56 protein-coding genes and 2 other annotated features (1 of these 58 cut by a window edge) are annotated in these 57,671 nt (G+C 42.5%); of the genes, 43 read left to right on the top strand and 13 right to left on the bottom strand.

Features of this window, described 5'->3' with window-relative positions; genetic code table 11:
- Positions 1-120: 120 nt before the first annotated feature.
- The gene (locus A5886_RS13570) at positions 121-762 is read left to right on the top strand and encodes a deoxynucleoside kinase (RefSeq protein WP_086275620.1); all 642 of its coding nucleotides are present in this window, start codon (positions 121-123) and stop codon (positions 760-762) included.
- A gap of 84 nt (positions 763-846) precedes the next feature.
- Positions 847-1,752: a magnesium transporter CorA family protein gene (locus A5886_RS13565; RefSeq protein WP_086275619.1), complete on the top strand. Its 906-nt coding sequence runs from the start codon at positions 847-849 to the stop codon at positions 1,750-1,752.
- Here the strand turns inward: A5886_RS13565 and A5886_RS13560 are convergent.
- The gene (locus tag A5886_RS13560; protein ID WP_086275618.1) at positions 1,749-2,381 is read right to left on the bottom strand and encodes a pentapeptide repeat-containing protein; all 633 of its coding nucleotides are present in this window, start codon (positions 2,379-2,381) and stop codon (positions 1,749-1,751) included. The two genes, A5886_RS13565 and A5886_RS13560, sit on opposite strands and share 4 nt — an antisense overlap.
- Before the next feature lie 335 nt (positions 2,382-2,716).
- Here A5886_RS13560 and nox point away from each other — a divergent pair, with 335 nt between their 5' ends.
- The 12 genes from nox (at position 2,717) to A5886_RS13500 (ending at position 12,108) form a co-directional block, all read left to right on the top strand.
- Positions 2,717-4,051 carry a H2O-forming NADH oxidase gene (gene nox, locus A5886_RS13555; RefSeq protein WP_086275617.1) on the top strand — a complete coding sequence of 445 codons (1,335 nt, stop codon included), beginning with the start codon at positions 2,717-2,719 and terminating at the stop codon, positions 4,049-4,051.
- A gap of 88 nt (positions 4,052-4,139) precedes the next feature.
- Positions 4,140-4,263: a sequence feature (ribosomal protein L20 leader region), on the top strand.
- Positions 4,264-4,311: 48 nt separating this feature from the next.
- Positions 4,312-4,833: a translation initiation factor IF-3 gene (gene infC / locus A5886_RS13550; protein ID WP_054115106.1), complete on the top strand. Its 522-nt coding sequence runs from the start codon at positions 4,312-4,314 to the stop codon at positions 4,831-4,833.
- 60 nt (positions 4,834-4,893) lie between these two features.
- Positions 4,894-5,094 carry a 50S ribosomal protein L35 gene (gene rpmI / locus A5886_RS13545; RefSeq protein ID WP_003128650.1) on the top strand — a complete coding sequence of 67 codons (201 nt, stop codon included), beginning with the start codon at positions 4,894-4,896 and terminating at the stop codon, positions 5,092-5,094.
- Positions 5,095-5,156: 62 nt separating this feature from the next.
- Complete coding sequence (gene rplT, locus A5886_RS13540) at positions 5,157-5,516, top strand: 50S ribosomal protein L20 (RefSeq protein ID WP_054115105.1); 360 nt, start codon at positions 5,157-5,159, stop codon at positions 5,514-5,516.
- Positions 5,517-5,689: 173 nt separating this feature from the next.
- Positions 5,690-5,986 carry a type II toxin-antitoxin system RelB/DinJ family antitoxin gene (locus tag A5886_RS13535; RefSeq protein WP_086275616.1) on the top strand — a complete coding sequence of 99 codons (297 nt, stop codon included), beginning with the start codon at positions 5,690-5,692 and terminating at the stop codon, positions 5,984-5,986.
- Entirely contained in the window at positions 5,973-6,257 is a 285-nt protein-coding gene (locus A5886_RS13530; protein WP_086275615.1) for a type II toxin-antitoxin system RelE/ParE family toxin, read from the top strand. Before A5886_RS13535 ends, A5886_RS13530 begins: the two co-directional genes overlap by 14 nt.
- 183 nt (positions 6,258-6,440) lie before the next feature.
- Positions 6,441-7,028 (top strand): MptD family putative ECF transporter S component, encoded by a 588-nt coding sequence (locus A5886_RS13525; protein ID WP_086275614.1) that lies wholly within the window; start codon positions 6,441-6,443, stop codon positions 7,026-7,028.
- Between the two features lie 20 nt (positions 7,029-7,048).
- Positions 7,049-7,741, top strand: coding sequence for an energy-coupling factor transporter transmembrane component T family protein (locus A5886_RS13520; RefSeq protein ID WP_086275613.1), 693 nt, complete (start codon positions 7,049-7,051; stop codon positions 7,739-7,741).
- On the top strand, positions 7,738-9,162 hold the full coding sequence (locus A5886_RS13515; protein WP_086276071.1) for an ABC transporter ATP-binding protein: 1,425 nt from the start codon (positions 7,738-7,740) through the stop codon (positions 9,160-9,162). Before A5886_RS13520 ends, A5886_RS13515 begins: the two co-directional genes overlap by 4 nt.
- Positions 9,163-9,333: 171 nt before the next feature.
- Positions 9,334-10,038: a response regulator transcription factor gene (locus A5886_RS13510; protein WP_086275612.1), complete on the top strand. Its 705-nt coding sequence runs from the start codon at positions 9,334-9,336 to the stop codon at positions 10,036-10,038.
- Positions 10,028-11,386 carry a sensor histidine kinase gene (locus tag A5886_RS13505; protein ID WP_086275611.1) on the top strand — a complete coding sequence of 453 codons (1,359 nt, stop codon included), beginning with the start codon at positions 10,028-10,030 and terminating at the stop codon, positions 11,384-11,386. The genes A5886_RS13510 and A5886_RS13505 overlap by 11 nt, the downstream gene beginning before the upstream one ends.
- Positions 11,387-11,484: 98 nt before the next feature.
- Positions 11,485-12,108: a PepSY domain-containing protein gene (locus A5886_RS13500; RefSeq protein ID WP_086275610.1), complete on the top strand. Its 624-nt coding sequence runs from the start codon at positions 11,485-11,487 to the stop codon at positions 12,106-12,108.
- A gap of 64 nt (positions 12,109-12,172) precedes the next feature.
- Here the strand turns inward: A5886_RS13500 and A5886_RS15920 are convergent, their stop codons facing one another.
- Together A5886_RS15920 and A5886_RS13490 are read right to left on the bottom strand one after the other, a co-directional pair.
- On the bottom strand, positions 12,173-12,343 hold the full coding sequence (locus tag A5886_RS15920) for a hypothetical protein (RefSeq protein ID WP_086276070.1): 171 nt from the start codon (positions 12,341-12,343) through the stop codon (positions 12,173-12,175).
- 72 nt (positions 12,344-12,415) lie between these two features.
- Positions 12,416-12,865 carry an acyl-CoA thioesterase gene (locus tag A5886_RS13490; RefSeq protein ID WP_086275609.1) on the bottom strand — a complete coding sequence of 150 codons (450 nt, stop codon included), beginning with the start codon at positions 12,863-12,865 and terminating at the stop codon, positions 12,416-12,418.
- A gap of 137 nt (positions 12,866-13,002) precedes the next feature.
- Positions 13,003-13,209, top strand: a binding site (T-box leader).
- Between the two features lie 120 nt (positions 13,210-13,329).
- On the opposite strand from A5886_RS13490, the gene hisS reads away from it, so the two are divergent.
- The 4 genes from hisS (at position 13,330) to A5886_RS13470 (ending at position 19,530) form a co-directional block, all read left to right on the top strand.
- On the top strand, positions 13,330-14,643 hold the full coding sequence (gene hisS, locus A5886_RS13485) for a histidine--tRNA ligase (protein ID WP_086276069.1): 1,314 nt from the start codon (positions 13,330-13,332) through the stop codon (positions 14,641-14,643).
- Entirely contained in the window at positions 14,640-16,415 is a 1,776-nt protein-coding gene (gene aspS / locus A5886_RS13480; RefSeq protein WP_086275608.1) for an aspartate--tRNA ligase, read from the top strand. Before hisS ends, aspS begins: the two co-directional genes overlap by 4 nt.
- 154 nt (positions 16,416-16,569) lie before the next feature.
- Positions 16,570-17,445 (top strand): YitT family protein, encoded by an 876-nt coding sequence (locus A5886_RS13475; RefSeq protein WP_086275607.1) that lies wholly within the window; start codon positions 16,570-16,572, stop codon positions 17,443-17,445.
- 204 nt (positions 17,446-17,649) lie between these two features.
- Positions 17,650-19,530, top strand: a complete 1,881-nt coding sequence (locus A5886_RS13470) for an acyltransferase family protein (RefSeq protein ID WP_086275606.1) — start codon at positions 17,650-17,652, stop codon at positions 19,528-19,530.
- Between the two features lie 100 nt (positions 19,531-19,630).
- On the opposite strand, the gene dhaL is transcribed toward A5886_RS13470, so the two are convergent.
- The 4 genes from dhaL to A5886_RS13450 form a co-directional block, all read right to left on the bottom strand.
- Positions 19,631-20,233 (bottom strand): dihydroxyacetone kinase subunit DhaL, encoded by a 603-nt coding sequence (gene dhaL / locus A5886_RS13465; RefSeq protein WP_086275605.1) that lies wholly within the window; start codon positions 20,231-20,233, stop codon positions 19,631-19,633.
- A gap of 14 nt (positions 20,234-20,247) precedes the next feature.
- Positions 20,248-21,231: a dihydroxyacetone kinase subunit DhaK gene (gene dhaK / locus A5886_RS13460; protein WP_086275604.1), complete on the bottom strand. Its 984-nt coding sequence runs from the start codon at positions 21,229-21,231 to the stop codon at positions 20,248-20,250.
- Entirely contained in the window at positions 21,228-21,632 is a 405-nt protein-coding gene (gene dhaM, locus A5886_RS13455) for a dihydroxyacetone kinase phosphoryl donor subunit DhaM (RefSeq protein WP_086275603.1), read from the bottom strand. Before dhaM ends, dhaK begins: the two co-directional genes overlap by 4 nt.
- 215 nt (positions 21,633-21,847) lie before the next feature.
- Positions 21,848-24,175 carry an HAD-IC family P-type ATPase gene (locus tag A5886_RS13450; protein WP_086275602.1) on the bottom strand — a complete coding sequence of 776 codons (2,328 nt, stop codon included), beginning with the start codon at positions 24,173-24,175 and terminating at the stop codon, positions 21,848-21,850.
- A 242-nt stretch (positions 24,176-24,417) separates the two neighbouring features.
- Between A5886_RS13450 and queG the strand changes: the two genes are divergently transcribed.
- A complete protein-coding gene (gene queG / locus A5886_RS13445; protein ID WP_086275601.1) occupies positions 24,418-25,596 on the top strand; it encodes a tRNA epoxyqueuosine(34) reductase QueG in 1,179 nt (392 codons plus the stop codon).
- Between the two features lie 35 nt (positions 25,597-25,631).
- Here queG and A5886_RS13440 read toward each other — a convergent pair whose 3' ends face one another.
- On the bottom strand, positions 25,632-25,988 hold the full coding sequence (locus A5886_RS13440) for a hypothetical protein (RefSeq protein ID WP_086275600.1): 357 nt from the start codon (positions 25,986-25,988) through the stop codon (positions 25,632-25,634).
- Between the two features lie 166 nt (positions 25,989-26,154).
- Here A5886_RS13440 and A5886_RS13435 point away from each other — a divergent pair, with 166 nt between their 5' ends.
- From A5886_RS13435 to A5886_RS13405, 7 genes are all read left to right on the top strand, one after another.
- Entirely contained in the window at positions 26,155-27,030 is an 876-nt protein-coding gene (locus tag A5886_RS13435; RefSeq protein WP_086275599.1) for an SPFH domain-containing protein, read from the top strand.
- A gap of 3 nt (positions 27,031-27,033) precedes the next feature.
- The gene (locus A5886_RS13430; protein ID WP_086275598.1) at positions 27,034-27,528 is read left to right on the top strand and encodes an LURP-one-related/scramblase family protein; all 495 of its coding nucleotides are present in this window, start codon (positions 27,034-27,036) and stop codon (positions 27,526-27,528) included.
- 253 nt (positions 27,529-27,781) lie between these two features.
- Complete coding sequence (gene scrK, locus A5886_RS13425) at positions 27,782-28,654, top strand: fructokinase ScrK (protein ID WP_086275597.1); 873 nt, start codon at positions 27,782-27,784, stop codon at positions 28,652-28,654.
- 123 nt (positions 28,655-28,777) lie between these two features.
- Positions 28,778-29,515 (top strand): alpha/beta fold hydrolase, encoded by a 738-nt coding sequence (locus A5886_RS13420; RefSeq protein ID WP_086275596.1) that lies wholly within the window; start codon positions 28,778-28,780, stop codon positions 29,513-29,515.
- A gap of 107 nt (positions 29,516-29,622) precedes the next feature.
- On the top strand, positions 29,623-30,579 hold the full coding sequence (gene trhO, locus A5886_RS13415; RefSeq protein WP_086275595.1) for an oxygen-dependent tRNA uridine(34) hydroxylase TrhO: 957 nt from the start codon (positions 29,623-29,625) through the stop codon (positions 30,577-30,579).
- A 205-nt stretch (positions 30,580-30,784) separates the two neighbouring features.
- Positions 30,785-31,225 (top strand): hypothetical protein, encoded by a 441-nt coding sequence (locus A5886_RS13410; RefSeq protein WP_086275594.1) that lies wholly within the window; start codon positions 30,785-30,787, stop codon positions 31,223-31,225.
- 62 nt (positions 31,226-31,287) lie between these two features.
- Positions 31,288-32,001 carry an AAA family ATPase gene (locus A5886_RS13405; protein ID WP_086275593.1) on the top strand — a complete coding sequence of 238 codons (714 nt, stop codon included), beginning with the start codon at positions 31,288-31,290 and terminating at the stop codon, positions 31,999-32,001.
- 44 nt (positions 32,002-32,045) lie between these two features.
- On the opposite strand, the gene A5886_RS13400 is transcribed toward A5886_RS13405, so the two are convergent.
- On the bottom strand, positions 32,046-32,345 hold the full coding sequence (locus tag A5886_RS13400) for an SdpI family protein (RefSeq protein ID WP_086275592.1): 300 nt from the start codon (positions 32,343-32,345) through the stop codon (positions 32,046-32,048).
- A 222-nt stretch (positions 32,346-32,567) separates the two neighbouring features.
- Here A5886_RS13400 and A5886_RS13395 point away from each other — a divergent pair, with 222 nt between their 5' ends.
- Positions 32,568-33,506, top strand: a complete 939-nt coding sequence (locus A5886_RS13395; protein ID WP_086275591.1) for a 2-dehydropantoate 2-reductase — start codon at positions 32,568-32,570, stop codon at positions 33,504-33,506.
- Between the two features lie 66 nt (positions 33,507-33,572).
- Here A5886_RS13395 and A5886_RS13390 read toward each other — a convergent pair whose 3' ends face one another.
- A complete protein-coding gene (locus A5886_RS13390; protein ID WP_086275590.1) occupies positions 33,573-34,361 on the bottom strand; it encodes a PHP domain-containing protein in 789 nt (262 codons plus the stop codon).
- 132 nt (positions 34,362-34,493) lie between these two features.
- On the opposite strand from A5886_RS13390, the gene A5886_RS13385 reads away from it, so the two are divergent.
- The 6 genes from A5886_RS13385 to A5886_RS13360 all read left to right on the top strand — a co-directional run bounded on the left by A5886_RS13385 (position 34,494) and on the right by A5886_RS13360 (position 40,160).
- Entirely contained in the window at positions 34,494-35,363 is an 870-nt protein-coding gene (locus tag A5886_RS13385) for an AraC family transcriptional regulator (protein ID WP_086275589.1), read from the top strand.
- A 208-nt stretch (positions 35,364-35,571) separates the two neighbouring features.
- The gene (locus A5886_RS13380) at positions 35,572-36,648 is read left to right on the top strand and encodes a Gfo/Idh/MocA family protein (protein WP_086275588.1); all 1,077 of its coding nucleotides are present in this window, start codon (positions 35,572-35,574) and stop codon (positions 36,646-36,648) included.
- Positions 36,649-36,676: 28 nt separating this feature from the next.
- Entirely contained in the window at positions 36,677-37,432 is a 756-nt protein-coding gene (locus A5886_RS13375) for a sugar phosphate isomerase/epimerase family protein (protein ID WP_086275587.1), read from the top strand.
- Positions 37,429-38,148 (top strand): ThuA domain-containing protein, encoded by a 720-nt coding sequence (locus A5886_RS13370; RefSeq protein ID WP_086275586.1) that lies wholly within the window; start codon positions 37,429-37,431, stop codon positions 38,146-38,148. The genes A5886_RS13375 and A5886_RS13370 overlap by 4 nt, the downstream gene beginning before the upstream one ends.
- Positions 38,145-39,113 (top strand): sugar phosphate isomerase/epimerase family protein, encoded by a 969-nt coding sequence (locus tag A5886_RS13365; protein WP_086275585.1) that lies wholly within the window; start codon positions 38,145-38,147, stop codon positions 39,111-39,113. Before A5886_RS13370 ends, A5886_RS13365 begins: the two co-directional genes overlap by 4 nt.
- Before the next feature lie 18 nt (positions 39,114-39,131).
- Positions 39,132-40,160 (top strand): Gfo/Idh/MocA family protein, encoded by a 1,029-nt coding sequence (locus A5886_RS13360; protein WP_086275584.1) that lies wholly within the window; start codon positions 39,132-39,134, stop codon positions 40,158-40,160.
- Positions 40,161-40,199: 39 nt separating this feature from the next.
- On the opposite strand, the gene A5886_RS13355 is transcribed toward A5886_RS13360, so the two are convergent.
- Positions 40,200-41,108, bottom strand: a complete 909-nt coding sequence (locus A5886_RS13355) for an ArsR/SmtB family transcription factor (RefSeq protein WP_086275583.1) — start codon at positions 41,106-41,108, stop codon at positions 40,200-40,202.
- Between the two features lie 245 nt (positions 41,109-41,353).
- Here A5886_RS13355 and A5886_RS13350 point away from each other — a divergent pair, with 245 nt between their 5' ends.
- From A5886_RS13350 to A5886_RS13305, 10 genes are all read left to right on the top strand, one after another.
- Positions 41,354-42,595, top strand: coding sequence for an extracellular solute-binding protein (locus A5886_RS13350; RefSeq protein ID WP_086275582.1), 1,242 nt, complete (start codon positions 41,354-41,356; stop codon positions 42,593-42,595).
- Positions 42,596-42,755: 160 nt separating this feature from the next.
- Positions 42,756-43,637, top strand: coding sequence for a carbohydrate ABC transporter permease (locus A5886_RS13345; protein WP_086275581.1), 882 nt, complete (start codon positions 42,756-42,758; stop codon positions 43,635-43,637).
- 11 nt (positions 43,638-43,648) lie between these two features.
- Positions 43,649-44,482, top strand: coding sequence for a carbohydrate ABC transporter permease (locus A5886_RS13340; RefSeq protein ID WP_086275580.1), 834 nt, complete (start codon positions 43,649-43,651; stop codon positions 44,480-44,482).
- A gap of 23 nt (positions 44,483-44,505) precedes the next feature.
- Positions 44,506-46,299, top strand: a complete 1,794-nt coding sequence (locus tag A5886_RS13335; protein WP_086275579.1) for a glycoside hydrolase family 2 protein — start codon at positions 44,506-44,508, stop codon at positions 46,297-46,299.
- Between the two features lie 30 nt (positions 46,300-46,329).
- Positions 46,330-47,736, top strand: a complete 1,407-nt coding sequence (locus tag A5886_RS13330) for a glycoside hydrolase family 43 protein (protein WP_086275578.1) — start codon at positions 46,330-46,332, stop codon at positions 47,734-47,736.
- A gap of 4 nt (positions 47,737-47,740) precedes the next feature.
- Positions 47,741-49,516 (top strand): glycoside hydrolase family 2 protein, encoded by a 1,776-nt coding sequence (locus tag A5886_RS13325; protein ID WP_218776644.1) that lies wholly within the window; start codon positions 47,741-47,743, stop codon positions 49,514-49,516.
- A gap of 147 nt (positions 49,517-49,663) precedes the next feature.
- A complete protein-coding gene (locus A5886_RS13320; protein WP_086275577.1) occupies positions 49,664-50,599 on the top strand; it encodes an alpha/beta fold hydrolase in 936 nt (311 codons plus the stop codon).
- 115 nt (positions 50,600-50,714) lie between these two features.
- Positions 50,715-51,794: a 3-phosphoserine/phosphohydroxythreonine transaminase gene (gene serC / locus A5886_RS13315; protein WP_086275576.1), complete on the top strand. Its 1,080-nt coding sequence runs from the start codon at positions 50,715-50,717 to the stop codon at positions 51,792-51,794.
- Positions 51,795-52,979 (top strand): phosphoglycerate dehydrogenase, encoded by a 1,185-nt coding sequence (locus A5886_RS13310; protein WP_086275575.1) that lies wholly within the window; start codon positions 51,795-51,797, stop codon positions 52,977-52,979.
- Positions 52,979-54,202 (top strand): DUF1015 domain-containing protein, encoded by a 1,224-nt coding sequence (locus A5886_RS13305; RefSeq protein ID WP_086275574.1) that lies wholly within the window; start codon positions 52,979-52,981, stop codon positions 54,200-54,202. The genes A5886_RS13310 and A5886_RS13305 overlap by 1 nt, the downstream gene beginning before the upstream one ends.
- Positions 54,203-54,271: 69 nt before the next feature.
- On the opposite strand, the gene A5886_RS13300 is transcribed toward A5886_RS13305, so the two are convergent.
- Together A5886_RS13300 and A5886_RS13295 are read right to left on the bottom strand one after the other, a co-directional pair.
- Entirely contained in the window at positions 54,272-55,624 is a 1,353-nt protein-coding gene (locus A5886_RS13300; protein ID WP_086275573.1) for an Nramp family divalent metal transporter, read from the bottom strand.
- Between the two features lie 170 nt (positions 55,625-55,794).
- On the bottom strand, positions 55,795-57,671 hold the 3' portion of the coding sequence (locus tag A5886_RS13295) for an ABC transporter ATP-binding protein/permease (protein WP_086275572.1). Its footprint extends 463 nt past the window's final position; only the last 1,877 of its 2,340 coding nucleotides appear in the window; its start codon lies beyond the right edge, outside the window — the gene reads right to left on this strand; it ends in the stop codon at positions 55,795-55,797.

Below are 57,671 nucleotides of genomic sequence, written 5' to 3'. Positions count from 1 at the left end.
TTGTTGAAAAAAATTTTTATTTATGCTTCATTAATTCCAGTTGACGGCACAAGATATAGTATTGTATAGTTGGTAACGCAAAAGAAACATACAATATTTAGTGTAAGTGAGTTGGGGGATATGAGCGTGATCGTATTAGCAGGAACAATTGGTGCCGGTAAATCAAGTTTAACAGCATTGATTGCCAATCATTTAGGCAGCGAAGCCTTTTATGAATCCATCGATGACAATGAAGTGCTGCCTTTATTTTATGCGGATCCAAACAAATATGCGTTTTTATTACAAATCTATTTTTTGAATAAGCGATTTGACAGTATCAAAAAAGCGATGACTGACGATAACAATGTCTTAGATCGTTCAATCTATGAAGATTCATTGTTATTCCACTTGAATGCCGATCTGGGTCGGGCTACAGATACTGAAGTCAAAGTGTATGACGAATTATTGGCCAATATGTTAGAAGAATTACCCTATGCTGCCTACAAAAAGCATCCTGATTTATTGGTGCATATTCGGGTGTCATTTGACACGATGTTAGAACGTATCCAAAAACGTGGCCGTGAATACGAGCAATTGACCTTTGATCCGACGTTATATGATTACTATGAAGAATTGAATAAACGGTACGATCAATGGTATGAGGAGTATAACGAAAGTCCAAAAATCCAAATCGATGGTGATCGTTTCAACTTTGTGGAAGATCCTGAAGCAGCACAAGCTGTGTTGACCATGGTTGAAGAAGCGCTAAAAGACGTACGTTAAATAATTCATTTGCCCCAAGGCCGCGAATAAGTAGGCTTGGGGCTTTTTTTCTTTTATAATAAAGAAAAGGACGGAGGGAACGCTTTGGAAAAGAAACATGTATTCAACGATGGCAACTATGAATGGATCCAAGTGGATCAGCAAGATGCCGCGAGTATCACTGCATTGCAAAAAGAGTATCATCTTTCTGATGAGATGTTGACGTATTCATTAGATAAGAACGAACGGGCACGGGTAGAATATGATACCGAAGAAGCAGCCCTGTTGGTTGTTTACAATGTGCCGCAACAAGATAAGCGAGACAATCATTTCGAAACGAGTCCGATGACCTTTATCTTAAAAAAGCAGCAATTGTTTACTTTTTCCTCGCAGCACACACAATATGTGATTCCCATGATGGAGCGGCTGATTGCACAATCACCACTGCAAACACCGATCCATTTTTTGTTTCAAAGTCTGTTTTTGATATCGGGGACCTTTTTCCCATTAGTGGAAGAAGTCAATAGTGATCGTATCCAATTGAATCAAAGGCTGCGGGAAAAAACGACGAACAAGAACTTGTTGCAGATGTCCGATTTAGAAGTAGGGCTGGTTTTTTTGGTGTCCGCTACCAAGCAAAATGCGGTACTGTTGGAACAAATCAAAGCGTTGTCGATATATCGTGTCATGGATGACGACGAAAAAGAACAATTAGATGATGCCCTGATCGAAGCCAAGCAAGCGGTAGAGATGACCCAGCTGGCTTTTCAGATTTTGGAACAGCTGTCGGGTACATACAATAACTTATTGAACAATAATCTAAATGACACCATGAAATTCTTGACGGTCTGGTCTTTGTTATTGACCGTACCATCCATTGTAACTAGTTTCTTCGGCATGAACGTCCCATTGCCTTTTACCAATTCTATTTTTGGATGGGGCATCGCTTTGTTGATCAGCTTGGTGCTCTCGATTTGGATGTTGGTTGCCCTTTGGCGACGCATTCGCTAGTCGATAACTAAACCAAGACCAGCAGCAATGATCAATCCTTGTTCCTGATCGACGATGAGCCCTTTTAGTTGATCCGTGGAAAGAGCGATTTGTTCAAAGCGATTGCTTCTAAAGTCTAATGAAGCCAATGGCGTATGGATCCAGTTGCTGTTATTCAACTGATTATCCTTGAAGGTCAAGTGTTTCCAATCAATCTCAGTAAATTCACTGTCATTGCACTGACAATGGTCGATTAGCATGGTGCGTATATTGGTGTTGCTGAATGAAGAGAAATTGGCAGTACAGTCGATAAACGTGCAATCACGAAAATAGCTGTCCGCAAAATTGGTGCCAGTCAATTTGCATTGCTTGAAGATGACGCGATGAAAGCTGGCGCCATAACACTCAAGGTTTGAAAAATCACACTGTTCAAAGACGACATGTTGACATTCCCATTGTTCAAGTCGTGTTTTTTGCAGGGTGATTTTTTTGAGCTGACATTGCTTTAGGACGAGGTTTTTGCAGGTGTCGTAACTACAATCTGCGTCTTCAAAGAACGCACCTTCGAAGATTTTTTCCTCTTCTAAATAGAAATCTTCTGTTACGAGTGTTGGGAGCGTTGGAGGGAGGGGCAAGTATGATTTAGCCATAATAAGATCCTTTCAAACTTTTTTTCTAGTATACCATGTCGGGTGATATGCGGGGGCGGATTCTTCCTGTGATTCCTGTTGATATTGTGAAATTTATTCAATGGGGCGTGAGAATGCTTTTATATGAGTGGAAATCAACATTAAAATTAAACGAAAAATTCACAATCTGTCATTTGCATCAAGATATTCAAGGGACTTATCCGTCAGTTTCATGCAAGTAAAGCGGTAGGACTTGCGAAAACTGTCATTTTTTTTGAGAAATGCGAAAAAATTGATAGTTGTTCTTTTCACAATCTAGCTATAATGACAATGTAAACAAAAGGAGGAAATATACCGTGACAAAAACAGTAATCATTGGCGCGAACCATGCAGGAATCGCAGCCGCGAATACATTATTAGACAATTATCAAGATCAAGAAGTTGTCATGATCGATCGGAATACGAACTTAAGCTATCTAGGTTGTGGGACTGCATTGTGGGTTGGACGTCAAATCGACTCATATGATGGATTATTTTATACAAAACGTGAAGACTTCGAAGCCAAAGGGGCTAAAGTCTATATGGAAACCATTGTTGATCACATCGACTTCGAGAAAAAAGAAGTACATGCTGTGACACAATCAGGTGAAGAAGTGGTTGAATCTTACGATAAAGTCGTGATTGCAACTGGTTCTGTACCAATCTCACCCAAAGTACCTGGTCGTGATTTGAAAAATATTCATTTCTTGAAGAAATTCCAAGATGGCCAAACAGTGGACAAAGAATTGGCTTCAGACGAAGTGAAAAACGTAGCTGTCATCGGTGCTGGTTACATCGGTGTAGAGATTGCGGAAGCGGCAAAACGTCGTGGTAAAAATGTACTATTGTTTGATGCAGCGACACGTGCGTTGCCAAACTACTATGACAAATGGTTTACAGATGATATGGATGTCAATTTAGCAGACAATGGCATCGAATTGCATTTCGGCGAATTGGCGCGTGAATATAAAGGAACTGATAAAGTAGAAGCAGTTGTGACGGACAGTGGCGAATACCCAGTAGATTTAGTCATCAACGCGATCGGTTTCTTACCGAATAACGAATTAGGCAAAGATCATTTAGAATTGTTTGCCAATGGTGCATACTTAGTAGACCGTCATCAACAAACAAGTGATGCAGACGTCTATGCAGTAGGTGACTGTGCAACAGTTTACTCAAATGCTTTGCAACAAACAACATATATTGCCTTGGCAACCAATGCTGTACGTTCAGGGATCGTCGCTGCGCATAACATCGGTGGTACTTCTCTAGAGTCAACAGGTGTGCAAGGGTCGAACGGGATCTCGATTTTTGGCTATAACATGGTTTCAACAGGTTTATCTGTGGAAGCTGCTGAACGCAATGGTTTGAAAGTGAAGTACTCTGATTATGAAGACACGCAAAAACCAGGCTTTATAAAAGAAAATGCAACGGTGAAAATCCGCATCGTTTATGAAGAAGATTCACGTCGGATCGTAGGTGCGCAAATGGCCTCTCGTACATCTGAAATTGCTATGGGTATCCATATGTTCTCACTAGCAATTGAAGAAGGCGTAACGATCGACAAGATGAAATTATTGGATATCTTCTTCTTGCCACATTTCAACCAACCATATAACTACATTACTATGGCTGCATTGAAAGCTGAATAATACGGATAGCCGGGGCCAGGGGCCTCGGTTTTTTTGTGTAAAAAATATTGACAAACGTTTGAAATGCCTGTATACTATAAGAGTTGAGAAATAAAAGTAGAAGCACCCGCTTCTCGCCTGAGTGATGATCTTGCTGGGCAGAATAGGATTCCAATCATTTATTTGTATGGAGTACGTGCGGGTTCGTGAAGAACTCGTTTTTTTTATTGTCTGATTTCGAATCGACAAGCTTTTCTTTCTCTCAAAAAACTCGGAGGTGAATGACCATAGCAAAGGATATGATGGTAAACGACGGCATTCGTGCACGTGAATTGCGTTTGATTGATCAAAACGGCGAACAACTTGGTGTAAAGAGTAAAGCTGAAGCATTGCAAATTGCAGAACGAGCAAACCTTGACGTGGTATTGGTGGCACCAAATGCAAAACCGCCAGTAGCAAGAATTATGGATTACGGAAAATACCGTTTCGAGCAACAAAAGAAAGACCGCGAAGCGCGTAAGAAACAAAAAGTAATCAGTATCAAAGAGGTTCGTTTAAGTCCAACGATCGATGTGAATGATTTCAACACAAAATTGCGTAATGCACGTAAATTCCTTGAAAAAGGCGATAAAGTGAAAGCTTCTATCCGTTTCAAAGGCCGGGCCATTACCCATAAAGAAATTGGTCAGAAAGTGTTGGATCGTTTAGCTGAAGAAACAACTGATTTGGCAACTGTTGAGCAAAAGCCCAAAATGGATGGCCGCAGTATGTTCTTAGTATTAGCACCAAAAAACGATAAATAATGACTCACTGAGTTTCAGTTTAAAGTCAGATAACGAAAGATTTTGAGGAGGAAATTAGTTATGCCAAAACAAAAAACACACCGCGGATTAGCAAAACGCGTCAAACGCACTGGCGGCGGCGGATTGAAACGCTTCCGTGCATTTACTAGTCACCGTTTCCACGGAAAAACAAAAAAACAACGTCGTCAATTGCGTAAAGCTTCAATGGTTTCAGCTGGCGATTACAAACGTATCCGTCAACAATTAGCACGCATGAAATAATTGCGTCACCGGTCTTTACGTAAACAAATAATGAGTGATTTTCAAATTAGGAGGAATTATACATGGCACGTGTTAAAGGTGGAACAGTAACTCGTAAACGTCGTAAAAAAGTGCTTAAATTAGCAAAAGGTTACTACGGTTCTAAACACACTTTATTTAAAACAGCAAAAGAACAAGTAATGAAATCATACAGTTACGCATATCGCGATCGTCGTCAAAAGAAACGCGACTTCCGTAAATTGTGGATCGCGCGTATCAACGCAGCGGCTCGTATGAATGGCTTAAGCTACTCAAAATTGATGCACGGCTTGAAATTAGCTGAAATCGACATCAACCGCAAAATGTTAGCTGACTTGGCTGTAAACGATGCAACAGCATTTACTGCATTGGCTGACCAAGCAAAAGACGCTTTAAACAAATAATCAATGTCCTCACTCTTTTTTGGGTGAGGTTTTTTTATTTTCTCTCTTACTCATAAAAAAATGTTAGAATCTTTATGAAAATTTATATGATAGTAATGTTTTGTATACATTTGTAGCTAGATGTTCTGATTATTAGCGACATATGCTATAATCATAGAAAAGGAGGTATTATCTTGGCAACGATTAGAATTGATGATGATTTAAAACGTGATGCAGACAAAATGTTTGAGGATGTGGGTATGAATACGTCTGCAGCTGTAAAGATTTTTTTAACGAAGTTTGTTAAAACTGGAAAATTTCCCTTTGAGATTGAAACGATGCCATTCCAACCAACTGATGAAACATTGCAAGCATTTAAAGAAACTGAGAATCTCATAAAAAGCAAGAATGTAGTCAATCATGAAGACTTGAACAGCTATTTTGCGCGAATGGAAAAAGAAGCAGACGAGGAAGCGCATGCTGAATTATAAAACGACCACGCGTTTTGATAAGGATGTCAAAAAGTTGATCAAGCAGGGAAAGCCTATAAAAAAGTTGCATTTGGCGATGTCGTTGCTTATCAATGAAGAAGAATTAGATATGGCCTATAAACTACATCCATTGGAACCTAAAAATCAAATTCCTAAGCGGTGGGATATCCATATAGGTGGTATAACTAGTGATTGGATCGTTATATTCTATTATTTTGATGGGACGATTATTTTTGAGAGAACAGGCAGTCACTCAGAGCTATTTAGATAATATAAAAAACCAAGCAAGCCAATACCGATTCAATGGGATTGGCTTGTTCCATGAGCATATATCCACTAGATCCACACCTTCCTGTGGTATACTCAAACTTTGTAACTAAGAGTTTGGTTAACGAGCAGAGATGGATTCAATGGTTGTTTTTTCTCTCTGTTTGACAGAAGGAGCGTATCGAAAGTGAAGAAATTAAAGGTCCAAGATTTGATTGCTGTTGGGATTTATACAGCGATTTATTTTCTATTGATGAGTGTTTGTCTCTTGATATTGCGGTTTGTGATTCCTGGTTTTCATAATTTATTTATTCCAGCAGTGACGGCATTATTTTCTGGCGTGATTTATCTTATTTTATTACACAAAGTACCAAAATTTGGCGCAATCACCATTATGGGTACCGTAGTTGGGCTCTTTTTTTTGATTTCAGGTCATTTTCCATTGGCCTTTTTGCCTAATATGTTGTGTGCCTTGGCTGCTGATTTGATTCTTTACCATACGAAAATAACGGCACAAGTAAAGATCATGGTCAGTTATATTGTCTTTAGTTTTGGGTTGATGGGCCCGATTTTACCGTTATGGTTCATGAAAAATGCCTACATCGATTCATTGATTGCTCGGGGGAAAGACGATGCCTATATCAATGGGGTCTTTGCCCATACAACCACAGCGATGTTTGCGTTATGTGCGGTGGCGGTCTTGGTAGGCGCCATTGCGGGATTATTTATAGGCAGCCGGTTATATGACAAGCATTTTCGTACTGCCGATCAATGATAAAAAAAGGATGACATGTGGTGAATAAATCAGTTTTTGATCCCCGTACCAAGTTGGCGGTGATTCTTTTCGCTAGTTTCACAATGATGATTCCCATGCGTTGGGAAGAGGAATGTCTATTTGTGACGTTTCTCTTCCTGCTATTTGTGTGGAGTGGATTCTGGAAGAAAGGTCTTGCCTTATATCTGCTATTCTTGTTTTTGACTTGGACAGATCAGCAATTATTTGCTCAAGGGGATCACCTGTGGGTACTGATCCTTGATTTCTTTTCGGTGGGGTATCGCCGTTTATTGCCAACGATTATGGCTGGCGTCTTTGCGGTCAGCGGGACGAAAAATAGTGAATGGATGGCCGCTCTGCAGAAAATTCATATGCCAAACGTGCTGTTGGTACCCTTGGCAGTATTGTTCCGCTTTTTCCCGACATTGATCCAGGATTTCAAACGGATCAGGCAGGCGATGCGCTTTCGGGGAATTGGTGTGACCGGGGTGTCTTTGTTCTTGCATCCTGTCCAGTCGCTGGAGTATCTTCTGATTCCATTGCTGATGTCTGCAGATAAAACAGCCACTGAATTATCTGCAACCGCCTTGGTTCGAGGGTTGGCTGCGGACGCGCGGCATACAACTGTGTACGACCAAACCTTGCAATGGCGTGATGGGTGCGTATTATTGGTGTTATGCGGCTTTTTGATAGGAAGGGTGTGGCTGATGTGATTCGATTGAAACAGGTTCAAGTGATTAGAGAAAAAAGGCATGTATTGACAGATCTTTCTTTGACGATCCAATCCGGCGAAGTGATCGTCTTGTGCGGTGCCAGCGGAAGTGGCAAATCCACCCTTCTGAATGTCCTGAATGGATTGATTCCAGAATTGTATCCAGCAACAGTCAAGGGCGAGATTCAAGTGGATGATCATAGATTACCAGTCACTGATTTTTCGGCTTATGCACAGAAAATCGGCGTTGTTTTTCAAAATCCGAAAACGCAATTTTTTACCACCGATGTCTATGCCGAGTTGGCCTTCTCGATGGAAAATGCTGGTATTGATCCAGCTTTGATACGTCAGCGCATTGAAGAAACGGCCCGCCAATTTGATATTGCTTCATTATTATCCACAAGTGTCTTTGATTTATCTGGGGGAGAGCAGCAATTGGTGGCGCTGGCTGCTGCTGCGATGCTGCCTCATGATCTTTTTTTACTAGATGAACCGTCAAGTAATCTAGATGCCGCGGCATTGGCGAAGTTGGTTTATGCATTGTCTGAATTGAAGCGCCAAGGGAAAACGCTAGTGATCGCGGAACATCGTTTGTCCTATTTGACTGCTTTGGCAGATCGGTATTGTCTACTTGATCACGGGGGAATCAAACAGGTATATCCAGCTGATGAAATCGGTGCGTTCAGTCCACAGGAAATTCATGATCTCGGCTTAAGGCAATTGCAAGAGCCCCACATAAAGAACAATCAAGCGGCCATTGATGCAGCGGATCAGGTGCTGACGGCGCAAGGAATAACAATCAAACAAACTAAAAAAAAGCCGACACGTCCATGGGCTATTTCGGTTCCTGTGCTGACGTTGCCCCTAAAACAAGTTATCGGTATCACAGGGGCCAATGGTGCGGGAAAATCAACATTGGTTCAAGTGCTCTCAGGGTTAAAAAAAGCACCAAAAGCTTCTTTTCAAATAAATGGCCAGTCTTGGACCCAAAAACAGTTGCTGCAAAATAGTTTCCTTGTGATGCAGGATGTCAATTTGCAATTGTTTTTTGAAAGCGTTGAAAAAGAATTATTGGTCAAAGCCCAAAAGCAGGCAGACTTTGAAAGAATCGTGTCTTTATTGGGGTTGCATCCGCTATTGAAACGTCACCCGCAAACGTTGTCCGGTGGCGAAAAACAGCGGGTGGCGATTGCCAGTGCGTTATTATCCGGCAAACGGTTCTTGTTTTTTGATGAGCCAACCAGCGGCTTAGATTTGGAACAGATGGAAGCCGTTAGTACCTTGCTTCAGCAAATCGCTCAAGAAGTTGACCTCTTGATGATCATTAGTCACGATCAAGAATTTCTGCAAAGGACCTGCCCGCAAGTGATTCGATTATCGAAAGGAGAACTGGTCAGCGATCCATCGACAAGCTCTTTATAAATATATAGTTTAGACCGTTCTTATTTAGGTAGGAAATGGTCTTTTTTTTTTGGATTGACTACATATATGGCCAGTATGAAAAAATCTTCATCCGATTTACTGTCAATCGATTAGCGACTGAAGAAAATATCCGTTAGAATAGAATCAAGCATTTCTTTAGGGGGAATCAAGATGGTATTCACAATTTTGATAGTAGAAGACGAAGAGAGTTTGGCGAGTTTTATTCAGCAAGAATTGACGTTTGAAGGCTATCACACCATTTGGGCTAAGGATGGTCAAGCAGCATTGACGCTGTTTCAGCAAGAAACGTCATCCTTTGATTTGATCTTACTTGATTGGATGTTGCCAATCTATGATGGAATGACTGTTGCCCGCCGTATACGAAAAAATAGTGATGTGCCGATCGTCATGATGACTGCCCGCAATCAAACAGCGGATGTTGTTGCAGGACTTGATCTAGGTTTGGATGATTATTTGACAAAGCCCTTCGACATCGAAGTGCTATTTGCGAGAATACGTGTGATTGAACGCCGCGTAGCAAAAACCGCTCAATTGCAGCAGACACAAACGCAATTAGCTGCTGGCGAATTGATATTAGATGCAGCAAAGCATTTGGTTACGATTGGGGAAGAGCGTATTGAGTTGACCCCCAAAGAGTTTGGTATCTTGTACGAACTGATTAAAGAACCTGGTGTCGTCAAAACGCGGGATGACTTATTGAATGAAATTTGGGGCTATCATTATGATGGGCAAACCAATGTAGTCGACGTCTATATTCGGACATTGCGCAACAAATTGGCCGAATATACAGAGGAAACGATGATTGAAACGGTCCGTGGTGTGGGTTATGTCATGAGGATAGTCAATGAAAACTAATCAGAAAGCTCTGCGGCGAAACACCGCACAATTCCAGTTGACCCGTCAGTTTTCGTTGCTGCTGGGAGCGGTTATGTTGTTTTTCAATCTGGTCTTTATTCTGCTGTCGATTGGCTATTTGTACGAACGACTAGCAGATCAAGCAGATCAAGTATTTGAAACCATTGAAAAAGGACATGCCGCGAAAAGTGGGTGGCCTGCAGTAATCGATGTTTATGTGTCGGCTGATGAAGAAAGTGCCTTACGGGTCCGGCAAGCTGATGGACAAGTATACAATTCGGAAGAAGCAACCGAAGTGTTCCCCGCGTTGGCGACAGGTAAAATCATTCCTTTGCTGGAGGGGATTGTCCTCAGTGAGGAAGACGTCTATTATACAAAAACAGAGGAAATCAATGGTGATCAAGTGACTATCGCTTTGAACAGCGAAGCCAGTGTTGAATTGGCCTATGGGTTATTGTGGATCAGCAGTTTATTGAATCTTGCTGCAGTTGTTATCGGCAGTCTGTTGATTTACTGGCGCGTTGGCAAATGGAGTCAAAAATTGACATCGATGGCCAAGGAAATTACAGCCATCGAATCGGGTAAAAGCGGCGAACTGACAGTGGTGCGAGAACCTGTTGAAATCCAGTCGGTAGCTATATCCTTCAATCAGCTACTCAAAGAACAACGGGAAACGATTGCCCGTGAAAAACGGTTCATTGCGGATGCCTCCCACGAATTGCGGACACCTCTCGCAGCGATTCGCGGACACGTTAAGTTGATCCAGCGTCGAAGTGCAGCGCATCCTGAAGTGATTCCTGCTTCTTTAGAATTTATAGACAAAGAGTCTAAACGTTTGGAAATTCTCAGTAATCAGTTGCTAGATCTTGAAAAACAGCCCATGACCAAACAGACACAAACCCTTGATGTCGGACAACTGATAAGAGAAGTCTGTGAGAAACAAGCGATTGTCAGTACGCAAGCCATCGATTATGTCATTGAAGAGCCCCTGATGATGAAGGGCGTAAAAACAGATTTCCAACAAATGGTACAAAATCTATTAGAAAATGCAGCTAAATATGCGCCCGCTGAGACAATGATCCATGTTCATTTTGGTCAAAAGGATCAACACATTTATTTGTCGGTAGCTGATCAAGGAATCGGTATTCCTGATGATAAGAAAGACCGTATTTTTGATCGCTTTTATCGAGTAGAGGATTCTCGTTCAAGTGAAATCAACGGTTCGGGCATTGGCTTATCACTGGTCAAACAAATTGCTGACCAATATCAAGCGACCATCACGGTGGCGGATAATCAGCCAAAAGGGAGTGTCTTTGTGGTTGATTTTTCGAAAAATCATCTAATATGAAGATTTCTTCACTCAACTTTCAAGCATTTTTGATTCTTTTTTATCCAGCTCTTGGTATGCTAGATGTACAAACAAGAAAGCATATAGGAGGAACAATTATGAAGAAATCAACCATTTTTATGGGGCTTGCTGCCATCGGGTTATTGGCAGGCTGTAATCAAAATGAGCCAAGCAACGCTGAACAAAGTACCGCCAGCAGTTCATCAACAACGATGTCTAGTACAGTGGTATCAACGACCCAAAGCACGAGTGAAGGGACTGCGACTACTTCAGCATTACCCTCAGTTTCCGTTGAAGAAGCAATCCAAGTCTTTCAAGACACCTATAAGGATGCGGTGGTCACATCTTTAGAATTGGACACGACCTTTGGTAACTACTTCTATAAAATCGAAGGTGTCGATGACAATAATGAATATGAATTGACCGTCGATGCTGAAACAAAGGCGGTATCTGAAGAGCGGAAGGAAGCGTTAGATGCAGATGAGCAAAATGGTGTCAAAAAAGCAGAAGACCAATTGACGATCACAGATTTACTTTCTTTGACTGAAATCTCTGACATTGCAGTCAAAGAAGTTGGCGGCGGTGAAGCCGCGGATTGGGATCTTGATAAAGAGATGAACATCACCTATTGGGAAGTCAAAGTCAAAGAAGGCAATACCCAAACCAAAGTCAAAATCAATGCCCAAACGGGAGAAGTCTTAGAAACTGAAATCGATGACTAATCCTTTGTCACATCAAACAAGCAGCAGTTAGGTTCTTTTCGAAAAGAATCTAGCTGCTGCTTGTTTACGTATGTTGTTTGACTTCTTTCAACGGTTTGACGCGACCACCAATTTTTTCTGCAAATGCTTCGGACTGCTGCCGATCTTCAAAGACCCATAACTTGTCTGGAATTTTTTCACGTGTGCGACGACCATCTTTGCCAATGTATCCATGCAAAACTTTGATAACGTACATCGCCATCTTCCTTCCTTGAAATTACTTTAGATTATACGAAAGCATTCTCAAAAAGCAAGTTTTCTGCCTTGGTCACTCTGTGTCTGCAGCAGTTTCAGACAATGCAGCGTAGGCCGCAAAACGCTGATGGATCTTAGGGAATTGTCGTTTTAACTGTACGAGACGATTCGTCTCTTTAGACAAGAAGCAGTGCTGGGAAGTGCCGACGGTGGCTAATTGCCCATCACTGGTTTTGTACACTTCATAACGGAAATCTAAACGAGTGCCTGTGTACTTCTCCACCAATACGTTGATCAATACTTCATCTTCATAGCGAATCATTTGCTTGTATTGTGCCGATACACCTAGCACTGGTACAATCAAGCCGGCTGCCTCGATCGTGTGGTAGGGCAGATCCAAATAGGCCAGCAGTTCGACACGGGCTTCTTCAAACCAGCGAATATAATTGGCATGGTGGATGATCGCCATCTGATCCGTTTCGTAATAATGGGGCTTGCGGGTATAGCCTGGATATAATGGCATGTTGGTTCCTCCTCAACTCTTTCATATAGTTCAAGTCTAGTGTATAGGAAAGGGATGAAAAAGGGTAGCTAAAGTGCTGAAAAAAACTTGAAAAATCTTGACATTTCTACCAATTTCTTGTAGTTTATAGATAATATCTACTATCTATGAAGGATCGAGTACTTTGATTTTGCCCTTAAAAGAGAGAACTGCCATGGCTGAAAGCAGTGAAGGACCGACCAAAGGAAAGACAATCTGGAGATGAACAGAGGTAAAGCTGTTCCGTGACCGAGCGTTAATCGTGCTGAGGAGAAAGCAATTTCTCGAATTTTAGGTGGTACCGCGTGTGATAACTCGCCCTTGTGAACAAACAAGGGCGAGTTTTTTGTTGTACTTCGAATCAGAACCAACCCAATATATAAGAAGCAGCAGCCGGTAGGCAGATGACGAGCAAGACCCGTGAAACAATAGGAGGATGAACAATGATGAGCTACCAACGTCCAAAAGGGACAAATGATATTTTACCGGGAGAATCAGAAAAGTGGCAGTTTTTGGAAGAAACCGCACGCTTGGTCTTCCGCGATTATCAATTCAACGAAATCCGTACACCGATTTTTGAACACTTTGAAGTGATTGCCCGCAGTGTTGGGGATACAACAGATATCGTTTCAAAAGAAATGTATGACTTCCACGATAAAGGGGAGCGTCATATTACACTACGACCAGAAGGCACAGCACCGATTGCCCGTTCTTATGTAGAAAATAAATTATTTGGTCCTGAATACACCAAACCGTATAAAGTATTTTATATGGGACCAATGTTTCGCTATGAAAGACCGCAAAAAGGCCGTCTGCGCCAATTTCACCAAATCGGTGTAGAAGTCTTTGGATCAGCCAATCCAGCAACAGATGTAGAAACAATGGCCATGGCGATGGATTTCTATCAGCAGCTTGGCTTGAACCAACTGCGTTTGGTCATCAATTCATTAGGGGATAAAGAAACCCGTCAACAGTATCGCCAAGCATTGATTGATTATTTGGTCCCGCATGAAGCAGAACTAAGTGAAGATTCGAAACGCCGCTTGCATGAGAATCCACTACGGGTACTGGACAGTAAAGACAAGCGGGATCAACGATTTGTGGCAGATGCGCCATCGATCTTAGATTACTTGACTCCGGAAGCCAAACACCATTTTGATACGGTCGTTGCGATGCTGGATGCATTGGGTGTGGCGTATGAGATTGATTCAACGATGGTTCGGGGACTGGATTATTATACCCACACGATTTTTGAAATCATGAGTGACGCACCAAAAATGGGGGCACAAGCGACGATTTGTGCCGGTGGCAGATACAACCATTTAGTAGAAGAACTTGGTGGTCCAGAAACACCCGGATTTGGCTTTGCTTTAGGGGTAGAACGCTTGCTGCTGACATTAGAAGCAGAAGAAGTGGTCATCCCGGCATTAAACCAATTGGATGCGTATGTCGTAGGGTTGGGCCAAGAAACCAATTTGGCGGTCTTGAAAGTCGTCCAAGCGATTCGCAATTTTGGTTTTTCAGCAGATCGCGACTTTATGGATCGCAAAGCCAAAGCGCAATTCAAGTCTGCAGACAAACAAGGAGCTCAATTGGTGCTGACTTTAGGTGAAACTGAATTGGCGCAACAAGTGATCAATATCAAGTCAATGGCTAGTCGCGTGGAAAAACAGTTTCCATTGACAGCACTGTATGATCATTTTGATGAAATTTATGATGAAATGACGACTATTATGATCGAACAAGGAGAAGACAAATGAGTAAACGAACAGAATACTGCGGCCGCGTATCAGAGGCCCAATTAAACCAAACAATCACATTGAAAGGCTGGGTCCAAAAACGTCGTGACCTAGGAGGCGTGATCTTTATCGATCTTCGGGATCGAGAGGGCATCGTGCAAATCGTCTTTAATCCTGAAGTGTCAAAAGAAGCATGGGAAATCGCGGATAAATGCCGCAGCGAGTATGTGCTGGAAGTGACGGGGGAAGTCATCAACCGCGCGCCGGAAGCAATCAATCCTAAAATGGTCACAGGTAAATATGAAGTGATGATCACGGATATCACGATTTTGAATACTGCGAAAACACCGACTTTCTTGATTGAAGATGACCAAACAGTCAGTGATGAGATTCGTATGAAATACCGCTATTTAGATTTGCGTCGTCCAAAAATGACGAAAAATATCGTGATGCGGGCAAAAACGACGCAGTCTATTCGCAATTTCTTGGATAACAATGACTTTTTAGATATTGAGACGCCTTATTTAGCCAAATCTACACCTGAAGGCGCGCGGGATTACTTGGTTCCTTCACGGGTTCATCCAGGTCATTTTTATGCATTGCCACAATCTCCGCAAATCTTCAAACAGTTATTGATGGGTGCCGGATTTGATCGTTACTATCAAATCGTTCGTTGTTTCCGTGATGAAGATCTGCGGGGTGACCGTCAGCCTGAATTTACCCAAGTCGATATCGAAACAACTTTTTTGACTGCGGAAGAAATCCAAACGTACACTGAAGAAATGTTGGCGAAAGTGATGCGGGAAGTCAAAGGACTAGAAGTGACATTGCCATTCCCACGTATGACCTATGACGACGCAATGGGCCGCTATGGTAGTGATAAACCAGATACACGCTTTGCGATGGAATTGGTGGATCTATCTGACGTCGTGAAGGATGTCGATTTTAAAGTATTCCAGATGGCCCTTGAAAAAGGCGGCGTTGTGAAAGTCTTGAATGCCAAAGGTGCAGCGGACAAATATTCTCGTAAAGATATGGACAATCTAGGACATTATGCTGGTCAATTTGGTGCCAAAGGGTTGGCATGGGTCAAAGTCGAAGCAGATGGCTTAAAAGGACCAATTGCAAAATTCTTGACGGAAGTCACCGATGAAATCATCGCGGCTGCTGATGCAGAAGTAGGCGATATCTTGATGTTTGGTGCAGATTCATTTGCAGTCGTTTCAGCGACATTGGGTGCGATCCGCAACAAATTAGGGAAAGAGTTGGGCTTGATCGATGAGAGCAAATTCAATTTCTTATGGGTGACTGACTGGCCGCAATTTGAATATGATGACGAAGCAGGTCGTTTTGTTTCTGCGCATCATCCGTTCACATTGCCAAAAGAAAGTGATATTCCATTATTGGCCACTGATCCTGCAAAAGTATACGCTGAAGCGTACGACATTGTCTTGAATGGCTATGAACTAGGTGGCGGCTCATTGCGGATCCATGATCGGGCTGTTCAAGAACAAATGTTTGAAACATTGGGCTTCTCACGTCGTGAAATGCAAGCGCAATTTGGTTTCTTATTAGATGCACTAGACTATGGTTTCCCTCCTCATGGCGGTATTGCCTTAGGGTTGGATCGCTTGGCAATGTTATTGGCCGGAGAAGACAACATTCGTGAAGTCATCGCTTTCCCTAAAAACGGAAAAGCTGCTGACCCAATGTCACAAGCACCAAGTACCGTATCGCCAATGCAATTGTTCGATTTGAGTATTGATGTGACAACGGTCGAAGAAGAAGAATAGACGATAAGCGCTGAGAAATGAGTAATGTGACAGAAATTGATGAAGGAATGAATATATTTCATGAGAATTTATCAATTTCTTTCATTGTTCATTTCTTTTTTTGTCCTCTGACGTATAATAAAAGCAAATCAAAAAAGCGAGGCTGCTAAATGCAATGAATCCCATATTCAAATGGCTCCCACATCCAGATTATGCGAGTAAATTATCTTTTTCTGTTGTCTATGCGCTATTGGCATCGATTGCTGTCAACTTCTTTTATCAACCCGGGCACATCTATTCCAGCGGCATCACCGGGGTGGCACAAATCATCACGACGTTATCGAAAGACTGGTTGGGTTTTTATATTCCAGTTTCAATGGCGTTGCTCTTACTAAATATTCCGTTGTTTTTTATTGGTTGGTTCAAAATCGGTCATAAATTTACGATTTTTACAGGTATCACCGTTTTACTGACCTCTTTGTTCGTTCAAGTGTTGCCAGAAGAAACGGTCACGACAGATCCAATGATCTGTGCGATTTTTGGCGGTGCCATCAGTGGTGTTGGCATTGGTTATGCCTTGAAGAATGGCTTGTCTTCTGGTGGTCTTGATTTCATCAGTATTGCGATCCGTAAACGGACCGGACGGACGATCGGCTCGATCTCGATTGGCTTCAATATCGTGATTTTATTTGCTGCGGGTATATTATTTGGCTGGCAATATGCATTATATAGTGCGATTGCGATTTTTGTCAGTGGGAAAGTGACCGATGCAGTCTTTACGAAACAAAAGAAAATGCAAGTGACGATCATTACACGAAACCCTGAAGAGGTCATTCAAACGATTCAGCGTCATATGCGACGAGGGATTACGATCATCAATGAAGCAGAAGGTGCCTACAAACATGACAAACAAACAGTCTTGTTGACAGTTGTCACACGCTTCGAGTTGCCCATGCTGCGCAGTGCCATGAAAGAGTCTGATCCGAAGGCCTTTGTCAGTATTGCGGACAACGTACAAATAGTGGGTCGTTTTTATGAAGAAGAGTTATAAATTAAAGCAAGAAAAAAGAGTATTTCGTAATTGAAATGCTTTTTTTATACAAAAATTAATTTTTTTAGAAATATAACGAAAGATGCTAGCTTTGATAGGGATATTTCTGGTAAATTATGAGAGAATGACAGAAGCAACAATAATTTTTACTATCGTTTTTTACTAGAAAAGCAAATGGATCAATTTGAGAAAAGTGGTTGGATAATGAGCAAACGTTTAAACACAAGCCGTTATATCACGGGGTTCGATGGCATTCGGACGCTAGCTGTGATCGGCGTTATTTTATATCATTTATTACCTACCCAAATGCGGGGCGGGTATTTAGGCGTACCAGTATTTTTTGTTGTATCAGGTTATTTGATCACCGATTTGCTGCGGCAAGAATGGGATCAAAATGGCAAAATAAAGATCATCGATTTCTATGTCAGGCGGATGAAACGTCTTTATCCGGGCATGGCTGTCATGCTGGTTTTGGCTGCCGCGTATATCACTTTATTTCAACGCAATTTATTGAACAATCTTCGCGGTGTGGTCGTTAGTTCCTTGTTATATTACAACAATTGGTGGCAAATCAATCATGGTTTATCTTATTTTGACCGGTTTGGTAATGAATCACCGTTTACACATTTATGGTCATTGGCAGTCGAAGGGCAGAATTATCTGATTTGGCCATTGGTTTTTGTTCTGTTGATGAAGATCGGTAAAAAGCGCAGTCGTGTGTTTAATATCGTGGCGGGTATCACGATCCTGTCAGGTATCTTGTTCGCTGTTTTGTATACCCCTGGTGCAGATCCCACGCGGGTGTACTATGGAACAGACACCCGTTTGTTCTCGGTCTGGATGGGGAGTGCGCTGGCTTTCATTTGGCCAACGACCCACTTGAAAAAGGACATTCCAGCAAAAGCCAAACGAATCCTTGATTTATCTGGTTTGGTTTCATTAATTGGGTTGATCTCCGCATTTTTCTTGCTGGATGATCATTTGACTTTCGTTTATTATGGTGGGATGTTTGTGATCAGTATTCTTGCCACAGTACTGGTGGCAGTCACTGCGCATCCGGGGGCGAGTCTGAATCGCCTCTTGAGCAATCCGTTGTTCAGTTATATTGGTAAACGCAGTTATGGGATCTATTTGTATCAGTTTCCTGTGATGATATTCTACGAAGCAAAAGTTGGCAATATTGGTGAGAATGTTCTTTTACATACAGTGATTGAGTTGTTTTTGATCTTGTTATTTAGTGAATTGTCGTATCGCTTCATTGAGAATCCATTGCGGAAATTCAACTATAGGTATACGATAAGCACCATTCGCGGCTGGTTCAGCAAACCACTTTTCAGTTGGAAAAAACCATGGGTCCTTCCGGGCACGTTGATTACAGTGGTTGCTTTGGTGGGTATCGTTTCAGCACCAACAAATTACGTCGATGCTGAACAACAGCAATTGAAAGATACGATTGCAGCCAATAAGAAGGCCGCAGAGGAAACGCAGAAGAATGCCACTGATGCAGCAACAGAAAGCAGCACAGATAGTAGTGATGGCTCTAATGCAACGGAGGCAGAACAAGATATCATGACGAAATACGACTTGACGGAAACCCAAGTCAAACAAGCTGAATCACTGGACATCACGGCTTTTGGTGATTCGGTGATGTTGGATGCGACAACAGACTTGCAAGAACTATTTCCTCAAGCTGTCGTTGATGGCGATGTCGGCCGTCAGTTATATGCTAGTCCTGATTTGATCAAATCATTAAAAGATCAAGGGTTGTTGCGAGATACGGTCTTGGTTGGCTTAGGGACAAACGGTTCCTTTACTGAAGCGCAATTTGACAGCTTTATGAGCGAGATCGGCGACCGTGATGTATACTGGATCAATGTCCGCGTACCTACACAACGCTGGCAAAATGAAGTCAATCGCATGCTGGAAAGAATGGCTGAAAAATACGACAATATGACGTTGATCGATTGGTATGATCTCAGCAATAGTCAAGAATCATGGTTTTATGAAGACCGTGTTCATCCGAATCCTGATGGGATGGTAGAATACGTGAAGCTAGTTGCACAAACGATCTTAGCACAAGACTAAAAAAACACCCAAGTCACAGAGCGCAGCTGCGGTCAATCGCCGATAGCTGCGCTCTTGGTTGCTTGGGTGTTTTTCGTATTTATTAGATGTGAGACGCTGCTTATGCTTCAATCACTTGCAACAATGTATCAAACAGCAGTGCACTGGAAGCTGCCCCTGGGTCGATATGGCCGATTGCGCGTTCGCCTAAATAAGATGCACGGCCTTTTTTCGCTACAAGGTCCTTCGTATGTGCTTTGGCTGCCTCGATATCAGCGCTGGACAAGCTGCCTTTTTGTAACGTTTCTGCGACAGGCTGCCAGACATCGACCATTGTTTTGTCTTCGAAGACAGCTTTGCCCCGCTGGGTGATACCTGTCAGGCCTTGTGCGATGATTTCCCCCAGTTGCGCATAGGAGTCGATCGTGTCGAGGTCTTTGGTGGCCTTGGTCATGTTCATGAATGCTGAGCCATACAAGGGACCAGAAGCACCGCCCACTTTTGAGATCATCGCCATAGATAGTACTTTGAAGGTGTCGCTGATTGTTTGCGGCGCTTGTTTTTGAAAGGCTTCTTGATAAGCAGCCACGCCACGAGCCATATTGTTGCCATGATCCCCGTCACCAATCGGGGTGTCTAAATCGCTTAAATAGCCTTTGTTCTCTTCGATCGCTTGCGTAAACGCATTCAGCCAAGCTTGGATCGATTCTGTTGTCAATTTCATTTGCTGTTCCTCCTTTACCAGGCAATCGTTGTAACTGGTGCATGCAGCGCTGTGGTATGATCTGTTTCGGTGAAGTCGATCACGGTCAATGATAAACCTTGCATATCAATTGAGGTCATATAGTTGCCGACTTTATGGAAAGTGACAGTGATATTTCTTTCCTTCAGTAATGCGTTGACATCATTGGCAAAGACGAAGAGCTCCATTAATGGTGTCCCTCCCATGCCATTGATCAAGACACCAATCTGTTTAGGTGGTTGCGGATAATCCGCCAATAGTTTGTCTAATAATTCTTTTGCCAGTGCTTTTGATGGTTGCAATTTTTCGCGACGATAGCCGGGTTCTCCATGGATGCCAACACCGTATTCGACTTCATCATCGGCCAAATCAAATCCCGGTTTGCCTACTTCTGGAACGGTCGCTGCTTTGAGGGCAACCCCAATCGTTTTGATTGTCACAACAAGGGCTTCACCAAGTTCTTTCAATTCTGCTAAAGACTTGCCGCTGCGGGCAGCATCTCCAAGAATTTTATGGACAAGTACCGTACCGGCAACACCTCGTTTGCCAGCGGTATACGTACTATTTTCAACCGCAATATCGTCATCCACGACAACGATCTCTGTTTGGATATCCTCCATATCGGCCATATCTTTAGCCATCTCAAAGTTTAAAATATCTCCTGTATAGTTTTTAACGATCAATAAAACACCTTTGCCTTGCTCAGCTGCTTGGATGCCACTCAATATTTGATCAGGCGTCGGAGAGGTAAAGACATCACCAAGAACCGCTGCGCTGAGCATACCATCGCCTACAAAGCCAGCGTGGGCTGGTTCATGACCGCTACCACCGCCAGAAACAAGACCTACTTGCGGGTGATCATCATTTTTCGCCAATACCCGTGTGCCCTCCACTTGATGGATCACGTCAGAATAGCTGGTGGCTAAACCTGCCAACATTTCTTCGACTATTTGACTGGGGGCATTGATTATTTTTTTCATGATTGATGCCATCCTTTCTCGGCTGCTTTTTTTGCTTCTTCAGTTATTTGGGCCAAATCATCACTAAAACCAGCTGTGATAGCGGCGGCAAAGGCGCCTTCGACCAGGGGTGCATCGATCAGGTGATAGCGCGCTTGCTGCGCTGGTTCTAGCATGTCATAGGCAAGTTCAGCGTTCAACACGGCACTGCCCAAGTCGGCAAAGACGAGAATCATTGCTGTCTCATCTGTTTGGTTGACCGCATCTACGATTTTTGTGGCATCGGAGCCAAGATCGCCTTCTGCTGTACCACCGAGAGAATACAAGGTGACTGTCTCTGAATCTGCCATGTCTTCAATCATCAATTTCAAGCCTTCGGTCAGTTGTTGACTGTGAGAAACAAGTAAAATACTTTTTTTCATTCAAGATCACCAACGCTTTCTAAGCAAAATTTGCAGGACCGTTCGTTTCAGCGTATGTGACAAGCAAAGGATACGCAAAAACTGTAACCGCCTACAAAACTAGTATAACAAATTTCATCCATCTTGCATGGATTTCTGCTAGTTTCATTTGTTTGTTCTCATTAAAACAAAAGAACGTCTTCGCATGATTGCGAAAACGTTCAATGGATGTGTGTTCAATTTGCTTTGGCTAGGCGTATAGCAGACCATTTTTTGGCCAATAGAGACAAACCAACGTACAAAACGATATTGATGCTCATCAAACCAATAAAGTACGGGCGCGTGATCGTTGTTAAGAAGCTGACTTCCAGCAGTTGATGGAAGAGCATGGCTGCGACATAGATTCCTGCGGTGGTGGTGACCGCCAAAAATACTCGTAAAGGATTCAGCGGCAAACAAGCACGGATCACTGCCAAACAGCTGATGCCGATCAATAAGTAATACAGCAATGTAGTGGTATCGATCGTGTTCCATCCATAATCTGCTTGTAAGAAACGTACTGCAAAATAATTCACCAACACCAGAAGTGCATTTGGCAAGGCCTGCAATAAAGCGGTAGATAAGTAGCGGCCTTGGATACGTTGCTTATTTTCTTCAAATGATAGGAAGAATGATGGATACCCTTCGATCGCCAAATCAATCAACGTGATTTGAATTGGTAAAAATGGAAAAGCAGTAGACGTCAGAATACAAATCAGCGACAAGAGAAAACTATAAATCGTTTTGATAAAGAAAATACCGGAAGCTTTGGTCACGTTATTGACTACACGACGGCCTTCAAACAAGACATCGGGCAATGTTGTGAAATCTGAGTCCAATAAGACAAAATTGGCGATCTGTCGGGCTGCACTATCTCCAGCAGCCATGGCAATACTGACATCTGCTTCCCGCAAGGCCAATACATCATTAACACCGTCACCCGTCATAGCAACGGTACGATCAGCGGCTTTTAATTCCTCTACCAATAATTTCTTTTGTTCTGGTGTGACCCGACCAAATACCGTGTAGTGCAATGCAGCTGCGCGGACCTCTTCCTCGGTAGCGAATGTCGATAAGTCGACTGCTTTTTCAGCATAAGGGACACCAGCGCGTTTTGCTATGGCAGAAACGGCCATTGGATTATCCCCGGAGATCACTTTCAAATCAATACCTTCTTCTGTAAGATAAGACAATGTTTCTTGGGCATTTTGCCGAATAATATCAGATAAAACGATGACGGCGATTGCTTGGGAGGCTGTCGGGTCAAAATCTGCTTCATTCAGATGGGCTGTTGGGGTCTGTGCAAGAATCAGTACCCGCAAACCAGCTGCTTGGGCGTTTTTGACTTGCGGCAGATGCGCGCTATCCGCGATTTTTTCTGGGGCCCCCATATACAATGTGCCAAGTGCATCAAAGGAAACAGCCCCCCATTTACGCTCGGAAGAAAAGGGGATGATTGTCTGCGGCGTTTCACCTGGCATGTCAGCTATTCCTGTTCGCAAAGCTTGCATGGTCAAATTATTGTCGGTACTGGCTGACAGATAATGACCAAGCAGCAGGTTAGGATCAACTGCGTCTTGCAGAGGCAGTACATCTTCTAACTGCATGTTGCCCTCCGTTAAGGTTCCAGTTTTATCTAAGCAAAGGGTATCCACATGGGCCAATGTTTCAATGGCGTGCATTTCTTGAACCAATATCCGTTTTTTAGCTAGCTTGATCACACCAGTGGTCAACGCGATGCTGATCAATAGGACAAGGCCTTTTGGCAGCATACCTAGCAATGCTGCAGCAGAGACGATCACGGAAGACTTGATACCTGTATCACGCAAGAAATAAGCTTGTAGAAACAAAACCACTCCTAGTGGAACGATCACATAACTGGTGAACGTTGATACTCGACGAATCGAGGAAACCAATTCTGAACGTATTGGTTTGTGCACCTTGGCTTTGTTGCTAAGTTTGGCTGCATAATTGTCGGCACCCACGTGCATGACTTCGGCAGTTACTTCTCCGCTGACGATAAAACTACCAGACAATAAGCTGTCGCCTACCTGTTTGATGACAAGATCGGCTTCGCCTGTCAGCATGGCTTCATTGACCTCGACACGACCAGATTGAATCGTCATGTCGGCAGGTATTTGATCTCCAGCCCCAAGCACCACCCAGTCGCCAAGTACGAGTTCCTTAGATAGATGGTTGCTAAGTTGCCCATCTCGCCATACACGCAAGGTCTGTGGGGCAACGAGAGAGAGTTTTTTGACCAAGTTGCGGGCATGCACTTCTTGGCTGATCCCGATGGTTATATTGACCAAAATAATCACCAAATAAAACATATTCGAGTAGGCACCGACCGCAAATAAGAAGACCCCAATCAGTATATTGAGGAAATTGAATAAGGTAAATAAATTGTCTTTGATGATGGCTGCAGTTGTTTTGCTGGCGGTTGTTTCATAGTCATTGTGCAACCCTTTCTGTGTTTTCGCGGCTGCGTCTTCAGTCGTCAGCCCAATCGTTGTTTGATCCATACTTTTCTCCATTTCTCTTTTTCTACCATTAGTCTAGCATGTTGCTCTTTTGAAGTAATCCATGATAACGGTACCAAATGAAAGCTAATTGAAATCTTAAAATTTGCTTCAAAATAACACCCGTGCCCATTTATTACGGACTGGGTCATCGACAATTTTTCATCACTCTCGTATAATAGGAAAGTAAAAAAATATTCTTTAGACTGGCGGCGATCCTGTCCGTCATTGAAAGAGGCGTGTCCATGTCGTTAAAAGAAAGAATCATCGCTGAAAGTCAGCGTTTAGGGATCGACAAAATCGGCTTTGCGTCGGCAGAACCGTTTACCCATTTAGAAGCGTCGTTGAAGGAACAAAAAGCCAAAGGTCATACGTCAGGCTTTGAACATCCGGTGATCGAAGAACGAATCTATCCAGAACGAACTTTCGAAAACCCGCAAACAATCATTGCAATCGCGTTGGCCTATCCAACAAAAATCAAAGAAAAAGTACCCCGGGATGAAAAACGAGGCATGTTTGCCCGCGCTTCTTGGGGGATTGATTATCATGATGTGTTAAGAGACCGCTTAGATAAGCTGATCGACTTTATCAAGCGGCAAGCAGAATCAATGGAAGAAGGTGCAGAGTGGCGCTTTGCCCCGCAAGTCGATACGGGCGAATTGGTAGATGTGGCCGCAGCACAACGCGCTGGTTTAGGGTTTATCGGGCGTAACGGCTTGTTGATCACAGAGGAGTTTGGCTCTTTTGTTTATTTGGGTGAGATCGTAACCAATATTGCATTCGCCCCAGATGAGGAAGTGCCATTTGGTTGCGGGGAGTGTACCCGCTGTATCACCGCATGCCCCACCAAGGCGTTATTGGGGGATGGCAGGATGAATGCGCAACGTTGTTTGTCTTATCAAACGCAAACCAAAGGGATGATGCCTGAAGCATACCGCAAGAAAATGCACAATGTTATCTATGGCTGTGATATTTGCCAATTGGTGTGTCCTTACAATCGTGGAAAAGATGCTCATTTCCATGAAGAGATGGAACCGGAAGTAGAAAGTGTCTATCCTAAGTTGAAACCAATGTTGTCTATGTCGAATAAAGCATTTAAAGCCCAATTCGGTCATTTATCCGGTTCGTGGCGGGGGAAAAAGCCGCTGCAGCGCAATGCAATCATTGCCTTAGCCAATGTTGGAGACCGAAGCGCATTGCCAGAGATTTGGCGTTGTGCGACTGAAGACGTCCGTCCGGTGATTCGCGCTACCGCGTACTGGGCCATCGGACAACTTGGCGTCAAAGAACCTGAAGTATGGGTATCACGATTGCAAGAGTGTCAATTGCTTGATCTGGAAGAAGAAGCCCAAAATGAATTAGGGCCGGCTATTGACCGGCTGCAAGCTGTTATCGACAAACAAGGGAACAATACAAATGAATGAGAAAAGGCGAATCCGCACAGGATTCGCCTTTTCTGTTAATCTAATACATCATCGCTCTCAACGATTTCTTCAGCTTCTAGCTCAAAATCTGGTGCTGGATGGACCCGTTCAGGCAGGTCCATTTCCAAGTCACCTTCTTCATTATATTGGTTATCTGTATCTGCGACATCAATTAAGATATCTTCAGGCAGCTCTTGATCCAAGCGGTATCCCTCAGCATGACGCGTATCCAATAATTCCAGCAAATGCTGCCATTCATCTTTTGAGATAACCACTACATCAATGCCTTCTTGGTTTTGGATCTCAACGACAGAAGACAAATCACTGCCGACGGTTTTGATAATGTTTTCTAATGACCATTTGGTATTTTCTAAATCAATTTTTTGTGCCATGCTTTTTGCTCCTTTTCATCTTTTGATTGGTTGATACATTAATTGTAACGGGAAATCGGGCAAAAGCAAAATAGGACGATTGGCTTATCCAAAAATGCGTAAGAACATTTGCAGAGTTTTGCCAACCGCGGTAAGATGAAAGGAACAAGGAAAAGGGAGGAACAAAATGAAAGAAAAACAAACGTTTCATGTAAATGGGTATTTGGCATTGGTGGTCTTGATTGGGTTATTGATTGGCGGGGCGTATTTATTTTATGATGGAGCCATCTATTCCCGCGCAGCTGAAATCATCATCGGTGTGGTGTTGTGGATTATTTCCTTCTTATTCCTCAGCTCACTGACCATCGTGCAACCGAACCAAGCCAAGGCGATTCTCTTCTTTGGGCAATATTTAGGCACTATCAAATCAAATGGCTTATTTGTCACCACACCGCTGACCCAAAAGGTCAACGTATCATTGAAAGTCCGCAACTTTAATAGTTCGCTATTAAAAGTCAATGACTCTGACGGAAATCCCATCGAGATTTCCGCTGTGGTCGTATTCAAAGTCGTTGATACAGCCAAAGCGCTGTTCGATGTTGATTATTATCAAAATTTTATTGAGATCCAAAGTGAAACCGCGATTCGGCATATTGCCACGCAATATCCCTATGATACATTCAATGATGATGATATTACGTTACGAGGCAATACCAATGAAGTTTCGGCAGAGTTGGCCAAGGAATTGCAGGAAAGACTCGCTGTTGCCGGTGTCGAAGTTATCGAAACACGGTTGAATCATTTGGCCTACGCAACAGAAATTGCCAGTGCAATGTTGCAGCGACAACAAGCCAAAGCCATTCTTTCGGCACGTCAAATCATTGTTGAAGGAGCCGTATCGATGACGCAGATGGCCCTAGAACAAATCGAAGATGGGCAAGATATCAATTTTACGGATGATCGTAAAGTTCAATTGATCAACAATTTATTGGTATCGATCATCACTGACAAAGGGACACAACCAGTGATCAATACCGGTGATGTCAAAGAAAAAGGGGTGTAATCCTTGAAAAAACTATATATCAAGCAGAAAGTCTTTAGTATTGGCGAGAAGTTTACAGTCATGGATGAACAGCAAAATCCTCGTTACTACGTGGAAGGCAGCTTCATGCAGATTCCCAAACATTTCAAGATTCTGGATGAGCAAAGACAGCCCGTAGCAGAAATCACTAAGAAAATCTTTAGTTTGCTGCCTAAGTTTTTTGTTGAAGTCCATGGACAAGAAGCCATCGTCTTATCAAAGCAGCTCACATTGTTCAAAGCCAAATATTCAATCGATGCAGCCGGTATCGATGTTGACGGCAATTGGTGGGATATGGATTTTGTCGTCAACCGTCATGGTCAACGTATCGCTGAGATCCATAAGAAATGGATTTCATGGGGGGATACCTATGAAGTCGTGATCTACGAAGAGGATATGGATGATTTGATCATTTCATTGGTGATCGCCATTGACCGCGTGAAGGCAGATGACAATGCAGCAAGTTCTGCAAGTTCGTAATTGTCTATCAGAAGTGATTGGAAAAAGATGAAATGCCACAAATAAGGCGTTTCATCTTTTTTGGCATTTGAAAGTAGCGTGGTTGGTTATTTGACGCACATGTTTGCTTTGTCAGCGAAAGAGTCCTGTAATGAAACCGGTTAGAACCTTTTGCTGTCAAGGTTTGGTTCTTAAAGAAGTTTCGCAGATCAGCTAGTAATTTTCACTAAATTTGTTTAAAATAAAGTATCAAGTGAAGAAAGAAGTGGAGTCTATGTTATATGGATCGATCGAAGCCGGCGGCACGAAATTTGTTTGCGGGATTGGCGATGAAGAGATGACGATCAAAGAACGGGTCAGTTTTCCAACCACGACACCAGAAGAAACGATGGCGTTGGTGATTGATTTTTTTAAACAATATCAAGAAGAGCTCGTAGGGATTGGGATTGGTTCTTTTGGTCCAATCGATATTCATCATGAATCCCCTACCTATGGCCATATCACCTCAACACCAAAGTTGGCTTGGCAGAATTTTGATTTTATCGGCACCATGAAAAAAGAATTTCCAATACCGATTTCCTGGACAACAGATGTTAATGCCGCAGCATACGGGGAGTATGTTTTTGGCAATGGGAAAGGCCGCAATAGTGTCGTCTACTATACGATTGGTACGGGTGTTGGCGGTGGTGCGCTGCAAGAAGGGCGCTTTGTCGAAGGATTCAGTCATCCTGAAATGGGTCATGCCTTGGTGGTACCGCACCCAGAAGATGATTTCGAAGGCAGCTGTCCGTTTCATGGCAATTGCTTGGAAGGAATGGCCGCTGGCCCCGCCATCGAAAAGCGCTTAGGCAAAAAAGGCCAAGATGTAGCTGAAGACGATCCGTATTGGGCGATTGAAGCGAGCTATATTGCACAATGTGCATATAATACAACGTTGATGCTTTCCCCAGATGTGATTATTTTTGGCGGTGGTGTCATGAAGCAACGTCATATGCTGGAAAATGTGCGGCAAGCATTCAAAGCGTTGGTCAATGGTTATGTGGAAACACCCGCTTTGGACAAGTATATCGTTACGCCAGCATTAGAAGACAATGCCGGCACATTAGGCTGTTTGGCATTGGCCAGAGAAGCTGTTTTACACGCATAAAAAGCAGGTCATGCTGTAGTTGCATGACCTTCTTTTCTTGAATCAGTATTCTTCGGAACGGCAAAGTATAGATTTCTTTGCAGAAAGCGAGACTTTTCGTATACTTACAGTGAGGTGGAAAGTATGAAAATAGCTGTACGTAAAAGAAAAATCGGTAATATTCCGGTCTTAGAAGTGGTGCCTGAAGCATTGATCTATGAACCGTTGCCGTTGATTATTTATTATCACGGTTGGCAAACCAGTAAAGAGTTGGTTCTGACCCAAGGGCGGAAGTTGGCCCGCGCCAATTTTCGGGTGATTCTGCCTGATGCGGCCAATCACGGCGAAAGAAAAACGGCGCTATCAGAGATTCCCTCCCTAACCTTTTGGCAAAGTATTCAAACCAATTTATTTGAGTTTGCCTATTTGGTCGATTTTTTTGAAAATTTGGGCTTGGTCAATGGCCAAATCGCAGTCGGCGGTGTTTCCATGGGAGGAATGACCACTTGCGGTCTGTTGTGTCAGCATCCAGAAATCAATGCGGCAGCTTGTATCATGGGCTCGCCTTCGATGATCAACTATCGGGCACGTATCCAAACCCACGCTGGAGCAGCTGGTTTCTTTGTGCCGGAAGATTATGCGAAACTGTTGGGTTGGATGGATGCTTATGACTTGCAATCACAGCCAGAGAAATTAGGGCAACGACCATTGCTGTTTTGGCATGGTACCCAAGATGAAAAGATACCGTATCAAGACGTTGCGGACTTTGTAACGGCCAATCCTGATGCCAATCTGCAGTTTATTTCCCGCGAAGAACGGCATTTGGTTCGAGGTGAGACCATGGATCAAGTGACCGATTTTTTTGTGGATGCATTGCAGTAGGTCCTTCAAAGCTGCTGTTGGTATTGTGTGAAAAGGTACAAGCATAAAACTCGTTTTTTGTCACGAGATAACCTATACTGTAGTGTGCAAAAAAAGGAGGAATTATTGTGAATTACCGTGTGTTATTGTTTTATAAATATACAACGATTGAAGATCCAGAAAGCTTCGCGAAGGAGCATTTAGCATTTTGTAAAGAAAACGACATCAAAGGTCGTATTTTAGTCGCAAATGAAGGTATTAATGGGACGTTGTCAGGGACGATCGAAGCTACAGATGCATACCGTGAAATGATGGAAGCTGATCCGCGTTTCAAAGGTATTTACTATAAAATCGACGAAGTCGACGCCCATGCCTTCAAAAAAATCTTTGTCCGTCCAAGAAAAGAATTGGTGTCGTTGAACCTTGAAGACGACATTGATCCACTGGAAATGACGGGCAAATATTTAGATCCTAAAGCATTTAAAGAAGCCTTGCTAGATGAAGATACAGTCGTGATCGATGCTCGAAATGATTATGAATATGATTTAGGCCATTTTCGTGGGGCTGTACGACCTGATATTCGCAGCTTCCGTGAATTGCCACAATGGATCGTTGACAATAAAGAGCAATTTATGGACAAAAAAGTCGTCACTTACTGCACGGGTGGTATCCGTTGTGAGAAATTCTCTGGTTGGTTGCTGCGTGAAGGATTTGAAGATGTTGCGCAACTCCATGGTGGTATTTTTGCTTATGGGAACGACCCTGAAGTGCAAGGAGAATTATGGGATGGCAAAATGTATGTCTTTGATGAACGGATCAGTGTTGAGATCAATCATGTGGACAAACAAGTGATTGGCCGCGACTGGTTCGATGGAACGCCATGTGAACGTTATGTGAACTGTGCCAATCCGGAATGTAACCGTCAGTTCTTGACATCAGAAGAAAATCAAGCAGCCCATTTAGGTGCCTGCAGCTATGATTGTGCGATCCATGCGCACAACCGCTATGTCGAAAAACACGGCATTTCAGAAGCGGAAAAAGAACGCTTATTGGCAAACTTTGCGGTTGAGGCAATGCAAGCGTAAGCAGTAAATCAAATCTTTGGTAAGGCACTTGTTGGTTGTGCGGGTAAAACCGGATATACGAGCAAGTGTTTTTTTGCGCTTTGCCCCGAATGCAGCGTGTAGTGACTATTTTTCCAAGCATTTGTTCTCTATTTACAATAGACCGAGTGTACGGTACCATTTTAGCAAAAGGATCTGAGGATAGTATCAAATGGAGGGGCCAGAGATGACAACCAATTTGATTCGAAAAGACAGTTTGGTCTGTAGAAGGCGTCTTTTTGTCATAGGCGTTGTTTTGCTGGGAATAGGTGGCTGTAAGCCAAATAGTGAGCGGCTAGCTGGCGCATTGCCGCCAGATAGAGTAATCGGACAGGTGACATCAGTCAATCCAGAAGCCTTGTTCTTGGTGATGGAAATTGAAGACATTCAGATTGTTTCAGGCCGTTCAGTCACATTGGCTGTCGGTGACCGACTCACCATCGTTTATGAGGAAGGGCAGAATCATCCGTCTTCTTTTATGGTGGGGAACAGCGAAGAAGAAATAAAGCAATACTTTGAAAAATTTGCTATCGGAGAGACTATCCATTATGTGTGGACGGGTGCAAGCATCCAGGATAAAACGGTTGTGCTAAAACATGACCGGGATATCTATTATGAAGGGTATTAGGATTAGTGCACCGGAAGTCGTTGGGCGTATTGTTTGTGTTTAGGGGAAGAAAGGAGTACAGGATGTTTTTAACAGGAATCAAAATCGAAGAGCCAGTAAATGAGCATGTGTATCCTTTTCAATTGGCTATGATCCAGCATATCAAAAACGTGGGACTTTTGAGCTTTGAGCGCCCCGTGACTTTCTTGGCTGGAGAAAATGGTGCTGGGAAGTCTACGTTGCTGGAAGCCATTGCTGTGGCTTATGGGATGAATGCGGAAGGTGGGACCAAGAATTTTCAGTTTGCGACTAGACCCTCTCACTCCAACCTTTATCAATCGCTTCGTTTGATTAGAAAAGGGAAGATTCCTGAAGATACTTTTTTTTTGCGGGCAGAAACGTATTATAATATCGCTACTGAAATTGATGATTTGGGATTGGCTGGATATTATGAAACAGATTCGCTACACCATTTTTCTCACGGAGAGGGTATGCTGTCTATTGTGATGAATCATTTTCGGGGGAATGGCTTTTATATATTGGACGAGCCAGAATCAGGATTGTCGGTAACGCATCAGTTGACGTTACTGAGAGAGCTGACGATTTTAGCGCAGCAAGAAAACTGTCAATTGATCATTGCCACCCATTCACCAGTCTTGCTGGCGCTGCCAGATGCTGCGATTTTGCATATTTCTGAGCAAGGGATCCAACAAATTTCATATGAAGAAACTCAAGCATACACTGATATGAAAGCATTTATCGATGACCCAGAAAGAATGTTGCATTATTTGTTGTAGGAGAGAAACGGAGGGGCTTTGGAGGCCTATTCGTTGAATAACGATCATTTCCGCACATAAAGAACAATTTCTACAATAATTGCGGAAAAGATATAAGCAGCAAAGGAAAGAAGTGTATAGACGTTTTGGTTGATGATCCCTGTCCTTTGCAACGTGATGACAGCACTCAACAATAAGAAAGCCAGTAGGCAAAACAATACTTGCGCAAAGTTCCAGTTTTCTGGATTTGCGATGGCTTGTTTGGAACGATACCCAAACAAGCGCATCGGGGTTCCACGATAAAAGAGAAAATAAACAAAACAGTTGATAACAGTCAGCACCAATAACATCAATCCGATATCCATTTCTACCACTCCTTTTCGTTTTGATTCTTTCTTTGCAGTATAGCATGGGTGATATTTATTTAAAGGGAACATGACTAGTTTTGTTCTTTATTTATCAGAAAATTCAAACTATTCCAATGCTATTTTTACGCGTTTTTATGGCGCACAAACGCAAGCCTCTCGCTTATTTCTCCAATTTAGAGTAAACTATACCTAATTGTAAGATAGGAAAGAGGAAGATAGATGAAGATTGTTATTGCTGGTGCTGGTGCGATGGGGAGTCGCTTTGCGATTATGTTAAAAAGAGGCGGCAACGAGGTCACGTTGATCGATGGTTGGCCCGCACATATCGAAGCGATTCGCGAACATGGGTTGAGAGCCAATTTGAATGGAGAAGAACTCTCCGTTCCATTTCCAATCTACGCACAACAAGAGGTGCCAACAGATGTACAAGCCGATCTGATTTTGGTGTTTACGAAAGCGATGCAGTTGGATCAAATGATGCAAACGATCCAACCAATGATTGGTGCAGAAACCAAGATCCTTTGTTTATTGAATGGTATCGGACATGAAGATACGATTGAGAAATATGTTGCTGCCGATAAGATTTTCCTAGGGAATACGATTTGGACTGCGGATTTGATTGGTCCTGGGCAAGTTCGCTTGTTTGGTGAAGGCTCCGTTGAATTACAAAACTTAAAACCGGGTTATGAATCAGAGGCGAAAGAAGTTGCCGCTGTTTTGGCCGACGCAGGTTTACATGCAGCGTATTCAGAAAATATCCGCTACTCTATTTACCGTAAAGCGTGTGTGAACGGCACATTAAACGGATTGTGTTCAATTTTAGATGTCAACATTGCGCAATTCGGCAGTACATCGACTGCGCGTAAAATGGTTGAGACGATCGTTGGGGAGTTCGCAGCTGTTGCGCGGCATGAAGCAGTTGAATTAGATATTCCTGAAGTCGTCCGTCATATCGAAGAAACCTATGATCCAGCAGGCATTGGCATGCATTATCCGTCAATGTATCAAGATTTGATCAATAATCACCGCAAAACTGAAATCGATTATATCAACGGTGCCATTTCTCGTAAAGGCGAGAAGTATAACGTAGCGACACCGTATTGCGACTTTTTAACGCAATTGATCCACGCCAAAGAAGAAGTGTTGGAAGCGAAATAACAGAATGAATAAGAAAAACGGGTCTGCAGCCAATTGCGGACCCGTTTTGATTGATAGATATATTTATCACACTTCCGGCAAGTCCGCCATAAAACGTTCTTTCCCTTGGAATACAGCCAATTCTGTCACGCCAAAAGAACGCAGCAAGCTACTCATGGCCGCAAAATCCAGACGATAATCACTGGCAACATGCGCGTCAGACCCCAAGGTAAAGAGTTTGCCTCCGACGCTTTGATATAAAGGAATCGCATATTCATACAGCGGTGCATTCTTGTATGGCCCAAAGCTCTTGGCATTGATTTCCATCGCCAAATCACGGGCAACGATCTTTTTGAAAATAGCGGTCAATTCTGTTTCAAAATGGTGGGCCAATTCTTCTTGACTAAAGTCGAAACGACGCAAACCATAATCGAAATGGGTCACGATGTGGCCATCTGGAAACGAATCGAGAACAGTCGCCATCTGGTCAAAGTAGATTTTAGCAACATCGAATTTATCTTTTTTCAACACGGCATCATCCATGTAATCAAAGGTCCCGTTTTGGTGAATGCTGATTAATTTCAAATCATAAGGATGGTCCTGCAGGTAATCAAGAATCGTCTGTTCTTGCCCAGGTACGACACCAATTTCGATTCCTTTTAGCAGATGGGTATTGGTGGTTTCTTGTAGTTGTTGGTGTTTTTTGACTAGATGTTGATAGTTGGGAATATCATCGTGAAAATCTGAATAAGGATTCTTCAAATCGAAGTGGTCAGTTGCGACGAAAAATTCTGGTTCATAAGCCAAATAATTTTCGAATTGTTCTGTTGAGTCAAAGGATAAAAAGGTATGCAAATGTTGATCGTAGTAGTTCATGAGAAGCCTCCTTTTTTTGAATACGATACCACAAAATGACTTGAGAAACCATTGTTGCGTCAGAAAAGGTTTTCTCTTATCCCTTTTTTCGATTATAATAAATGGGAATAGTTGAGAAGGAGCCGCCAGTCCATGAGTATGTATTTAGAGATTCCGGAATTTGAAAGTGAATTTCGTTTTCGCACATTTTTAAATGATGGATTAACCATTGTTTATCCCCATGTACATAAGGAAATTGAGATTATTTACGCCAAGCGCGGTACGGTCAATATCGGTGTCGACGATACGATCATTGAACTGCGAGAAGGCGATTTGTATCTGTTTGCCAGTGGACAACCCCATTACTTTCTGGCTTCACCGGAAAGCGAGCGGTATGTGTACCAATTTGATCTGAAATTGTTTGAAGAATCCTTGCTTAGAGAGTCAGAAACTTCTCTTTTGATGTTATTTGAAGAAGGGGAACCGCATAGTCGTGAATGGCCGGATAGTTTTACGCATAAAATCACCGGATTATTGACAGAATTATATCAATTAGAAGAAGAAAATGTGCAGGGAAAACGTTATTTGATGATGGGTTTGCTCTACCAAATCATCGGTGAATGCTATCAAAGTTTACCGAAACGTCAGAAAGTTCATGGTACCTTGAAGCGTTCCGCTGCCCAATACAAAGAAACGCTGCAACGGTTGAACCAAGTTTTTGAATATATTGAATCTCACTATCAAGATGTACTGACTATGGAAGAAACTGCACGATATGTAGGGTTTAGTCCTCATTACTTTACGCGCTTTTTTAAGACCAATACTGGGAAGACATTTATGCAGTTTTTAACAGAATATCGTATTAATCAGGCCAAGTTTATTTTGGCCAATCAGAAAATACCGATGGCTGAAGTGGCTGAAAAAGCTGGTTTTGCAAGTGTCAAAACCTTTCACCACGTTTTCAAGGAAACAGTGGGACAGTCGCCGTTACAATATCAAAAACAACTGAATGTCAATGGATAACATCAGGCTTGCTGGGAATCTCGGCAAGCTTTTTTGTTATATTTAGATATCCTTTTTTGGTGAGGAAAATGGGTTGCTCGATTCATTAAGTGAGAATTCCATAAGATAAATTTCGGGAATTTTTTCAATGGAAAGTGGGAAGAAGTTAACTGATGGTTTCGTTATAATGAACGTACAGAAAATAAAAAGCGTTTTCAGGAGGAAAGTTATGACAGTTAAAGTTGGAATCATTGGGTGTGGTGGAATCGCAAACGGCAAACATATGCCGGCGTTGTCACAAGTGGCAGAAGTAGAAATGGTGGCGTTTTGTGATTTGATCGTTGAGCGGGCGGTTGAAGCAAAATCAATTTTTGGTACAGAAGATGCGCAAGTGTTCAGTGACTATCAAGAAATGCTGGCGCAAGCCGATCTTGATGTCGTACATGTTTGTACGCCAAACGCGTCTCATGCGGAACTATCTATCGCAGCATTAGAAGCTGATTGCCACGTGATGTGCGAAAAACCAATGGCCAAAACGACGGAAGAAGCCAAAGCAATGATTGAAGCGGCCAATCGGACGGGCAAAAAATTAACAATCGGATATCAAAATCGATTCAGAAAAGATTCTCGTTACTTGCATGACATTTGTTCAGAAGGACAATTGGGCAATATCTACTTTGGGAAAGCCCATGCGATTCGTCGTCGTGCAGTGCCAACATGGGGTGTTTTCCTCGATGAAGAAGCCCAAGGGGGTGGACCGTTGATTGATATCGGTACCCATGCGTTGGATTTAACGTTGTGGATGATGAACAACTACAAACCAAAGTTCGTTGTGGGGAAAGCTTATCATGAATTGTCGCAAACAAAAAATGCGGCCAATGCATGGGGTTCATGGGATCCGGAGAAGTTTTCTGTCGAAGACTCTGCCTTTGGGTTTGTGGTAATGGAGAATGGGGCAACGATTTTCCTTGAAGCAAGTTGGGCATTAAATAGTTTAGATGTCAAAGAAGCAAAAACAACCTTGATCGGCAGTAAAGCCGGTGCTGATATGAACAATGGGTTGACGATCAATGGAGAAGATCACAGCTTGCTTTATGAGAAAAATATCGAGCTGGAAACTGGCGGGGTTGATTTCTATGAAGGTACTGGCGAAACACCAGAAATCTTAGAAGCACAATCATGGATCAATGCGATCATCAATGACACAGAGCCAGTTGTGAAACCAGAAGAAGCAATGGTTGTTACTGAAATACTAGAAGCAATTTACAAATCATCGAATACCGGTGAGCCTGTATATCTAGGCTAAGGTGCATTCAAGATAACGGAGGCGACACATGACAAAACCAAAAATCGGCTTGCAACTCTGGAGTATCCAGGATGCCTGTAGAGAAGATTTTTTCGCAGCGTTGCAAGCAGTCAAAGAAGCTGGCTATGATGGCGTAGAATTTGCAGGGTATTATGACTATCCAGCAGAAGAAATTGCCGCATGGTTGGACACATTACAACTTGACGTTGCGGCATCTCATATCCCGTATGAAGCATTGCAGCCTTCACGTATCAAAGAGACGCTGGCGTTTGAGCAAACGATCGGTAACCAACGAATCGTGATTCCTTATGCAACCTTTGATTCCTTGGAAAAGTGGCAGGCGTTCGCACAGGAAATCAAAGAGATTGCGCAACAAGTGCAAGCTGCAGGTTTGACTTTGTACTATCATAATCATGCCCATGAATTTACAGAAGTGCCGGATCAATCGATGATCGATGTACTATGCAAGGACAATGACCAGCTGCATTTGGAAGCAGACTTGTATTGGCTGGCTTTTGCTGAAGTGGATGTCTTGGCGTGGCTGGCAGATCATCAAGAAACTGTTGGCTTGGTTCATATCAAAGATATGCAAGCAGCGCCCAAAGAAAGCACCGAGATCAATTCGGGGATTTTGCCAATCAAGGCGTATGTACAGGCTGCTAAAACGCTAGATTTACCATGGTTGATCGTTGAACAAGAAGCATTTCAAGCTTATGGTCCATTAGAAGCCGCAGCAATCGATTACTTACAACTGAAAGATATCGTAGAGGAGGTCCACCAATGATCCACGTAACTGTATGGAATGAATTTCGCCATGAAAAAACGGATGAAACGGTACGAAACATGTATCCAGAGGGCATCCATGGTCAAATCGCTGCCTTTTTAGGCGAGGATGATTTTGATGTGAAAACGGCGACGTTAGATGAGCCGGAGCATGGATTGACGGAACAAGTCTTAGCCGATACAGATGTCTTGGTATGGTGGGGGCATATGGCGCATGATGAAGTCGATGACGCCATCGTTGCCCGGGTGCATCAGCGTGTATTGGAAGGTATGGGGTTGATCGTTTTACACTCCGGTCATTTTTCGAAAATATTCAAGACGTTGATGGGGACCTCTTGCGATTTGAAATGGCGTGTCGATGACCGTCATGCACGGGTATGGAATGTCAATCCTAGTCATCCGATCGTCGAAGGCGTTGGAGAATATATCGAGCTAGAGCAAGAAGAAATGTATGGGGAGCATTTTGATATCCCTGCGCCAGATGAACTGATTTTTGTCAGCTGGTTTCCGGGTGGCGAAGTGTTCCGCAGTGGCTGCACATTCCGTCGCGGCAACGGTAAAATCTTCTATTTCCAACCTGGGCACGAAACATTTCCAAGCTATTATAACGAGAAAGTCCAAAAAGTCATCAAAAATGCCGCCCGTTGGTGTGCACCGACTGAAAATAGCTACCCATATTATGGACACTTTCAAGCATTAGAGGAGGAAACAAAATGAAATTAGGCGTATTCACACCGCTATTCAACCAACTGAGTTTTGAAGAAATGATCGATGAAGTAGCCAAAAAAGGCTTGGAAACAGTAGAAATCGGCACTGGCGGTTCACCAGGGAATGCCCATTTGGATATTGATCAATTATTAGCCAGCGAACAGGCGCGCAAAGAATACTTGGCGAAATTAGCAGATAAGGGCCTTTCAATCTCTGCATTGAGCTGTCACAACAATCCAATCTCACCGTTAAAAAATGAAGCCCAAGAAGCAGATGAATTGTTGCGTAAAACAATCAAATTAGCTAGTTTGATGCATGTACCTGTTGTGAATGGATTTTCTGGTGTATCAGGTGGAAATGCGACAGATACACAAGTCAATTGGCCTGTATTGCCATGGCCAACAGAATATGATGACAATTACAATTACCAATGGGAACAAAAATTGATTCCTTATTGGAAAGGAATCAACCATGAAGCAGAAGCTGCTGGAGTGAAAATCGGAATCGAATTGCATGGTGGATTTTTAGCACATACCCCTTATACAATGTTAAAACTACGGGATGCGGCTGGAAAAGCAATCGGCTGTAATCTTGATCCAAGTCATTTATGGTGGCAAGGAATCGATCCCGTGGCAGCAGTCAAAATCTTAGGTGAAGCAGATGCGATTCATCACTTCCATGCCAAAGATACGTATTTAGATCAAGACAATATCAACATGCATGGCTTGACCGATATGCAACCTTACAGCAATGTCAAAACCCGGGCATGGACGTTCCGCTCAGTTGGCTGCGGACACAGCTTACAAGTATGGTCAGATATCATCTCAGCATTGCGTATTTATGGCTATGACTATGTATTGAGTATCGAACATGAAGATCCAATCATGTCCATTGATGAAGGGTTGAATCGTGCAATCAGTAATCTGAAAACGATCATGATCCGTGAAGAAGCGTCCTCTATGTGGTGGGCATAAGAAAGGAAGTATGAAAGAATGAGTGCAATCAACTTTGCTGTCATCGGCTATGGCGGTATGGGGGCGTATCACGTCCACAATATCATGCCAAATGAAAATGAACGCATCCATATCGTGGGGACCTACGATATTTCCGAAGAACGTCAGGCTATTTCACAAGAAAAAGGCCACAAAATTTTCAAAAGTTATGAAGAGGTATTGGCAGATGAAACGATTGAAGCCCTGCTGATCGCTACGCCGAACGACTTGCATAAAGACTTGTCGATCGCAGCATTAAGAGCTGGCAAGCATGTCGTATGTGAAAAACCAGTCGCACTGAATGTTGCTGAATTAGACGAGATCGTGGCTGTGGCCAATGAAACCGGCAATACCTTTATGGTCCATCAAAACCGACGGTGGGATCCTGATTTCTTGATTGTTCGAACGTTATACCGCAATGGCCAAATCGGCGATTTGTTCCAATTGGAATCACGGGTCCAAGGCGCCAATGGCATTCCTGGCGACTGGCGTCATGTCAAAAAACAAGGCGGCGGCATGTTGTTAGATTGGGGCGTTCATTTGCTGGATCAACTGTTATGGTTAGTTGACAGTCCCGTCAAAGACGTCAAAGCAGATTTGAGTTATGTATTAGGAGAAGAAGTCGATGATGGCTTTTTCAGTTTGATCACCTTCGAAAACGGGGTCAAAGCAATCGTTGAAGTAGGAACATCGAACTATACCCAGCTTCCTCGTTGGTATATCAAAGGAACAGAAGGCACAGCCACAATCACAGATTGGTCATTGAATGGCGAGATGGTTCGAGCGACTGGTCGTGAAGATGTTGCGGCACCAAAACCTGTGCAAGCTGGGGTAGGATTAACGAAAACAATGGCACCCCCTTCAGAATTGGCTGCTGAATCAATACCGTTCCCATCAGCAGAAGCGGACTTTGATCCCTTCTACAAAAACTTTTACCATGTTGTACGTGATCAAGCAGAACCAATCGTTAAGAACGAAGAAGTCCGTCAGGTCATGTTGCTGATTGAACGCATATTTGCAAGTGCATAAGGAATAAACCCAGAGAGCGATTCTCTGGGTTTATTTTTTTTATTCAGAAACATAAAAGTTGAAAAGTAAGTCTTGAGGATAGTTTCCCCAACGGTCACCAAAAACAGTTAGACCACCGGCGTGTTTGGCGTTATTAGGTACAGCGATTTTAAAAGTGAAGAAATTACTGCTGTCTAAATCAATCGCATGTAAATTTTGATCTGAAATTTTTTCGCCATCTATCGAGGTATCAAATCGGTTGATTCGAATGTGTTTCAGTAAGCCATATTGACTAAACTCATCGATCCACCAATCTGGCGTTAAAGTACCGCGGACATCAGAAAAATTTCCAGGAACCGTGTAGGTACCAATACATTGGTCGTTGATATAAAAGTAAAGATCACTTGGCCAATAATTATTTGATATAGGAAATTCAGAAGCAATCTCCATACTTATTTCGAGAAGCTCGATTCTTTCGCCATTTTTTAAAGGATTGGGAATTTTGTATTCTAAAAAACCATTATTAAGCCAGATGATACCGGCATCGACTCTATCTTGATCAAGAAAAGATTTTGCGTCATCTAATGCCCCAATCAAGCGATCTTTAGTGGCCATTCCACAAGACGGCTCTGCTAAAAAGTCCGTAAAATGACCAATTTTTACGCTTAATGAAGTCAAGTTCATTTCGGGAAATACTTTTTCTGGAAAGTTTATATTGATAAAGTCTGTCTTTAAAGATAGGTATTTTTTTTTCCAATCCTTGCCGGTACCTTTTTCTAGTTTGATGAGTTGTGCAAGTTCTAATTTTTTTAAATGTTTTGTCATTAATGCATTGCTGATTGACAATTGATCAGCGATTTCACTGATACTTTTTCTACCACCACCGACAGCTTCTAAAATGGCCAATCTCGTTTCGTTTGCCAATGCTTCGTAAACTGTCAAAGAACTTTTTTTTAAGTTTAAATCCATAAAATTTTCACCTCATTATACTTTTTTGTTTATTCATAATTCTAATTTATTATATCACAATACGCTTGGTTTACAATATAGTTAAATGATTCATGCTTACAAAAACTTTGTTTAATTAGTATTGACAGCGCTTTATTTAAATGTTAACTTTACGTTATAAAGTGTAATGAAGATTCAAAAATGATTTTCGTGAAATGATTGTTTTGTTCGATTAACTTTTCGGTTAAATTAAAGGAGTGTAAAATATGAAAGCAAGTAAAGCAGCTATTTTTTTTGGAACAACTTTGGTATGTACTTTGGTATTAACTGCATGTGGTGGGAGTGGAAGTGGAAGCAAAACTTCGGAAATTCTATTGTGGTCGTCAACAACAGGTCCAGATGGTGAGAAAATAAAAAAAACAATTGATCAGTACAATGAAACCGATCCGGATTTTAAAGTAAAGTTGGTAAGTATGCAAGGAGATACATTTACTTCGAAACTTACTACAGCGGGTAAATCAGGTAAAGGTGTACCTGATTTGGCGTTGGTCGCGTCAGAAGCGCTTCCTACTTATAAAAATCAGGACATGTTAGATTCTTGGGATGAGATGATTGAAGGAACTGAGCTTGCTCGGTCAAACTATGTAGAAGCTGCTTGGGATACTGGTACTTTAGAAGATAGCCAATATGGAATTCCAGCAACAATGGGATCATGGGTCATGTATTACAACCAAGATCTTGTTGATAAGTACGTTCCGGGTGCATTGGACGATGGCATCGTCACTTACGAAGAAATCAATCAAGCTGGTGAAAAAGCTAAAGCTGATGGTGTATACAGTTTTGGATACACTTGGGGAATGCAGAATTACTCCAATCTTTATCAACAAATGGGCGGGCAGTGGCAAGATGAAGCAGGCAATATAAATATTAATAATGATTATTCATATAACACGGTTCAAGAGTTTAAAAATCTTTATGATGCGGGTTATATGGTTCCTGATGGGGAAGATGCCAATAAGCTATTTGCGAATCAACAATTGATTTTCCTACCAGAAGGGACTTGGATGCTAAGTAATATGGAAGAAATTAGTGATTTTGCTTGGGGAGAAACATTTACACCTCAATGGGACGCAGACAATATTCTTCAAGGTTCTGGTGTAGACCAGTTTGCGATGTTCAAGACAAAAGAAGAACGGTCTGAGGAAAAACAAACAGGAATGGTTGATTTTCTTACGTGGCTTCAAGCGAATCAGTTGGAATGGGTAAAATCAGGCGCTAATCCAACGTCGCTGGCCATGTTAGATAATGAAGAATACATCGAAATGCCGCAATCTTTTCTATTAAAAACTGAAAAAGGACAAGCGGCTGTTTCAGTAAATGCAGTGGACGGATTATCTTATATATTTGATGAATATGACAACCGATCATGGGATATGATTACTGGAAAAGCAGACATTCAAGAAACATTTGCGGAAATTCAAAAAGTTGTAGAAGAAAAAATGAAATAAGATGCTTTTAGGTGGTGACGCGAGAAAGGTACGCCAAAAGAGTTTGAAGTTTTCTTTTGGTGTTGCGAAGGCTAAGTCTTTCGTTGTCTATTCTTAGCAGGTCGCCACCTTTTTAGGTGTTCAATACAAATTTACTTAACGATGAAAGGATGTACTTAGAATGAGCAATCATAAAAAACGTAACGGTTGGCCTGTTTTATTTATAGGACCACATATGATTCTTTTCATTTTATTTTTTCTGATCCCTGCTGTCATTGGAATCTACGTCTCATTTACAGATTGGGATCTTTTCAGCTCGCCAGTGTTTGTTGGTTTAGATAACTTTAAAACAATTTTATTTGACCAAGATTCCCTTTACCACACCCAATTTTTTAATGGGATGAAAAATACATTGTTTTTTGCTGTTATTTCCGTGCCTCTTTGTATAGCGATACCATTGGTATTAGCTGTTGCATTGTCGACAAAACCAAGAATGATGCATTTCTTTCAATCGATACTTTATCTGCCGACTTTATTTGCTATATCGGCTGTCATGATTATTTGGGGATTTTTGCTGAGCAAATCATTTGGACCTATCAAAGAAGTCTTCGGTATAGATATCAATTTTGTTGGCACGCAACCATGGGCTTGGATAGCGATTCTCATTGTGACGATTTGGTGGACATTGGGTGGTAATTTAATTATTTATGTTGCTGCTTTGAACGGTGTTCCGAGAGAACAATTGGAGGCAGCGGAATTGGATGGGGCTAACAGCTGGATAAAATTCTTCCGTATTTCTTTGCCAAGTATTCGGAATCAACTTGTGTTTACGACGGTGATGACAACCATTGCCCAATTTAATATCTATGGACAACCGCTAATGTTGACCGGTGGCGGACCGAACAACTCTACAAGGGTGCTTATGATGTATATCCAAGAGAATGCATTTGGCAGTAGTTCCTCAGTGGCGGGTATGTCTTCGGCGATGGCTATTTTATTGGGTGTTGTGATCATGGCTGTTTCTGTGATTCAGTTTATGGTGATTAAAAAATTAGAAAGATAGGAGGATGAAAGATGAGAGAAAACAAAATAGGTAGAAGGATTGCTTTTATATTGTTGACCATTGTTTGTATTGTCTGGATTTTTCCATTGATTTGGGCTATTTTCACTTCTTTCAAATCGGACGCAGAAATTCAAAAACTAGGGTTTAGTCTGCTACCGCAAGAATGGACACTTTCAAACTTTAGCGGCTTACTGCAAGGGAATGATTCATCACCAGTTTTTCGATGGTTTTTAAATTCGATGGTTATTTCAACATCTCATACGGTGTTGGTTATGGTTATTGTATCTTTTGCTGCATATGGTTATACCAGATTAACATTTAAAGGCAGAGATTTGATCTTTGCGCTTTTGCTTGCAACGATGATGTTTCCAGGTGTTGTTAACTTGATACCAAATTTCAAGATAGTAGACACATTGGGGTGGACCAATACATTTTTGGCGGTCATCGTTCCGGGGGCAGCGGGTGTATACAATATTTTTTTGGTTCGTCAGTTTATCTTAGGAATTCCTAAAGAACTGGATGAGTCAGCTGTCATTGATGGTGCGAATGAGTTTCAGATTTTTTATCATATTATCTTACCACTAATCAAGCCAGTGCTTACAGTGGTTGCTTTGTTTAGTTTTACTGGGTCTTGGAATGATTTTCTTTGGCCTTCAATTGTTATGAGTGATATTGACATGTTGCCAATCACTCCTGGCTTGCAATTACTGCAAGGTCAATATATGACGTATCCTGGTGTAGGAACGGCGGGGGCCATTTTAGCGTTGATTCCAACTTTCTTGTTGTATTTAGTTGCGCAAAAGAGTTTTATGGAATCGATGTCATTGCAAAGTGGAATAAAATAAAATGATTTTTTATGGAGGTAAGTATGAACAGAACAGAATATCCAAGACCACAATTTGTCCGCGATGCGTGGATGAACTTAAATGGTGAATGGTTATTTATGTATGATGATGAAGATCAAGGTGTGCAAAATGGCTGGTTTGATGACCCAACGATCTATCAACAAACAATCAATGTACCATTTGTCTATCAAAGTGCAGAAAGTGGCATCGGTGACCGTACGCCCCATGACATTGTCTGGTATATGCGGGAATTTGAAGTGGCAGCCACTAAAGAAGAACGGGTTGTTCTGCATTTTGGTGCAGTCGACTATGAAGCGGATATTTATGTCAACGGACAGCATGTCAAAAACCACATTGGTGGACATACATCATTTGCTGTAGATATTACACATCAGCTGAATCCTGGAGACAAACAACGGGTATCCGTCCGTGCCTATGACCGTCATGATGATGAAAGTACCCCTCGCGGCAAACAATTCTGGGAAGCAGAATCAGCGGCGATTTGGTATACAAATTCTACAGGGATTTGGCAGACGGTCTGGTTAGAAGTGGTGCAAGACGTCCATTTGGCAAAAACGAAGTTGGTTCCTCGATTTGATGATGGGAAAATTGAAATCACTGCCGAAGTGAGTAAGATAGTCAGTGCATTAACTTTGGACTACAACATCACCTTTGGCAAGACAGATGTTGCCAAAGGATCTGTTTTGATCAATGAAGCGAAGGTCGTCTTGGATGTTGAATTATATCAAGAATATATCTTTAGAACGAACTTCCATAACAATGGTTGGTCTTGGACACCTGAAAATCCCCAGTTGTTCGATATTCAATTTACCCTCAAACAAAATGAGAAAACACTGGATACGATAAACAGTTATTTTGGGATGCGTAAGGTTCACACAGAAAATGGCATGGTCTACTTGAATAACAAACCATATTATCAAAAATTAGTCTTAGATCAAGGGTATTGGCCAAGCGGTTTGCTGACAGCACCGACAGATGAAGCGTTTCGCCAAGACATCTTGCTGGCAAAAGAAATGGGCTTCAATGGTTGCCGCAAACATCAGAAAACGGAAGACCCGCGCTTTTTATATTGGGCGGATAAACTGGGCTATCTGGTTTGGGGAGAATGTGCTGCGCCAGCGATTTATAATGAACGATCTGCCTCTCGCTTGATGCATGAATGGACGGAGATCGTAGATAGAGACAGCAACCACCCCTCAATTGTGACTTGGGTGCCAATCAACGAAAGTTGGGGTGTTCCTTTGATTGGTCATGATCGCCAACAGCAACATTTCTCACAAGCGATGTATCATTTTATCCATGCGTTAGATCCGAGTCGCTTGGTGATTTCAAATGATGGCTGGGCGATGACCGAAACCGATATTTGTGCGTTGCACAATTATGCGCATGGGACAGAAGAAGAGCCTGAGAAATACGCGTATTTCAAACGGTCCCTCAGCACAAGAGAAAATCTAGTGTCAAGAATGACTTCTGCTTGGCCTGTCTTCGCCAAAGACTTTGCTTATCAAGGTCAACCTATCCTATTGACTGAGTTTGGCGGCATCGGTTTTGATGTATCAGGACAACCCGGTTGGGGCTATACCTCAGCTGATAATGAAGCGGACTTTCTCAAAGATTATCAAAGAATCATGTCGGCTGTGTATCAATCAGTGGGATTATGGGGCTATTGTTACACGCAAATCACAGATGTGGAACAAGAAATCAATGGCTTGCTTACTTATGATCGCCAACCGAAAGTGCCATTGGCTGCAATCAAAAAAATCAATGATCAGTTTCATGTGCCTCAAGTCGATTAGCCATTCAAGAAGACAAAAAGGAGACGATGAATGAAGAAAAGGGGTTTTTTATTGGGTTTTATCGTTGCAACAACAATGAGCGTCAGTGGGTGTGGCAGCGGTGCGACTGAACACACGGTCGTGGATGACTTCACACCTATTATCGATAATGATGGCGCGGATCCGTGGGTGCTGCAGACAGATGATTTTTATTACTATACCAAAACAACAGGCAATAATTTGACACTTTGGCGTTCTAAACAATTGACGGATGTCGCAGTCGGAGAAGAAAAAGTCATTTGGGAAATGCCAGCAGGCCTCGAAAATATTTGGGCACCTGAACTTCATTATATAGAAGGGCAATGGATCGTCTATTTTGCCGCTAACAAGCCGTCAGAGACCCATCGGATGTATGCGTTGGTCAATAATCAGGCGGACCCATATTCTGAGGAGTGGGTTTTAGAAGAAATAGCGGGAATGGACGATAAATTTGCCATCGACGGGACAGTGCTGACACTAGGTGAGACCAACTATTTTATCTGGTCTGGTTGGGCGGGCTATGAGAACGTGGCCCAAGATATCTACATCGCAGAAATGACTTCTCCTACTTCGGTACGAGGAGAAAAGCAATTGCTCTCTGCACCTGAATATGACTGGGAAATGAAGCAAACGCCGTTGATCAATGAAGCGCCTCAGGTCATCATTAAAGAGCAAACGGTGAATCTCGTTTATTCTGCTAGTGGCAGTTGGGACAATGATTATGCGTTAGGATTGCTGACGATGGCGCTTGAGGATGATCCGTTAGTCAAAGACAATTGGACCAAGGAAACCGAGCCGATTTTCCAGCAAACAGACACAGTGTTTGGGCCTGGTCATAATGGATTTGCCAAATCCAAGGATGGCTCTGAGGACTGGCTGATCTATCATGCGGCACGTTGGAATCACTCAGGATGGCAACGTTCGATCCGTCTGCAAGCGTTTGACTGGGAAAATGATGGCAAAATCATAATCGACCAACCGCTAGATGAGTGGGAAACGCAGACACTACCGACGGGAGAAGCAAAGCGCTTGCGCTTGGCCGCTGTTGATGCCGAGAAAAAAGGCGACCTCACGATGGTTGATGATGAAACCGCCCTTTCGAAGCAGGCTGTTTCTGGATTTGAATCAACCAACGATCAGCTGATTTTTAAAGCTCAAATTGACAAAGCCGGTGCATATACTGTGATTGCTTATGTGAAAGCACCTGATTATCTGTCTTTATCAGCGCCGATCCAATTCAATATCAGCAACATGGATTCAGTGCATACCACCCAGATGCATCCATCTCAGTATTACCAACCAGTTCAAGTTCGACTATCATTGGCTGAAGGTGTAGAGGAAATCATCCTTGCATCTGAAATTGGCATTGATACTGTTCAAGTCGATCGCTTGGAAATTATTCAATTAGACGAGGAGTAACCATATGAAAATCGATCCAATGACACATCCGCGGCCTCAATTTATTCGTCGAGAGTGGACTTCTTTAGACGGAACATGGGCGTTTGCTTTTGATGATGAAAATATAGGCAAAAAAGAAAACTGGTTTCAAGGATTTGAACAGCAACAGGACATCAACGTGCCATTTACCTATGAAACCGAGGCTAGTGGTATTCACGATGAAAGTCATCACGCTGTTTTGTGGTATCAAAGAACATTTCAAGCCAACGCCGATCAACTGGTCACGCTACATTTTGAAGGGGTAGATTATGTAACAGAAGTTTGGGTCAATGGACAAAAAATAGGCCGGCATCAAGGTGCCTATAGCCGTTTTTCTTTCCTGATCGACAGTGAGTTACGTACGGGAGACAATCAGTTGGTCATCCGGGTAGAAGATTCATTGGCAAGTGATCAGCCGAGAGGAAAACAACGTTGGCTAAAAGATAATTTCGGGTGTTGGTATGTGCAAACGACTGGAATCTGGAAGTCGGTCTGGCTTGAAAACACACCTGTGTATTCTTTAGATAGCGTCAAAGTCACACCGGATTTGGATCATGATCAAATGATGTTTGAACCACAAGTGAGAAAACGAGGAAGTGACTCGACCTTGTTTGCAGATGACTTGTACGTAGAAATCACACTGCGCTTTAACGACGAGCTCGTCAGTAAATCAATCACTGCCCTGACCCATGACCATGCGCCGATCTATTTGGACACAAGGGTCCGAGAAGATGCTTGTTGGGGGACGAAAGTGTGGCATCCGCATCATCCGGATCTATATGATATCGAGTACAGATTGCTTGATCAAAATATGCAGGTCATCGATGAAGTGCGTAGTTATTGCGGGATGCGTAAAATCGCAATCGAAGAAGGACAAATTTTATTAAATAATGAAAAACTCTATCAACGTCTGATTTTAGACCAAGGGTATTGGCCAGAATCTGGCATTACACCGCCTTCAATCGAGGCAATGAAAATTGATGTAGAACGAGTGCTTGAAATGGGGTATAACGGAGTAAGAAAACATCAAAAAATTGAAGATGAGCGTTTCTTATACCTCTGTGATCAAATGGGCTTGCTGGTTTGGGTTGAAATGCCGTCAACGTATACCTTTAATGACACAGCAATCCGGAACCTGACCAAAGAATGGACATCCATTGTCTGGCAGCATTACAATCATCCATCGGTGATTACCTGGGTGCCTTTCAATGAATCGTGGGGTGTCAAAGGCATCCATTCGTTGCAAAAACCGCAGCAATTGACTGAGGGAATCTATCACTTGACCAAGTCTATCGATAGCATGCGTCCGGTGATTACCAATGATGGTTGGGAGCATACTGTTTCAGATATTTTGACGCTACATGATTATGAAGAAGTCGGGGCACTATTGAGCAAGCGTTATGCCGATAAAGAAGCGATTGTGACCAACCAGCAAATGTTCAATAATGATTGGTTTGCATTTGCCCATGGCTACCATTATCAAGGGCAACCAATCATGATTTCTGAATTTGGCGGGATTGCATTTACGACAGATTCTGATCAAGATTGGGGTTATGGCAAGCAAGTCAAAGATGAAGCGGCCTTTATGGCGAGATTTGATGCGATTCACCAAGCCATTCAAGATTTGCCGTATATCACCGGTTACTGCTATACGCAACTTACGGATGTCGAACAAGAGGTCAATGGTTTGCTCGATCCTCAAAGAGTATCTAAGGTGGATCTGACAGCAATCAAAACAATCAACCAGCGACGAACGAAATAATGATTTCCTATAACTGATAACGAGAGATAGACATAGATCCTTGTGGTGTATGTCTATTTTTTGTGGAACAAACATAGACTTTTTTCATCAGAACATTCTGTATGTCATCATGTATAATAGAGGAAAACATATTGAAAGAGGTGCCTGATGAATCAATCAAGTGAATCCATCCAATCATCCAATGGAAGGGATAGGCTATATGTCCAATCGTGGTTACCAGAGACCAAACCAGTTGGTGTGGTACAACTGATCCATGGTATGGTCGAACATATTGATCGATATCACGATTTTGCCACGTATCTTGTTTCTTTAGGGTATGCCGTGATCGGCCATGATCATGTGGGTCATGGCAAGACAGCTAGTAAGAAGGAGGCGTATGGTCATTTTGGCGACAAGTATGGTGCGCGCGTGTTGGTCGATGATTGTGCATTGGTGCATGACTTCGCTGCCGCACGTTTTCCAAACTGTCCTTACTTTATTTTGGGTCATAGTATGGGGTCGTTGGTTTTGCGCAACTATCTTTTCCGGCAACCCCGTCCTTTGAATGGCGCAATCATCATGGGGACAACCATGGAACCAGCTTTCTTAATGAAGAGCGGACAAATGGTGACGCGGTTGCTCGCACCATTTGCAACGTATCAATGGCCCTATCAACTGATGGACCAATTGGTGTTTGGCAAACATAATCAGCGATTCAAACCCAAAAGGACCACAAAGGATTGGTTATCCAGCGATACAGCGCAAGTCGATAGTTATTTGCAAGATCCCCAGACGCAGTTTCATTTTTCATTGTCTGCCTATCGTGATTTATTTGAACTGACGAAAACGGCTAGCAATCGCAAGCAACTTCACACGATTGATCGGCAGTTGCTGCTGCTCCTGATTTCCGGTGATCAAGATCCCGTCGGGCATTATGGGAAAAGTGTCCATCAGTTGGCCCACGAACTTGAAGAGAATACTGACATAACGGTGTATTTGCTAGAAAATGGCCGTCACGAAATTTTAAATGAGAAACGAAAAGAAGTGGTTTATAAAGAGATTGGGAAGTGGCTTTCAGTAAAACGCTATAATACCGAACGTTAGGAAATTGGTGGTTTTTTCTGAAAATTCCAATTCATTTTTTCTTTTAAGACTTCTTTCATTCTCGGATATCTGTTATAATTGTTTTCACATCTAACAATAAAGGAGAGATTTTTGTATGACTGTCTATAATTTTTCAGCTGGTCCTGCCGTATTACCCCGCACTGTATTGGAGAAAGCGCAATCCGAACTATTGGATTATCGTAACAGTGGGATGTCCGTGATGGAGCTGAGTCATCGATCCTCCTTATTTGAAGAAATCATTCAAGATGCTGAACGCTTGTTACGTGAATTGATGGCCATTCCAGATAATTACAAAGTGTTGTTCTTACAAGGTGGTGCCAGTTTACAATTCAGCGCGATTCCCCTCAACTTAGCGCGTCATAAGAAAGCCTTGTATGTCAACACTGGTTCTTGGTCGCAAAAAGCGATCGAAGCTGCTCAGGCGATTGAAGATGTTACGGTTGAAGTGATTGCATCTAGTGCGGACAAACAATTTACGTATATTCCAGACATCAGTACAAGTACGATTGACCAAGAAGCGGCGTATGTGCATATTACGACCAACAACACGATCGAAGGGACGGCTTTTCAGACGATTCCTGACACAGGGCGTGTGCCAATCGTGGCAGATATGTCTTCAAATATTTTAGCCAATGACTATCGAGTAACTGATTTTGGTGTAATCTACGCAGGCGCACAAAAGAATATTGGACCAGCGGGATTGACTGTCGTGATCATCAGAGATGATTTATTGAACGATGAAGCGATTTTTGCCCCAATGCTTGATTATCGCTTGCAAGCCAAAAATGATTCGTTATACAACACACCGCCAACCTATGCGATTTACATTGCCAAATTGGTCTTTGAATGGATCAAGGACTTGGGCGGTGTGACAGAAATTCTTGCACAAGACCGAAAAAAAGCAGGCTTGTTGTATCAAGCGATCGAAGACTCATCACTCTTTCGCAGTCCAGTAGCCGAAGACAGTCGTTCATTGACAAATATTCCATTTGTTACAGGTGATAAAGAACTGGATCGCCAATTCAATGAACAAGCGGTTAAAGCTGGTTTTGAGAATTTGAAAGGGCATCGTTCAGTCGGCGGCATGCGTGCAAGTCTCTACAATGCCTTCCCAATTGAGGGTGTTCAAGCGTTAGTGGCATTTATGCAATCATTCGAAGCGGAGGTCAAATAAATGTTCCAAATCAAAACATTCAATGCCATTGCTCCAGAAGGTTTAGCACGTTTAGAGCAAGAAAACTATGCAATCAATCAAAGTGATCAGCCACAAGGTATTTTGTTGCGGAGTCAAAAATTACATGATTACGATTTTCCTGAGAGTGTTCTAGGTGTTGCCCGTGCGGGTGCAGGCACCAATAATATTCCTGTTCAAGCATGTACCGAAAAAGGCATCGTTGTCTTTAATACACCAGGTGCCAATGCCAATGCGGTCAAAGAATTGGTTGTTGCCAGCTTATTGTTGAGTGTTCGCCCAATCATTCAAGGCGCACAGTGGGTGCAAACGTTACATGGCACCGATGTGGAAGAACAAGCAGAGGCCAACAAAAGCCAATTTGCTGGTACTGAATTAGAAGGCAAAAAGTTAGGAATCATAGGGTTAGGTTCAATTGGCGCAATGGTTGCCAATGATGCCTATCGTTTGGGAATGGAAGTTGTTGGATACGATCCGTATGTTTCTGTGGATACTGCTTGGACGATATCTCGTCGTGTGAAGCGGGCCAATGATATTGCGGAAGTATTTTCTACGTGTGATTTCATCACTGTCCACGTTCCTTTGATGGAAAATACACGCGGGTTGATCGGGGCTGCTGAAATCAGCAAAATGAAACCTACGACGAAGATCTTTAATTTTTCTCGTAAGGAAATCGTCGACACAGACGCGATTTTACAAGCATTGGCAGAAAACCGTTTGGCAGGGTACACGACTGATTTTGCGGATGAACAATTGCTTCATAACGAAAAAGTGTTAGTGTTACCGCATTTGGGCGCTTCGACAGAAGAAGCTGAAGTCAATTGTGCCAAAATGGCTGCGCGAACATTGAAGAAGTTTTTGGCATTTGGTACGATCAAACGATCTGTCAACTTTCCAACAGTGGAGATGGCCTTCAATTCACCGTATCGGATCACGATCATCAATCGCAATGTACCTAACATGCTAGGGCAAATTTCTTCAATCATTGCTGAGTGCGGCATCAATATCGACAATATGTTGAATCGCAGCCGGGATGATTTTGCTTATACATTAGTGGATGTTGCCTCGGACGATGAAGCATTATTAAAGGAATTAGCTGATAAATTGCGGGCCAATGAAAATATCGTCCGCGTGCGGGTGATCAAGAATCAGGAGGTGGGCTATTAATGGTCAAAGTCTATCCTTTTAAAGCCATTCGTCCACAAGCCGAATTGGCTGAACAAGTGGCAGAATTGCCTTACGATGTGGTAAATTCGCAAGAAGCAGCTGAATATGCAGCGGGTAACCCGTATAGTTATTTCCATATCGACCGTTCTGAAATTGATTTGCCAGGAATCGATCCCTATGATTCTCAGGTCTATCAAAAGGCAGCAGCCAATTTGACAGCGTTTCTTGAATCTGGCTGGTTATTGCAAGACGCGCAGCCTGCTTATTATTTGTATCAATTGACGATGGCAGGCCGCAGCCAGACAGGGCTGGTTGTTTGTACCTCGATCGACGATTATATCTCAGGAAAAATCAAAAAACATGAGTTTACCCGACCGGAAAAAGAAATCGATCGAATCAATCATGTCTTGGCCTGTGATGCCAATACAAGCCCGATTTTCCTTAGCTATCGACAGCCCGCATCCGTGAAAGAACAAATCGATGCATGGCAAGCAACGCATCAGCCGTTATATGACTTTAACAGTTACCATGATGTAGAGCATCGTGTTTGGTTGGTAGATGACCAAGGGTTCTTGGATACGGTCAGCAGCGCGTTTGCTGCAGTTGATGCTTTATATATCGCTGACGGACACCATCGGACCGAGTCTGCTGTCAAAGTGGGTTTGCAAAAACGTGAAGCTGGGCAAAGCAGTCAAGAAAGTGAACGGTTTTTGTCCATTCTATTTCCTGAAAATGAATTAGCGATTTGGGAGTATAACCGTGTCTTGCGTTATCCGGCACCGGAAAACTTTTTTGAATTACTAGCAAACCATTTCACCGTTACACGAACAGACGAAAAAAAACCAGCCCACGCTGGAACGATCCATTTATATATCGATCATCAATGGTGGGCACTGACAATCAAGTCTTCGTCGATTCCGACAGATGCAGTTGGCAGCTTGGATGTATCATTATTGCAGTCGTATGTGTTAGAAGCAATTTTTGGCATTGAAGATATTCGTACAGACAAAGGGATTGATTTTGTCGGCGGTATCCGAGGGCCAGAAGCCTTAGAGCGCTTGGTTGACAGTGGAGAGTGGTCATTGGCTTTTTCGATGTATCCAACACAGATGAGCGACTTGTTGGCTGTAGCAGATGCTGGTGAAATCATGCCGCCTAAATCAACATGGTTTGAACCAAAGCTCCTTAGTGGGTTGTTCTTGCATGATTTAGAAACCAAATAGAAGAACAGCTGCCTGAGCATGCACATTGCATTGCTGGGGCAGCTGTTCTTTTTTTGACAATCGTGTTTTTTATAAGAGGGTAGATAAGGTATCAATGATCAGACGACCATTCAAGACGGTCAATACGATCACACAAGTCCAACCCAAAATCGTTACCCATAATGGATTTTTGAAGCGACTGCCCATGATTTTCTTTGAACTGGTGAATAAGACCAAAGGGATCATGGAAACAGGCAATGCAACACTCAAAAAAACTTGCGAATAAATCAATAAGCTATCCAGTGACTGTTCATTGCCGCCAAAATAAATCGTACAAATCAACACAGGGATGACTGACAAGCTGCGGGTGATCAAACGTCTGGCCCAAGTTGGAATCTTCATGTGGATAAAGCCTTCCATCACCACTTGACCTGTAAGTGTGCCGGTAATCGTCGAGTTTTGACCAGAAGCCAACAGCGCAACAGCGAATAAGACGCTAAGTACAGGACTTGCAACGGCACCGGCAATGTTGGAATTTTGCAACGCATCAAAGAGAGCGGAGAAAGTACCGACATCTTCGCTATGGCCAAAAAAGAGCGCACTACCTAAAATCAACAACAAACAGTTGACTAGAAATGCTGCAGACAATTGAATGTTTGAATCCCAAGTGGCAAACCGGACTGCGGTCGCGACTTCTTCTTGGTCTTGACGGTCGATTTTTCTAGATTGCGAAATCGATGAATGCAAGTAAAGATTGTGAGGCATCACAGTTGCACCAACGATCCCTAGAGCCATAGTCAGTTGGCCGTGGTTGAGGACTGCTTTTTGCGGGATAAATCCTTGCAGGACGGCTGGGAGATTAGGTTGTGCGATGACAACTTCATAAAGAAAGACCAGCATAATCACCAAAATCAAGGTCATCACAATGGCTTCGATTTTTCTGAAGCCTAACTTCATTAAGAATAAAAGCAGCAACACATCAAATATCGTTAGGATGACCCCAACCAATAATGGGATACCGAATAACAGATTCAGCGCAATGGCACCGCCAATGACTTCAGCGATATCCGTTGCCATGATCGCTAATTCAGTAACGATCCATAAAATGAAGCCTAATCCTTTGCTGGTATGCTTGCGTGTGGCTTGTGCCAAATCCATTTGTGTAACGATACCAAGTTTTGCGGCCATATATTGTAAGAGCATGGCAATCAAACTGGAAATCAAAATCACAGAGAGCAGCAGATAGCCATATTCAGCTCCACCACCGATGGAGGTGATCCAATTGCCTGGATCCATGTAGCCGACAGCGACCAAAGCACCTGGGCCTGAAAAAGCCAATAAATTTCGCCAGAAATTGCCATTTTTGGGAACCGCAACTGTATTATTTATTTCTTCCAAGCTAGGGCCGTTGGCTGCTTGGATCATTTTTTTGTCTTCATTCATTTTTTCACACCCTATCTTTTTAGGTACACCTAAATTCAAACCTATTGTATTCCTCATTTATGTAATTTTCAAGAGAAAATACTTGAAAAGATAAGAGTTATCGAAATCAACTGTGTGAACATCAAACACAAAAAAACCACACAGCATCACTGTGTGGTTTGGTGTATCGATTAATCGGCGCGTAATGCGATCGCCGCATCTTTTTTGGCTGCCATTTTTGCTGGAATGTGACCACCGATCATTGTCAAAACAGTGCTGACAACAATGAGGATCAATCCGTGCAATGGATTCAATTGCGCAACGTTTTCTAAATCCGTCATATTATATAATACAGCATTGATTGGGAAGGTAGTTAACCAAGCAATGAAGACACCTAATGCACCAGAGGCAATCCCTAAAATACAAGTTTCTGCATCGAAGACGCGGGTGATGTCTTTTTTGCGGGCACCCAGTGCTTTCAAGACCCCGATTTCTTTGGTTCGTTCAAGGACTGAAGTATAAGTAATGATCCCGATCATGATCATGCTTGTCACTAGTGAAATACCAGCGAAAGCAATCAACACATAAGTGATCGCATCCATTAATCCACCGGTTAATTGGGTCATTGTTCCTGCTAGATCAGAGTAAACGATTTGATCTTCACTGTCTTTGCCTTCATTGTAAGCATCCAAATAATCCAAGATTTCTTCTTTGGCAGTAAAGTCATTTGGATAAATCATGATGCTGTTTGGCAAGTTGCTGCCACCTAAGTAGGCAATCAAGGAGTCCTTCGTGCTATCATCAACTGGTTCGTTGGTCATCACGTTGGTATCACTATCTTCTTGCGCTTGTACGATCGCTGAATCTTGATTTTCTTTGATCACTTCTTGTGCCAAAGCATCGCTATATGCAATCCCTGTTGAAAGCAAGTTCATCGTAGAATTTTGTTTGATTCGTAAAATCCCGCTGATCGTTAATTCTTTGTTGCTGTTGTTTTCAAATACGTCATCTAAATCTTGATTTGGAATAAAGTTGCCTGTCGGTAATTCTGTGTAATAGGCATCATTTGAAGCCAAAGTGATTTTCGTGCCGACAACATCGTTAAAATTCACGGTATCTCCGTCTTCGATGTCAAAACCAAGATTGATCAGTGCATTGACATTGGTTACGTTGTTCTCATCAACGATCAATACCACATCTGTATTTGTACTTGGATAGCTGCCATCTAATAGATCATAGTTGTCTTCTAAGAAGTTGCCATTCTCGTCAGACAATTGTTCTGGAAATGTTGAGACACCAATTCCTGTTGAAGCACTCATCGCACTCATCATCGCATTTGTTTGTTCATTGTCTGCAGAAGCATTCGAGAAACTCACTTGCTCCACTGTATCGTCGATTTTGCGGAACAAATTCAATGAAGTGGAGCGAGTATACCCAATATTGTTGCTTAATTCAGGATCAATGTCATTGATATAATCAATAAAGTCTTGATCGATATTGTTGATATGAGTGGCACGATCGGTATCACTTAACTTCGCTGTGATTTCTTTATCTGAAGGGAATTCTTCTTTTTGTGTTCTAGTGATCGCTGTTGGGTCTTGTTCAGTCGCAACTTGTGAAATCGTAATCGGGAACCGTGACAGTGTCTCAGATTGGGTATCATCGATTTGTTTTTGAAAACCAGTCGACAAGGCTAAGACAATGGCAATGCCGATAATCCCGATACTTGATGCAAAAGCAGTCAAGAATGTCCGACCTTTTTTGGTTCGAATATTATTGAAAGACAACCGCAAAGCTGTCATGAAACTCATTTTGGTATGTTTTAGTTGGAATTGGTCTTTCTTTTGGCCTTCGATATGAGGATTAGAATCATGAACGATTTGACCGTCTTTGAATTCAATGATGCGTCCAGCATATTTGTTGGCCAATTCAGGGTTATGGGTCACCATGATGACTAGTTTTTCTTTTGATAATTCTTGGATCAGTTCCATGATTTGGACACTGGTTTCTGAATCAAGGGCACCTGTAGGTTCATCACACAATAAAATATCCGGATCGTTGGCCAATG

This window comes from Candidatus Enterococcus testudinis, from assembly GCF_002140915.1.
In the GTDB taxonomy this organism is placed as follows: Bacteria; Bacillota; Bacilli; order Lactobacillales; family Enterococcaceae; genus Enterococcus_D; species Enterococcus_D testudinis.
Note: the sequence above shows the minus strand (reverse complement) of the source record. Positions and strands in the feature narration are given on the sequence as shown.

Bases quoted from the DNA above. Each gene is read 5' to 3' on its own strand.
- A5886_RS13570 (WP_086275620.1), top strand. From the start codon at position 121: ATGAGCGTGATCGTATTAGCAGGAACAATTGGTGCCGGTAAATCAAGT.
- A5886_RS13560 (WP_086275618.1), bottom strand. From the start codon at position 2,381: ATGGCTAAATCATACTTGCCCCTCCCTCCAACGCTCCCAACACTCGTA.
- infC (WP_054115106.1), top strand. From the start codon at position 4,312: ATGACCATAGCAAAGGATATGATGGTAAACGACGGCATTCGTGCACGT.
- rpmI (WP_003128650.1), top strand. From the start codon at position 4,894: ATGCCAAAACAAAAAACACACCGCGGATTAGCAAAACGCGTCAAACGC.
- rplT (WP_054115105.1), top strand. From the start codon at position 5,157: ATGGCACGTGTTAAAGGTGGAACAGTAACTCGTAAACGTCGTAAAAAA.
- A5886_RS13530 (WP_086275615.1), top strand. From the start codon at position 5,973: ATGCTGAATTATAAAACGACCACGCGTTTTGATAAGGATGTCAAAAAG.
- A5886_RS13510 (WP_086275612.1), top strand. From the start codon at position 9,334: ATGGTATTCACAATTTTGATAGTAGAAGACGAAGAGAGTTTGGCGAGT.
- A5886_RS13505 (WP_086275611.1), top strand. From the start codon at position 10,028: ATGAAAACTAATCAGAAAGCTCTGCGGCGAAACACCGCACAATTCCAG.
- A5886_RS13500 (WP_086275610.1), top strand. From the start codon at position 11,485: ATGAAGAAATCAACCATTTTTATGGGGCTTGCTGCCATCGGGTTATTG.
- A5886_RS15920 (WP_086276070.1), bottom strand. From the start codon at position 12,343: ATGTACGTTATCAAAGTTTTGCATGGATACATTGGCAAAGATGGTCGT.
- A5886_RS13490 (WP_086275609.1), bottom strand. From the start codon at position 12,865: ATGCCATTATATCCAGGCTATACCCGCAAGCCCCATTATTACGAAACG.
- hisS (WP_086276069.1), top strand. From the start codon at position 13,330: ATGAGCTACCAACGTCCAAAAGGGACAAATGATATTTTACCGGGAGAA.
- aspS (WP_086275608.1), top strand. From the start codon at position 14,640: ATGAGTAAACGAACAGAATACTGCGGCCGCGTATCAGAGGCCCAATTA.
- A5886_RS13475 (WP_086275607.1), top strand. From the start codon at position 16,570: ATGAATCCCATATTCAAATGGCTCCCACATCCAGATTATGCGAGTAAA.
- A5886_RS13470 (WP_086275606.1), top strand. From the start codon at position 17,650: ATGAGCAAACGTTTAAACACAAGCCGTTATATCACGGGGTTCGATGGC.
- dhaL (WP_086275605.1), bottom strand. From the start codon at position 20,233: ATGAAATTGACAACAGAATCGATCCAAGCTTGGCTGAATGCGTTTACG.
- dhaK (WP_086275604.1), bottom strand. From the start codon at position 21,231: ATGAAAAAAATAATCAATGCCCCCAGTCAAATAGTCGAAGAAATGTTG.
- dhaM (WP_086275603.1), bottom strand. From the start codon at position 21,632: ATGAAAAAAAGTATTTTACTTGTTTCTCACAGTCAACAACTGACCGAA.
- A5886_RS13450 (WP_086275602.1), bottom strand. From the start codon at position 24,175: ATGGATCAAACAACGATTGGGCTGACGACTGAAGACGCAGCCGCGAAA.
- queG (WP_086275601.1), top strand. From the start codon at position 24,418: ATGTCGTTAAAAGAAAGAATCATCGCTGAAAGTCAGCGTTTAGGGATC.
- A5886_RS13440 (WP_086275600.1), bottom strand. From the start codon at position 25,988: ATGGCACAAAAAATTGATTTAGAAAATACCAAATGGTCATTAGAAAAC.
- A5886_RS13435 (WP_086275599.1), top strand. From the start codon at position 26,155: ATGAAAGAAAAACAAACGTTTCATGTAAATGGGTATTTGGCATTGGTG.
- scrK (WP_086275597.1), top strand. From the start codon at position 27,782: ATGTTATATGGATCGATCGAAGCCGGCGGCACGAAATTTGTTTGCGGG.
- A5886_RS13420 (WP_086275596.1), top strand. From the start codon at position 28,778: ATGAAAATAGCTGTACGTAAAAGAAAAATCGGTAATATTCCGGTCTTA.
- A5886_RS13410 (WP_086275594.1), top strand. From the start codon at position 30,785: ATGACAACCAATTTGATTCGAAAAGACAGTTTGGTCTGTAGAAGGCGT.
- A5886_RS13405 (WP_086275593.1), top strand. From the start codon at position 31,288: ATGTTTTTAACAGGAATCAAAATCGAAGAGCCAGTAAATGAGCATGTG.
- A5886_RS13400 (WP_086275592.1), bottom strand. From the start codon at position 32,345: ATGGATATCGGATTGATGTTATTGGTGCTGACTGTTATCAACTGTTTT.
- A5886_RS13395 (WP_086275591.1), top strand. From the start codon at position 32,568: ATGAAGATTGTTATTGCTGGTGCTGGTGCGATGGGGAGTCGCTTTGCG.
- A5886_RS13390 (WP_086275590.1), bottom strand. From the start codon at position 34,361: ATGAACTACTACGATCAACATTTGCATACCTTTTTATCCTTTGACTCA.
- A5886_RS13385 (WP_086275589.1), top strand. From the start codon at position 34,494: ATGAGTATGTATTTAGAGATTCCGGAATTTGAAAGTGAATTTCGTTTT.
- A5886_RS13380 (WP_086275588.1), top strand. From the start codon at position 35,572: ATGACAGTTAAAGTTGGAATCATTGGGTGTGGTGGAATCGCAAACGGC.
- A5886_RS13375 (WP_086275587.1), top strand. From the start codon at position 36,677: ATGACAAAACCAAAAATCGGCTTGCAACTCTGGAGTATCCAGGATGCC.
- A5886_RS13370 (WP_086275586.1), top strand. From the start codon at position 37,429: ATGATCCACGTAACTGTATGGAATGAATTTCGCCATGAAAAAACGGAT.
- A5886_RS13365 (WP_086275585.1), top strand. From the start codon at position 38,145: ATGAAATTAGGCGTATTCACACCGCTATTCAACCAACTGAGTTTTGAA.
- A5886_RS13360 (WP_086275584.1), top strand. From the start codon at position 39,132: ATGAGTGCAATCAACTTTGCTGTCATCGGCTATGGCGGTATGGGGGCG.
- A5886_RS13355 (WP_086275583.1), bottom strand. From the start codon at position 41,108: ATGGATTTAAACTTAAAAAAAAGTTCTTTGACAGTTTACGAAGCATTG.
- A5886_RS13350 (WP_086275582.1), top strand. From the start codon at position 41,354: ATGAAAGCAAGTAAAGCAGCTATTTTTTTTGGAACAACTTTGGTATGT.
- A5886_RS13345 (WP_086275581.1), top strand. From the start codon at position 42,756: ATGAGCAATCATAAAAAACGTAACGGTTGGCCTGTTTTATTTATAGGA.
- A5886_RS13340 (WP_086275580.1), top strand. From the start codon at position 43,649: ATGAGAGAAAACAAAATAGGTAGAAGGATTGCTTTTATATTGTTGACC.
- A5886_RS13335 (WP_086275579.1), top strand. From the start codon at position 44,506: ATGAACAGAACAGAATATCCAAGACCACAATTTGTCCGCGATGCGTGG.
- A5886_RS13330 (WP_086275578.1), top strand. From the start codon at position 46,330: ATGAAGAAAAGGGGTTTTTTATTGGGTTTTATCGTTGCAACAACAATG.
- A5886_RS13325 (WP_218776644.1), top strand. From the start codon at position 47,741: ATGAAAATCGATCCAATGACACATCCGCGGCCTCAATTTATTCGTCGA.
- A5886_RS13320 (WP_086275577.1), top strand. From the start codon at position 49,664: ATGAATCAATCAAGTGAATCCATCCAATCATCCAATGGAAGGGATAGG.
- serC (WP_086275576.1), top strand. From the start codon at position 50,715: ATGACTGTCTATAATTTTTCAGCTGGTCCTGCCGTATTACCCCGCACT.
- A5886_RS13310 (WP_086275575.1), top strand. From the start codon at position 51,795: ATGTTCCAAATCAAAACATTCAATGCCATTGCTCCAGAAGGTTTAGCA.
- A5886_RS13305 (WP_086275574.1), top strand. From the start codon at position 52,979: ATGGTCAAAGTCTATCCTTTTAAAGCCATTCGTCCACAAGCCGAATTG.
- A5886_RS13300 (WP_086275573.1), bottom strand. From the start codon at position 55,624: ATGAATGAAGACAAAAAAATGATCCAAGCAGCCAACGGCCCTAGCTTG.